The organism is Paracidovorax anthurii (assembly GCF_003269065.1).
Classification (GTDB): Bacteria; Pseudomonadota; Gammaproteobacteria; order Burkholderiales; family Burkholderiaceae_C; genus Paracidovorax; species Paracidovorax anthurii.
This window is the reverse complement of record NZ_QLTA01000025.1, coordinates 1-56,853: the sequence shown is the minus strand read 5'-3', so window position 1 is coordinate 56,853 and position 56,853 is coordinate 1. Positions and strand designations below refer to the sequence as shown.

Genomic DNA, 56,853 nt, shown 5'->3' with positions numbered 1-56,853 from the left:
CACAGCGCGCCGGCGGACCTGACTTTGCCCCTGGGCTGGGGCCTGGGGGATACGCTGGGGGCGACGGCCAGCGGCTATGCGTGGGATGCCAACGGCAACCGCACGCAGGTGCACCACACGAGCGCGACGGGGGCGGGCAACGACACACTGGAGCGGGTCTATGCGCGGGTGGCGGGCAGCAACCGGCTGCAGGGGTATGCGGAGACCTTCACGTCGGCAGGGACGACCGCCAGCAGCACCCAGGTGAACTACAGCCAGGATGCGACGGGGGCGCTCACGAAGAAGGGCGACACCTACCTGCACTACGGTGTGGATGGGCGCATCGCGAAGGTGGGAGCGAGCAACGACCCGGCCAACGCGCTGGCCGTCAGCTACACGACCAATGCACTGGGCCAGCGCGTGTTCAAGCGCGATGCGCGCCTGTCGGGAGCAGACAACCCGGCGACCACGCAGCAGACCGTGTATGCGGAGGACGGCATCGGCAGCACGGTGCTGGGTCAGTACGGCAACCGCCGAAGCGGCGACAGCGCGGCGCCCCCAGGCGAGATGGACAGCACGGAGGTGATCTGGCTGCCGACGGCCTCAGGCCCGATGCCGGTGGCCGCGCAGATCAACGGGAGGCTGTATGCGATCGATGCGGACCACCTGAATACGCCGAGGCGGCTGACCAATGCCCAGGGGCAGGTGGTGTGGCAATGGCTGATCACGGGATTTGGAGAGGCGAATCCGACGACGGGAGCGACGGGCTATGCGCAGAGCGGGGAAGCGGGAGTGCGCAGCTACGGCGAAGCGGTGCGGTTCGACCTGCGGTACCCGGGGCAGGTGTGGGATGGGGAGACGGGGCTGAGCTACAACCTGCATCGGTACTACGACGCGGGGATGGGGAGATACATCCAGGCGGACCCGATCGGGCTGGAGGGCGGGTGGAATCGGTTTGGGTATGTGGGGGGGAATCCGCTTTCCTTCATCGATCCCGAGGGGTTGCAGTTTCTTGACTTGACGACGCTTGCAGGAGCGAGGCGAAATACAACGCTCGATGAGGCGGTAAGGGCCGGGGCATGGACCAGAGCTGTGACGATGCCTGCCGTTACTGCTGGCCTTACACCTTCTGCAATTGGATTGGTCGGGTCTGCATCTGCGCCTTTGTTTTGTGCAGCGCCTGAGACCGTCACTGTTTCTCGCTGGGGTCGCGAAGGACTTGAAGCTGGAGATTGGGTGATGAAAGGTGGTGTCAATCGCTGGAACTACGTGCGCTCCTTTAAGTGGGAGAGAACCCCCTGGAACCAGCCAGCACCATATTCAACTGGGGCTAGCTATCAAGTGCCTAATTCGTCCTTGGTCAATCCGGGTGGCTGGGAGACCTTCAAGATAATTTTTGGACAGAGGATATATCGACCATGAAAACCATTGTGATTGTCATTGGTTTATCTTTTATTTTATATAATTGGGTTGTTTTTTATAATATATTTTTCAGAAAATCTAGGGCTTCCTGGATTCCAGTTGTTGGTGGTATTTTTTTGGCCCTGGGAATCTATCTTTATGAAAATTCTTGGTGGTGGATTGCTTTCTTGATTGATTATGGGAGTCTGCCTGGGTTTTTGTATAACTTCTTTTTGTATCGATGGATCGATCCATTGGTGAAAGATAAATGACAGGCTCGTCATGGACAGCGCCTGGCAAAACGTTGCTCCAGGACTTCCTTGCCCCATTGCGTGCCGGGCCATTCCTCTGCCAGCGCAAAGCCCCTCGTTTCGTAGAGGTGCCGTGCGGCATCGAGGCTCGAGAACGTCCACAGGTGCGTTTGCGCAAAGCCGCGCTTGTCAGCGAATGCCAGGGCGGTGTCCAGCAGGTTTTTTCCGGCACCGCTGCCGCGCACGCCGTCGTCCACGATGAACCAGCGCAGATGCGCCGTGTCCGCGCCCAGGTCTTCGCCGTCGATCGCGACGGAGCCGACGATTTGGCCGTCTTGCCTGGCTGTCCAGATCGCGTTCTGTGGTTTCTCCAGCCGATGGCAGAACTCGGCCAGGCCGCTCGCCACGACCGACTCGAAGCGCTGGCCGAATCCCGAGGCCCGCGCGTAGTAGAGCGCGTGCATTTCCGTGATGCGCGCGATGAGGCCCGGCCGGTAGCCACGCACGAGTTCGATGCGCGCAGCGGCCTTCTCGTTGCCCGCAGGGGGGGCGAGGGCATGGGTGTAGAGGCGCATTCCTTCCAGCACGGTGTGGCCCTGGCCGGGTTGCAGGCGGCCCAGCGCCTGGGCGACCTGCGCGCGGGCGAAGGCATGGATCGCCGCAACCCGCTGCTTGCCAGCCGCCGTCAGGGACAGCCTCTTGACGCGGCCGTCGTTCTCTCCCGCCGCTTCCTGCACGTCGCCGGACTCCACCAGCTTGCGCAGCATGCGGCTGACGCTGGATTTTTCGAGGCGAAGGAGCGTGCCGAGGTCGCGCGCCGTGACGCCGCCGTTTTCAATCTCGATCAGCGCGTGTACCGCGGACGGTGAAAGATCGGTTCCGGCGAAATCTCCGCCCATGAAACCCAGCTCACGCACCATCGCGCGCGATGCGGCGCGGATTTCTGCAACCAGGGGCGGATCGGTGTTCATGGCCGGACGCTTCTTTGGAATATGGTTGCAGAATACAACCATTCGGTGGTGAGACGCAACCGCCTGGAGGGAAAAGTCCGGGAAGCGGACTCGCATCGGCTTATCTGGCCACAGTGCTGTCTTGGCCGGGAGGCCCGCCGCACCTCACGGTACCCCCGGCAAGCGTCTGGCGTATGGCGGCAGCGCAGCCATGGCGGCGCTCCGCATTCACGGTTGATGGGCGAAGGGGGCGCGGCGCCGGGCGCCGTTCGTCACCGTTGCCCCGCCATGCTCACGAGATGAACCGCCCGTCCTTGCTCAGCATGGAGATGTCGGTAAAGGCCGTGCCCAGCCGTTTGCCGCCTGTGTAGTCCAGCTTGTAGTTCTTGTAGGCGAAGGGTGCGTCCTGCAGCGCGTCGGTGATGGCGGCCGGCGTGGCGTTGCCCCGGATTCGGGAAAGCGCATCGACGAACATCTGGCCCAGCAGGAAGCCCTGGTAGGTCAGGTAGTTCTTGGGGGCCGACGCGGCTTTCAGCGCCGCCTCGTATTCGGGCAGCAGCGGGTTGATGGCGGAGAAGGGGTTGGGGACGACCTGGGAGACGATGAGGCCGGACGAGTCGTGGCGGGTGGTTTCGACCAGCCCCGGCGTGGCGCCTTGCGAGAGCAGGTAGATCGAGCCCGGATAGACGTGGGCCTGGTGCAGCTTTTCCAGCAGGATCTTGACGCCCGCGCCCGCATAGACCAGCACCACGAAGTTGGCCTTCGAGGCGAGGTAGGCCTGCGCCACCGCGTCCGCGTTCGATCCGTCGGGGGCGGCGGCGATCGATCCCTTGAATTCCAGCTTGTTGTCCGCCGCCGAGGCCTTGGCGCTCTCCACCCAGGTGCTGCCGGCGGGCACGTCGGTGTGCACCACGAACACGCTCTTGTGCGCGATGGTGGCGCCGTGGCGGACCATGTTCTTGACCTCGTCCCCATAGCTGGCGCAGGAGAAGAAGGTGTATTGCTGCTTGACCTTGCGCAGGGCGTCATCGCCCGTGAGGGCGAAGAGCGGGATTTTCTTGTCTTCGCAGTAGGGCATGATGGCCCGGGCCACACCGGTGCCGGTCACGCCGATGATGGAGACGGCGTTCTCCTGCTCGATGAGCGTTTTCGCGTTCTGCGTGGCGAGGGCGCCATCCAGCTTGTCGTCCAGGGAAATCAGCTCGACTTTCCGCTGGGGCATGCGCTGGTTGTGGTGGGCGAAGGCGGCCTTGAGCCCGGCGGTGTACATGGTGCCCATTTCGCCGAAGCTGCCGGACAGGGCCACGGTCTGTCCGACCCGGATGGTGTCGGCGGCCCGGGCGGCGCGGCCGATGAGGGGAAGCTGGGTGAGCGCTGCGGATTGCAGCAGCAGGCGACGGCTGAACGGCATATCTGGAACCCCCTACAACGGTTTGCGTAACGGAACGAAAACGATCAATCAGGTACCGCGGGGCCTTGCCGGAGGGCGGCCCCGCCCCGTGCCTTGCCCCTGGCTCGGCAGGGCTGGCGGCGACGGCGGGCCATTCGCTGCCGGCCCCGCAAGGTGCGGTGACGTACCGCCGGGGATGCCGAGAACTTATGGATAGATGCTCACTATGGCTGAGCGTAACAGTGCCTATCGGGGGTTGCAACCAGTTGTCGCAAATGCGACAGCGCGTCAGCGGGGTGGGGCGCTGCGCTGTGCGCACATTCCGAGACGTGGGCGGGCCGTGGTGTTGCGCGGGCCCTGACGGGCCCCGAGGGGGCATGGCGGCCGGCGGTCGTGCGCACCGCGCAACGGCGGCCCGGCGCGCAGGCCCGGCCGGGCGAAGCAGCGCGCGGCCATCGGTCGCCTGGACCGCGAAGCCGCCTGAGCGGTGGCGCCCGGCGGCTACCGCGCCGCCGCCACCGCCTGCCCCAGGTCGATCACCGCCATCGCGTAGTAGCTCGACCAGTTGTAGCGCGTGACCACGTAGAAGTTCTGCGTGCCGGCCACGTAGGTCGCGGGGGCGCCGCCGTTCTGCAGCTCGATCAGGGCCAGCGGCCCGGCGGCGCTGGCGGCCCCGTCGGGCGCCAGCAGGCGCACGCCGAGCCCCGCGAGGTCGGCCGCGCTGAAGGTGGGCAGGATGTCGGGGGCCAGCAGTTCGGGCAGGCGCAGGCGGTCTTGGTCGAAGGCCACGGGGTAGTGCGTGGGCAGGCCGGCCACCCAGCCGTGGGCCTTGAAGTAGTTGGCCACGGAGCCGATGGCGTCGGCGGTGCTCCTGAAGAGGTCGATGCGGCCGTCGCCGTCGAAGTCCACGGCCCAGCGCGCCCAGCTCGACGGCATGAACTGCCCCAGGCCCATGGCGCCCGCGTAGCTGCCGCGCGGCGTGAAGGGGTCGGTGCCGGTGCGGTCGGCCAGGCTCAGGAACTGCTCCAGCTCGCCCTGGAAGAAGGCCTGCCGATCGCGCGCGCGCGGGTGGGCGGCGGGGAAGTCGAAGGCGAGGGTGGCGAGGGCGTCCATCACGCGGAAGTTGCCCATGTGCTGGCCGTAGAGGGTTTCCACGCCGAGGATGCCGACGATCATCTCGGCGGGCACGCCGTATTCGCGCTCGGCGCGCGCCAGGGTGTCGGCGTTGTCGTTCCAGAAGCGCACGCCGGCACGGATGCGCACGGGCTCGACGAAGCGCGCGCGGTAGGCGGCCCAGTTCTTGGGCGTGCCCTGGGGCGCGGGCAGCATGAGGCGCGGCACCTGCGGCAGGAAGCGCGCCTGCCCGATGGCCTGGCGCACCCATTCGCGGTCGAGGCTGCGGCGCGCGGCGAGGTCGTCGGCGAAGCGCATGGCCTCGGCGCGCTGGTCGTAGGTCACTTCCGGGGGCGGGGCCTTCTTCTTGGCGGGTTTTTGCGCCCATGTCGGCGAGAAAGCTGCGCAGGCAGCTATTAAAACGATAGCGATACGGGCTGCGGAAGGCATGGGGGATGCAGGAGGAAAAAGGAGGCGTCGGGGCGGCAGGTCAGCGGGCTGGGGGCGGGGCGGTATCGCCGCCCGGCCAGCGCAGGCCGCGCAGCTCGCGCCGCAGGTCGGCCAGTGCCATGGCGGGGCGGGGCGCGTAGCGGGCCTGCTCCAGCCGCAGCAGCCAGCCGGCGGCGGGGGCGGCGGCATCGCCGAAGTGGTCGCGGGCACGCTGCGCCATGGCGCGCGGCGGCAGGTGGGCGGGCAGGGCGAGGCCTGCGCGCGCGAGGCGTCCACGCGCGCGGCCGAGCAGGCGCAGCCAGGGGTCGTGGCGGCGGCGCTCCCAGATCGTCCAGGCCGCGCCGACCAGCGCCGCCAGCGCGGCGAGCCCGCCCAGCGCCCGGGCCAGGTCCTGCCAGCTCGGCGATTCGACGCCGAGGGACTTGAGCAGGTCGAGCTGCTGGCTCTGCGTGTAGTTGAGCACCCACTGGTTCCAGCGGTTGTTCACGGCCTCCCACACGGCGCGCGCCTGGGCGATGAAGCCGGGGCCGATCACCGTGTCCACGGCGGCGCCGAACACGCCCCGGGGCGCCTGCAGCCGCTGGAAGGCGCCCACGCGCCCGGGCGAGACGGCGCCCGTCGGGTCCACGCGCACCCAGCCCTGGCCCGCCAGCCAGACCTCGGTCCAGGCGTGGGCGTCGGCCTGCCGCACGGTCCAGTAGCCGTCCACGCCGTTGCGCTCGCCGCCCTGGTAGCCGGTGACGATGCGCGCGGGGATGCCGGCGGCGCGCAGCAGCACCACGAAGGCGGAGGCGATGTGCTCGCAGAAGCCGGCCTTGCGGTCGAACCAGAAGGTGTCGGCCGTGTGCTGGGCGTAGACGCCGGGCTCCAGCGTGTATTCGTAGCCGCCGGTGCGCAGCCGCTGCAGGGCCGCGTCGATGAAGGCGGGCGCGCCGCCGGCGGCGATGCGCGCGTCGGCCTGCATCTGCCGGGCGAGTTCGCGCGTGCGCGGGTCGAAGCCCTCGGGCAGTTCGAGGTAGGGGCGCAGCCGGGGCGTGTCCGCCCGCGGGCCGTGGGAGAAGTCCGTGTAGCTCTCGGCGCGGTAGCGCACCACTTCGCTGATGGGGCGGTTGGCGATCCAGGCCAGCTCGGGGGTCATGGTGGCGGACAGGCCCGGCGGCAGCGCCGGGGCCTCGCGCGCGGCGTCGAGCGTGAGCAGCCAGGGCATGCGCAGCGCCTCCAGCGTGACCTCGTAGCGCAGCGGCTCGCCGCGCACCTCCAGCGCGGCGGGCGCGGGCGGGCGCCAGGCCGAGGCGGGCGCGCCGGGCTGGCCGAAGGCGAACCATTCGCGACCATCGAAGGCCGAGAGCACGGGGCCGCGGAAGTAGAGCGCGCTCTGCGACGGCGGATCGCCGTCCGGCGTGTCGAAGCGCACGCGCAGGGCGATGCCGTCGTCGAGCGCGAGCGAGGCCACGCTGCCCACCTCCATCTTGCCCGACAGGCCGCTGCGCCCGGAGGGGTTGTCGTTGGGCATGCCCCAGAGCGGCGCCATGCGCGGGAAAAGCACGAACAGCGCCAGCATCACCGGCGCGCCCAGCAGCGCCATGCGGCCCGCGAGCCGCAGCGGCTCGGCCAGCGGCGGGCGGCCCACCGGCATGTGCGCGTTGACCAGCGCCGCCAGCAGGCCCAGCAGCGCGACCAGCATCGCGGCCGCCGTGGCGAGCGACTGTGAGAAGAAGAAGTTGCTGAGCATCGTGAAGAAGCCCAGGAAGAAGATCACCATGGCATCGCGCCGCGCGCGCAGCTCCAGCGTCTTGAGCGCGAGCAGCATCACGATCAGCGTCACGCCCGCGTCGCGCCCGACGATGGTGCGGTGCGACGCCACCGTGAGCACCACGGAGGCGGCCAGCAGCAGGCCCAGCATCCAGTGCCCGGGCAGCGGCTGCGCGCGCAGCGCCAGGGCCCCGCGCCAGGCCAGCAGGCCGGCCGCGAGCAGGCCGGTCCACACGGGCACGTGGGGCACCAGCGGCAGCATGATCCAGCCCACGGTGACCAGCAGGAAGAGCGTGTCGCGGGTTTCGCGCGGCAGGCTCGCGAGGGTGTGGCGCAGCGCGGTCATGGCAGGGTGGGCGGCGGAAGCGCCGCGTGGCGTGCGGGTGGGCGTGGCATCGGTTTGCTATGAAAAATGTAGCTGAAGAAGTCCAGGATGCGGCGACATCGGGCCTGCCGGGCATGCAATGCGGGGTCGTGTCAGCACAGCGCCAGCGCCTCCAGGCAGCGCCTCTCGTGCGCCGGGCCGCTGCCCTGGCCGATCTCGCCCGTGGGCAGGCGCAGGCCGTAGTCCACGCCCAGGCGCTCGGCCTGGATCACCCAGGCCGCGAGGCGCGAGATGCGGGCCTCGGGGTCGGAGAGGCTGGTGAGGGCCGGGTCCAGCCACAGCTCCTGCCGCTGGGCCTGCTGGGCATCGCGGCTCACGAGGTCGTCGGTGCCGGTGGCGAGCGACTTGGCGGCCTTCTTCCAGACCACGAGCTTGAGCGGATCGCCGCGGCGGTAGGCGCGCACGCCGTCGAACTCGCCGATGCCCTGGGCCGGAGCGCTGCCGGCGCCGCCCCCGCGCGGCTCGCCGGCGGGCAGGGGCGGCGGCGGCACCTCGGGGCGCGGATAGACCAGCACCTGCGCGGCCGGGCGCCAGACCGTCCACACGCGGAAGGTGCCCAGCGGGAAGCGCGTCTCGGCGGTGAGCGTCGGCACGTCGTGCAGGCCGCGCCGCTCGGGCTGGAAGGCCACCTGCACGCTGGCCGATCCTTGAGCCGGCACGTCGGTCCAGGCCCAGTGCGTGTCCTGGCCGCCGCCGTGCACCGCCAGCGCGATGCCGTGGCGCGGCGCGGCGCGCTCGCTGCCGAGCTGGACCTCGAACACCGTGCTCTGGCCCAGGAAGCGCGGCTCGGGCGGCAGCAGGTGCAGCGTCAGCCCGCGCAGCGTGGCATGGCACACGTGCATGCCCACCACGGCGCTGCCCGCGAGCAGAAAGGTGAGCAGGTAGCCCAGGTTGAGCTGGAAGTTGATCGACGCCACCAGCAGCACCAGCAGCGTGAGCGCCAGCATCCACCCCGCGCCCGTGGGCAGGATGTACACGTTGCGCTGCGTGAGCACCGTGGTGTCGGTGCGCGGCAGGCGCGCCTGCCACCAGCGCTGGAAGCGCCGGCGGACGAAGGCCAGCGGGTTCAGCGAAGCGGCGGCGGTGCGCCAGCCCGCGGTCGTTGCATGCATGTCTGTCATGGCCTCACCCCTCCGATGGCCGCGGAGCAGGCCACGCCAGCGGACGCCGTGGAGAGGGCTCTGCCCGTCCACGGGTGCGCGCCCCACGAAACAAAAAAGAGGCTCTCCGCCACGCGCTTCGCGCTTCCGCCGCAGCCCGTGATTCTGCTCGGCTTCACCCCTCCAATGGCCGCGGAGCAGGCCACGCCAGCGGACGCCGTGGAGCGGGCTCTGCCCGTCCACGGGTGCGCGCCCCACGAAACAAAAAAGAGGTTCCCCGTCACGCGCTTTGCGCTTCCGCCGCAGCCCGTGATTCTGCGCGGCCTCACCCTTCCGATGGCCGCGGAGCAGGCCACGCCAGCGGACGCCGTGGAGCGGGCTCTGCCCGTCCACGGGCGTCGTCCCCCTCGGGGGGAAGGCGCCGAAGGCGACTCAGGGGGGGACATCATTTAGGGGGGACATCATTTCAGGGGTACGGCATCCACCATGGCGCGCACCTGCTCGATAGCGCCGCGCCCCGCGTCGCCCACGGGCACGAGCCGGTGCGCGATCGTCTGCGGCAGCACGGCCTGCACGTCGTCGGGCGCCACGTAGTCGCGGCCCGCGATCAGCGCCTGCGCCTTGGCCGCGCGGATGAGCGCGATGCCCGCGCGCGGCGAGAGGCCCTGCAGGAACCAGCGGCCCGAGCGCGTGGCCGAGATCAGGTCCTGCACGTAATCGAGCAGCGGCTCGGCCGTGTGCACCGCCAGCACCTGCTGCTGCAGGGACGTCAGCTCCTCGGGCGAGAGCAGCGGGGGCATGCCCTCCACCATGTCGCGGCGGTCGTCGCCCGACAGCAGCAGGCGCTCGGCCGCGCGGTCGGGGTAGCCGATGGAGATGCGCATCAGGAAGCGGTCGAGCTGGCTCTCGGGCAGCGCGAAGGTGCCGAGCTGGTCGTGCGGGTTCTGCGTGGCGATCACGAAGAAGGGGTGGGGCAGGGCGCGTGTCTCGCCTTCCACCGACACCTGCTTTTCCTCCATGGCTTCGAGCAGCGCGCTCTGGGTCTTGGGGCTGGCGCGGTTGATCTCGTCGGCCAGCAGCACCTGGGCGAACACCGGGCCGGGGTGGAACACGAAGGACTCGCGGCCGCGCTCGTAGACCGAGACGCCCGTGAGGTCGCTGGGCATGAGGTCGGCGGTGAACTGCACGCGCGAGAAGTGCAGCCCGAAGGTGCGCGCCAGCGCGTGCGCCAGGGTGGTCTTGCCCACGCCCGGCACGTCCTCGATCAGCAGATGCCCCCCCGCCAGCAGGCACGCCACGCAGTCCTGGACCTGGGGCCTTTTGCCCACGATCACCGTGTTAAGCTGGTCCAGAAGCGACTGGATCTTGTGCTGTGTGTTCATGGCACGCGACGTTATCCGAAAAAACCCAGAGGCAAGGGATTCATGGTGGGCTCGACAGGCTATTTCACGCATCGCGACTGCTGGAAGCACGAGATGGGCCCCGGCCACCCCGAATGCCCGGCGCGGCTGGACGCCATCGAAGACCGCCTGCTGGCCACCGGCGTGGCCGACGCGCTGGAGCGCTTCGAGGCGCCCGAGGCGTCGCTGGCCGACGTGGAGCTGGCGCACGACCGGCTGCACGTGGCCGCGCTGCGCGGCCTCTCGGACCGGCTCGCCGAGGAGATCCTGGCCGGCGGCCCGGCGCACGCGCAGGTCGATCCCGACACCTCCATCAACCCCCACACCTGGACCGCCTCGCTGCGCGCGGCCGGCGCGGCGCTGGCCGCCACCGATGCGGTGATGGCCGGCGAGCTGGAGAACGCCTTCTGCTGCGTGCGCCCGCCGGGCCACCATGCCACGCGCTCCAAGGCCATGGGCTTTTGCTTCTTCAACAACGTCGCCATCGCGGCCAAGTACGCGCTGCAGCGCTACAAGCTGCAGCGCGTGGCGGTGGTGGATTTCGACGTGCACCACGGCAACGGCACCGAGGACATCCTCGCGGGCGACCCGCGCGCGCTCATGGTGGGCATCTTCCAGCACCCGTTCTACCCCTACAGCGGCGACCAGGACCCGGCGCCCAACATGCTCAACGTGCCCGTGGCCGCGTACACGCGCGGCATGGACATCCGCGAGCTGATCGAGATGCTCTGGATCCCGCGCCTGGAGGCTTTCCGGCCCGAGATGGTCTTCGTCTCGGCCGGCTTCGACGGCCACCGCGACGACGACATGGGCCAGCTCGGCCTGACCGAGCAGGACTATGCCTGGATCACCCAGCGCATCAAGGACATCGCGCGCCGCTATGCCAAGGGCCGCATCGTCTCGTGCCTGGAGGGCGGCTACATGATGGGCCCCCTCGCGCGCAGCGTGGAAGCCCACGTGCGCGTGCTGGCCGACCTGTGACTTTGCCGCCATGACTGCACCCGCAGCCTCCGCCCCCTTGCTCCACACCGCGCGCGATGGCCGCGGCGTGGCCACCCTCACGCTGGCCGACCCCGTGCGGCTCAACGCGCTCGGCGACGGCCTGCTGGCCGCGCTGCAGCAGGCGCTCGACGCCGTGGCCGCCGACCCGCAGGCCCGCGTGGTCGTGCTGGCCGCGCAGGGCAAGGCCTTCTGCGCGGGCCACGACCTCAAGGACATGGCCGCGCACCCCGACGCGGCGTGGTACCGGCGGCTCTTCGCGCAGTGCAGCCGCGTGATGCTCTCCATCCAGCGCCTGCCCGTGCCGGTGATCGCGCGCGTGCAGGGCATCGCCACGGCGGCGGGCTGCCAGCTCGTCGCGCAGTGCGACCTGGCCGTGGCGGCCGAGGGCGCGCGCTTCGCCACCAGCGGCATCCACTACGGGCTCTTCTGCGCCACGCCGAGCGTGCCGCTGGTGCGCAACGTGCCGGCCAAGCAGGCCATGGAGATGCTGCTCACGGGCGACTTCATCGACGCGCGCACGGCGCTGGCTCGGGGCCTCGTGAACCGCGTAGTGGAGCCCGAGGCGCTCGATGCCGAGGTCGAATCGCTCGTGCGCTCCATCCTGGAGAAGCCCCGCGCCGCCGTCGCCATGGGCAAGGCGCTCTTCTATCAGCAACGCGAGCTGGGCGTGGAGGCCGCCTACCAGCTCGCCGTGCAGGCCATGGCCGCCAACATGGTGGACGAGGCCGCGCAGGAGGGCGCGCGCGCCTTCGCCGAAAAGCGCGCGCCGGCCTGGAAGCCGGCCGCCACATCCTGACCTTCGATGGACGCTCTCGACACCCTGATCCGCGATTTCAGCCACTCCCGCACCTGGCTCGAAGCGGCCGTGCTGGCCCTGTGCCTCGCGCTCGCCTACGGCGCGGCCCGCGTCCTGGGGCGCCGGCAGCCGCCCGATTCGGTGTGGTTCGGCCGCCGCACGGTGGACGGCCTGCTGTTCCCGCTGCTGGCGCTGGCCCTGGTGTATGCCGGCCGCACGGCGGTGGAGTTCTACCAGCCGGTGTTCCTGCTGCGCGTGGCCGTGCCGGTGCTCAGCTCGCTGGTGTTGATCCGCTTCTTCGCGCGCATCCTGGCCAATGCGTTCCCGGGGTCGGCCGCCATGCGCCTCGTGGAGCGCATCGTCTCGTGGCTGGCCTGGGGCGTGGCGGTGCTCTGGATCGTGGGCCTGTTGCCGGCCGTGCGCGCGGAGCTGGCAGGCATCGCCCTGCATTTCGGCAAGTCGCAGGTCACGGCGCTCACGCTCATCGAGGGCTCGCTCTCGGCCACCGTGGTGATGATGGTGGCCCTGTGGATCTCCTCCACCGTGGAGCGCCGCCTGCTGGACCGCGCCTTCGTGGACCTGTCGATGCGCAAGGTGGCCGCCAACGCCACGCGCGCGCTGCTGCTGCTCATCGGGCTGCTGTTCGCGCTCTCGGCCGTGGGGGTCGATCTGACGGCGCTCTCGGTGCTGGGCGGCGCGCTCGGCGTGGGCCTGGGCTTCGGGCTGCAGAAGCTCGCCTCCAACTACGTGAGCGGCTTCGTGATCCTGCTGGAGCGCTCGCTGCGCATCGGCGACAACGTGCGCGTGGACGGCTTCGAGGGCCGCATCACCGATATCAAGACGCGCTACACCCTCATCCGCGCGGGCAACGGGCGCGAGTCCATCGTGCCCAACGAGACCCTCATCACCCAGCGCGTGGAGAACCTCTCGGACGCCGACCGCAAGTTCAACATCACCACCAACATCACCGTGGGCTACGACAGCGAGGTGGCGCGCGTGCAGGCCATCCTGTGCGGCGCGGCGGCCGCGCAGCCGCGCGTGCTGGCCGACCCGGTGCCCGTGGCCTACCTCGTCAACTTCGCGCCCGACGGGCTGGAGTTCAGCCTCAACTTCTGGGTGAGCGACCCTTCCGCCGGTACGGTCAACCTGCGCTCGGCGATCAACATCGCCATCCTCGAAGGCCTGCGCGCCGAGGGCATCGACATCCCCTATCCGCAGCGCGTGGTGCGCCTGCAGGCCGAGCCCCGCGGCGCGCCGCCCGCCGGGCCGCTGCATGTCGCGCACGCGTCCGCCGCGCCGCCCACCGCGTGACGCGGCGCGGCTATACTGCGCACGAAAAGCACGGTCGTTCTTTTTTATGAACGGATCGCGGCGCCGAACCGTCTCGCCAGGGTGCCCCGGAGGCGGGGCATAGAATGAACCGGGTTACGTTACGTCAATCAACCAACCAATCTGAGGAGCCGCAGCAATGAAGGTCTTGGTCCCCGTCAAGCGCGTGGTGGACTACAACGTGAAGGTCCGCGTGAAGTCGGACCACACGGGTGTGGACATCGCCAACGTGAAGATGAGCATGAACCCGTTTGACGAGATCGCCGTGGAGGAAGCCGTGCGGCTGAAGGAAAAGGGCGTGGTCACCGAGGTGATCGCGGTCTCGTGCGGCGTGGCGCAATGCCAGGAAACGCTGCGCACCGCCATGGCCATCGGCGCCGACCGCGCGATCCTGGTGGAAACCGCCGAAGAGCTTCAGCCCCTGGCCGTGGCCAAGATCCTCAAGGCCCTCGTGGACAAGGAGCAGCCCCAGCTCGTGATCCTGGGCAAGCAGGCCATCGACGACGACGCCAACCAGACCGGCCAGATGCTGGCCGCGCTGGCCGACCTGCCCCAGGCGACCTTCGCCTCCAAGGTCGAGCTGAGCGGCGATGCGGTGACCGTGACCCGCGAGGTCGATGGCGGCCTGGAGACCATCGCCCTCACGCTGCCCGCGGTGGTGACCACCGACCTGCGCCTGAACGAGCCGCGCTACGTCACGCTGCCCAACATCATGAAGGCCAAGAAGAAGCAGCTCGACACCTTCAAGCCCGAGGACCTGGGCGTGGATGCGAAGCCGCGCCTCAAGACCCTCAAGGTCACCGAGCCCCCGAAGCGCGGCGCCGGCGTGAAGGTGCCCGACGTGGCCGCCTTGGTCGACAAGCTCAAGAACGAAGCCAAAGTGATTTAAGGAGAAGAACGAATGACCGCACTCGTCATCGCTGAACACGACAACGCTTCGATCAAGCCCGCCACGCTCAACGCCGTCACGGCCGCCAAGGCCTGCGGCGGTGATGTCCATGTGCTGGTGGCCGGCCAGAACGCCGCCGGGGCCGCCCAGGTCGCCGCGCAGATCGCGGGCGTGGCCAAGGTGATCCACGCCGACGGCGCGAGCCTGGCCGAAGGCCTGGCCGAGAACGTGGCCGCGCAGGTGTTGGCCCTGGCCGGCAGCTACAGCCACATCCTCTTCCCCGCCACCGCCAGCGGCAAGAACGTCGCCCCGCGCGTGGCCGCCAGGCTCGATGTGGCGCAGATCAGCGACATCACCAAGGTGGACAGCCCCGACACCTTCGAGCGCCCGATCTATGCCGGCAACGCCATCGCCACCGTGCAGAGCGCCGACGCCACCAAGGTGATCACCGTGCGCACCACCGGCTTCGACGCCGCGCCCGCCACGGGCGGTTCCGCCGCGGTGGAAACCGTGGATGCCGCCGCCGATTCGGGCAAGAGCCGCTTCGTGGGCCGCGAGGTCACCAAGAGCGACCGCCCCGAGCTGACGGCCGCCAAGATCATCGTCTCGGGCGGCCGCGCCCTGGGCAGCGCCGAGAAGTTCAACGAGGTCATGACCCCGCTGGCGGACAAGCTGGGCGCCGCCATCGGCGCTTCGCGCGCGGCGGTGGACGCGGGCTACGCGCCCAACGACCTGCAGGTGGGCCAGACCGGCAAGATCGTGGCGCCGCAGCTCTACATCGCCGCCGGCATCTCGGGCGCCATCCAGCACCTGGCCGGCATGAAGGACTCCAAGGTCATCGTGGCGATCAACAAGGACGCCGAGGCGCCGATCTTCAGCGTGGCCGACTACGGCCTGGAGGCGGACCTGTTCACGGCCGTTCCCGAGCTGGTCAAGGCCCTCTGACCCCAGCGGCCGCGCCGGCGCCGCGGGGTGCCGGCAGAGCCTCCACGAGGGCATCGCGCGCGGTGCCCTTTTTTTTGCCCGGCCCGTCCGATCCGAGGCCCTTTCCATCGATTCCGGAGACATTCCCATGAGCTACACCGCCCCCGTCAAGGACATGCTGTTCGCCATCGAGCACCTCGCGAACCTCGCCGAGGTCGCCGCGCTGCCGGGCTTCGAGGACGCCGGCCTCGACACGGCGCAGGCGGTGCTGGAGGAATGCGCGCGCTTCAACGAAGGCGTGGTGGCGCCGCTCAACGTGGCGGGTGACCGCGATCCCTCGGCGTGGAAGGACGGCCGGGTCACCACCACGCCGGGCTTCAAGGACGCGTTCCGCCAGTTCGCCGAGGGCGGCTGGCAGGGCCTGCAGCACCCGGTGGATTTCGGCGGCCAGGGCCTGCCCAAGACCATCGGCGCGGCCTGCGCGGAGATGCTCAACAGCGCCAACCTGAGCTTCGCGCTGTGCCCGCTGCTCACCGACGGCGCCATCGAGGCGCTGCTCACGGCGGGCAGCGATCAGCTCCGCGCCACCTACCTGGAAAAGCTCGTCTCCGGCCAATGGACCGGCACGATGAACCTCACCGAGCCGCAGGCCGGCTCCGACCTGGCCCTGGTGCGCACGCGCGCCGAGCCGCAGGGGGACGGCAGCTACAAGGTCTTCGGCACCAAGATCTTCATCACCTACGGCGAGCACGACATGGCGGAGAACATCGTGCACCTGGTGCTCGCCCGCGTGGCCGGCGCGCCCGAGGGCGTGAAGGGCATCAGCCTGTTCGTGGTGCCGAAGTTCCTGGTGAACGGCGATGGCTCGCTGGGCGCGCGCAACGACGTGCAGTGCGTCTCCATCGAGCACAAGCTCGGCATCAAGGCCAGCCCCACGGCGGTGCTGCAGTTCGGCGACGCGGGCGGCGCCGTGGGCTACCTCGTGGGCGAGGAGAACCGCGGCCTGGAATACATGTTCATCATGATGAACGCCGCGCGCTACGCCGTGGGCCTGCAGGGCATCGGCGTGGCCGAGCGCGCCTACCAGCAGGCCGTGCGGTACGCGCGCGACCGCGTGCAGAGCCGCCCGGTGGACGGCAGCCTGCCCGGCAGCGCGCCCATCATCCACCACCCCGACGTGCGCCGCATGCTCATGACCATGCGCGCGCTCACCGAGGGCTGCCGCGCCATGGCGAGCGTGGCCGCCGCCGCCTACGACGCCGCGCACCACCACCCCGACGCGGCGGTGCGCAAGGACAACCAGGCGTTCTACGAATTCATGGTGCCGCTCGTGAAGGGCTACAGCACCGAGATGAGCCTGGAGGTGACCAGCCTGGGCGTGCAGGTGCACGGCGGCATGGGCTTCATCGAAGAGACGGGCGCGGCGCAGCACTACCGCGATGCGCGCATCCTGCCCATCTACGAGGGCACCACCGCCATCCAGGCCAACGACCTCGTGGGCCGCAAGACCGCGCGCGACGGCGCGGCGCTGGCCCTGGGCGTGGCCGCCCGGGTGAAGCAGACCGAGGCCGAGCTGCGCGCCAGCGGCACGCCCGCCGCGCAGTCGGTGGCGCGGCGCCTGGGCGAGGCGCGCGAGGCCTTCGCGGATGCGGCGCGCTTCATCGCCGGCAGCGCCAAGGCCGACCCCAACGCCGCCTTCGCCGGCAGCGTGCCATACCTGATGCTGGCCGGCAACCTCGCGGCCGGCTGGCAGATGGGGCGCGCGCTGCTGGCTGCCCAGGCGCTGCAGGCCCGGGGGCAGGGCGATGCCGCCTTCCTGGAGGCCAAGGTCGCCACGGCCCGCTTCTATGCCGAGCACATCCTGGTGCGCGCGCGCGCCCAGCGCGACGCCATCGTCGAGGGCGCCGCCAGCGTGACCGCGCTGGCGCCTGAAGCCTTCTGATGCGCTATTGAAAACGTAGCAAACTTCGTAGCAAATACGCCGACATGGTGCCCGCCGGGCCTGGAAACCCGTGCGGCGCCCCGGATTCAGCCCCCCAGGAGACCCACCCCATGCGAACCCTGCCGCCCGCGCTCCAGAAACTCTCCCTGCCCGTCATCGGCTCGCCGCTCTTCATCATCAGCAACCCGAAGCTGGTGATCGCGCAGTGCCAGGCCGGCATCGTCGGTTCGATGCCCGCGCTCAACGCCCGCCCGGCCGAGCAGCTCGAAGACTGGCTCGCCGAGATCACCGAGACGCTCGCCGCCTGGGACCGCGCGCACCCCGAGTCGCCCTCGGCGCCCTTCGCCATCAACCAGATCGTGCACAAGAGCAACGACCGGCTGGAGCACGACATGCAGGTCTGCGCCAGGTTCAAGGTGCCCATCGTCATCACCAGCCTGGGCGCGCGCGAGGACGTGAACCAGGCCGTGCACGGCTGGGGCGGCGTGGTGCTGCACGACATCATCAACAACCGATTCGCCCGCAAGGCCATCGAGAAGGGCGCCGACGGCCTGATCGCCGTGGCGGCGGGCGCGGGCGGCCATGCGGGCGTGAAGAGCCCGTTCGCGCTGATCCAGGAAATCCGCCAGTGGTTCGACGGCCCGCTGGCGCTCTCGGGCGCCATCGCCTCGGGCGGGGCGGTGCTGGCCGCGCAGGCCATGGGGGCCGACTTCGCCTACATCGGTTCGGCCTTCATCGCCACGCACGAGGCGCGCGCCCACGATGCCTACAAGCAGGCCATCGTCGATGGCGACTCCGACGACATCGTCTACAGCAACCTCTTCACCGGCGTGCACGGCAACTACCTCGCGCCCTCGATCCGCGCGGCCGGGCTCGACCCCGACAACCTGCCCGTCTCCGACCCCAGCAAGATGAACTTTGGCGGCGATGCCAAGAAGGCCTGGAAGGACATCTGGGGCTGCGGCCAGGGCATCGGCGCGGTCACCGAGGTGGCCGGCGCGGCCGAGCTGGTGGCCCGGCTGCGCCGCGAGTACGAGGCTGCGCGCGCCCGCCTCTCGCCGGGCTGAGTCCGCGGGCCGCTATCCGATTCATAGCGCGGCTTGGGGCACAATGGCGGCCCTGGCCCCGCCGGGGTCCGGCGCGTGCGGCCCGCGCCGGCCCGGCCCGCCCGCCAACCCACCCGTTTTCATTCCCTGCCGGTTCCTCCAGCCCGCGCGCATTCCGTGGCGGGCTTTTTCCGCATGCCTTCCTCGACCTCCCGCAGCACCCTGATCGATTCGGTGAAGGGGGTGGCCTGCGCCACCATCGTGGCCCACCACCTGGCCTTCTACGGTCCCATGTCCGACATCGCCCAGCCGCTGATGCCGGGGCTCATCGCGTGGCTGTACGAGTACGGCCGCATGGCCGTGCAGGTCTTCCTGGTGCTGGGCGGCTTCCTGGCGGCGGCGCGGTTCGCGGCCCAGGGCAGTGCGCGCTGGGGGGGCACGGGGCCGGAGATCGGCCGGCGCTTCGTGCGGCTGGCCGTGCCCTATGCCGTGGCGCTGGTGCTGGCCGTGCTGGCCGCCGCCGCCGTGCGGCCCTGGCTGGACCACCCGTCCGTGCCCGGCGGCCCGAGCCTGTCGCAGCTCGTGGCCAACGCGCTCATGCTGCAGGACATCGTGGGCGAATCGGCCCTCTCGGCGGGTGTCTGGTACGTGGCCATCGACTTCCAGCTCTTCGCGCTCACGGCCCTGCTGCTGGCGGCGGTGCGCCGGGGGGCCGGCGCCTCGGGCGGGGGCGCGGCGCTGGCCCTGCCGATCGCCCGCGCTGTCGTGGTGGCCGCCACCGCGCTCTCGCTCTGGGAGCTGAACCGCCACCCGGACCTGGACGTCTGGGCGGTGTATTTCTTCGGCGCCTATGGGCTGGGCATGATGGCCCACTGGGCCGTGCGCGCGCCGCGCGGCAGCGCCGCCGCCGCCGGCTGGCTGCTGCTGATCGGCGCCTGGGGCGCGGTGGCGCTGGCGCTGGAGTTCCGCGCGCGCATCGCCGTGGCCTGGGGCACCGCGCTGTGGCTGGTGCTGGCGCTGCGCTGGCTGGAGGCGCGGGCCGGTGCCGCGCAGGCGGGCATGGCGGGCGCGGCGGCGCCCCGCTGGATGGCTTGGCGCGCGTGGCCCGCGCAGCTGGGGCGCATGTCGTACTCGGTGTTCCTCGTGCACTTCCCCGTGTGCCTGCTGGTGAACGCGGCGGTCGCCACGGCCTGGCCGGACTCGCCCGCGGTGAACGCACTGGGCATGGCCCTGGCGCTGCTGCTGTCGCTGGCCGCCGGCCGGCTGCTCTACGACCGCGTGGAGCGCCACGTGCCGTCGTGGACGCTGGCGCTGCGCTGGCAGGCGGGGGTGGTGGGCACCGGGCTGGTGGTGGTGCTGGCGGCCGGCCGGCTGGGCTAGGAACGTATTTACGACGCGGCGTCGCTGAAGAGGTCCGGCGCCAGCGCGGCGATGCTGGCCTCGTAGGGCGCGGCATCGCCTCCCAGGCTGCGGGTGGCCTCCCCGGCGGTCTTCAGAACGCCGCGGCAGGCGGCGAGCATGGTGTCGGGCGACGACAGGCGCTGCCGCGGGCCCGACAGGGCGATGGCGCCCTGCAGCTCGCCGGTGACCGCGAACACCGGCGAGGACGCCGACGCCGTATCGGGTTCCCGCTCGCCATAGGACACGGCCCAGAGGCGGTCCCTGACCGGCGCCCAGTCTCCAGCCTCGGAACTGAAGGCCTGCAGCACCTTCCCGGAAGCCCCCTGCGCGATGGGGTATTCCTGGCCGATCGCCACGGAGGCCCGGACCGAACGGGCAGGCTCCACGCGGAACACCGCGACGCGCGCCTCCCCGTGGCGCACATAGAACGACGCCGTCTCGCCCGTCGCCTGGCTCAGCGCCTTGAGCAGCGGCTCGATGACGTGGCCCACGTGGAATGACCGCTGGTAGATCGCGGCCAGCCGCAGCGGCTGGGGCCCGACGGCGTACTGCCCATCCTGGAGCTTGCGGATGAAGCCGCCGTGCTCCAGCGCGCCCAGCAACCGCAGGACGGTGCTCTTGTAGAGGCCCGTGCGGCGCGAGAGCTCCGTCAGGGTCAGCCGGTCGTCGCCCGGCCCGAAGGCGGCCAGGAGCGCGAACGCGCGGTCGAGGACGGCGACGCCGCTGGTGTCCGGGGCGGCCAGGGGGGAGGGGTCAACCGGTTCAGTCATGGATTTCCAGGGGATCGGCGCGTGGATGCGGCAAACGCCGAGTGTGGCACGCGCCCGGGGGCCCCTTCGGGCGATGGCGGCATGCCTCCGGGGTACGGGAAAACCCCGTCGGGCACCCGGTGGGGTATCGTTATAGTTCTGTCTGATGAATTTACGTTCTATCAGATAGAACAAACAAGACCCCGCTCGCACCCCCAGGTGCGGCGAATTTCCGTGAGCATGACCGTGAGCAACTACCTGCCTGTAAGAGACGACTGGCTGGCATTGGCGCAGGAGCCGGTGCTGGAGCCCGAGCTGCCGATCGTCGATGCGCACCACCACTTCTACGACCGGCCGGGCTGGGTGTACCTCGCCGAGGACTACGCCGCCGATGCCGGCTCCGGGCATGGCGTGCGCGCGTCCGTGTACATGCAGGCGCTCACCCGCTATCGCGCGCACGGGCCCGAGGCCTTGAAGCCGGTCGGCGAGACGGAGTTCGTGGTGCGCGCCACGGAGCCGGGCTCCGCGGGGGGGCCGCGGATCGCGCTGGGCATCGTGGGCCATGGCGATCTGCGGCTGGGAGACGGCATCCGGGCCGTGCTGGAGGCGCACCTCGAAGCCGGCCGGGGCCGGTTCCGCGGCGTGCGGCACCTGACGACCTGGGATGCCGATCCCGCGCTGACCAATCCGCTGTCGGCCGTGCCGGCGGGCCTGCTGCGGGACAGCGCGTACCGCGCGGGCGTCGCGCACGTCGCGGCGCTCGGGCTCTCGTTCGACGCCTGGCTGTTCTTCACGCAGTTGCCGGAGCTGCTGGATCTGGCGAAATCGTTTCCCGGGATGCCCGTGGTCATCAACCACTGCGGCGGGGTGGTGCGCATCGGCCCCTATGCATCGCGCCGCGCGGAGGCCTTCGCGGCCTGGAAGCGGTCGATGCAGGAGCTTGCGGCACTGCCCAACGTGTTCGTGAAGCTGGGCGGCCTGGGCATGCGCATCAACGGCTTCGGATTCGAGGAAGGCGAGCGGCCGCCCTCGTCGCGGCACCTGGCCGACACCTGGCGGCCGTGGATGGAGACATGCATCGAAGCCTTCGGCGCGCACCGGTGCATGTTCGAGAGCAATTTCCCCGTGGACAAGGGTTCGTATTCCTATCGCACGCTGTGGAACGCCTTCAAGGCGATGACCTCCGCCGCGAGCCCTGGCGAGCGCCAGGCCCTGTTCGCGGGGACGGCCACCCGTGTCTACGGGCTCGCGGGCGGCGCGGCCGCCCCACGGATCACCGACTGACTGATTGAAGGAGACAAGAATGCAGATGCGCAAGGCATTGGCCCGAGGCGCTTTCGCGCTCGGCCTCGTGTTCGTGGGCGGCGGTGCGCTGGCCCAGGCCGCGTACCCCGACCAGCCCATCCGGCTCGTCGTGCCGTTCCCGCCGGCCGGGGGCACGGACGTCCTCTCGCGCCTCATCGCCAACGAGGTGGCGATGAAGGAAAAGATCACGTTCGTGGTGGAGAACAAGCCCGGGGCCGGCGGCAACATCGGCCTGGACGCGGTGGCGAAGGCGAAGAAGGACGGCTATACGCTGGGCACCGGGCAGACGGCGAACCTGGCCATCAACCCGACGCTCTACACGAAGATGCCGTTCGACGCGGCCAGGGATTTCTCCCCGGTGATCCTGCTGGCATCGCAGCCGGTGATCCTCGTGGTGCGCGCCGGGTCCCCGGTGAAGACCCTGGCCGACCTCAAGAGCCAGTCCCAGGGCCGGCAGCTCACGATGGCCTCCGCCGGCACGGGCACGGTCGGCCACATCAGCGGCGAAATGTTCGCCCGGCGCGCGGGCATCCGCATGATGCACGTGCCCTACAAGGGCGCGGGCCCGGCGACCAACGACCTGCTGGGCGGCGTGACCGACTTCTACTTCGCCACGCCGCCCACGGTCATCCCGCTGGTGAAGGGCGGCAAGCTGCGGGCCATCGCCGTCACCTCGCAGAAGCGCCTGGACATCCTGCCCGACGTGCCCACCGTCTCCGAGTCCGGCTATCCGGGGTTCGTCGCGGACGACTGGAAGGCCGTCGTGGCACCGGCGGGCACGCCCCCCGGGGTGATCGCGCGGATCAACCAGGTGATGAATGCCGCGCTGGCCCGCCCGGAGGTCGTCACGCGGCTGAAGGACGAGGGCAGCGTGCCGCGCGGCGGCACGCCCGCCGACCTGGGCAAGTTCATGCGGAGCGAGCAGGCCCGCTGGGGCGTCGCCGTGCGCGAGTCCGGCGCCACGGTCGATTGACGCGGCGCTTTCCGTTCCCAAAAACATCTCTGGAGACACCCATGCGATTCCAACCCATCCGCCGCGGCCTGCTGCTCGCGAGCGCGGCCTGCCTCGTCGGCACCGCGGCCTGGGCCCAGAAGCCCATCACGATCATCGTGCCCTATGCGCCGGGCGGCAGTGCCGACCTGGCCACCCGCGTCATCGCGCAGTTCGCGGCCCCCGGCGTGGGATCGCCCATGGTGGTGGACAACCGCACCGGCGGCGGCGGCATCGTGGGCTGGGGCGCCGCGTCGCGCGCGGCGCCCGACGGCAGCACCCTGCTGACCGTGGAGCTGTCGTATGCCATCGCGGCGGGGCTGCTGCCGAATCTTCCCTTCGATCCCCGAAAGGCATTCACGCAGATCACGACGGCGGTCAAGGTGCCCCACGTGCTGGTGGTGAACCCGGCCGTGCCCGCCCGGAACGTGCAGGAGTTCATCGCGCTGGCGAAGTCCCGGCCCGGCAAGCTCAACTACGGCTCCGGCGGCAACGGCACCAACACCCATCTCGCGGGAGAGCTGTTCAAGAGCACCACCGGCACGGACCTCGTGCACGTGCCCTACAAGGGCGCGGGCGCGGTGCTCACGGACCTGATGGGCAACCAGGTCCAGGCGCTCATCACCTCCGTGCCCACGGCGCTGCCGCACATCCGCAGCGGAAAGCTCAAGGCCCTCATGGTGACCGGCGCGGAGCGCAACGCCATGCTGCCCGAGGTGCCTACCGCGAAGGAGTCGGGCCTCCCGGGGATGGACATCGATTACTGGATCGGCATCGGCGCGCCGGCCGGTACCCCCCAACCCGTGATCGACAAGCTCGGCAGGGACATCAACGCCGCGCTGGCACAGCCCGAGGCGAAAAAGAAGATCGCGGACATGGGGTTCTCCGTGGTCGCGAACACTCCGGCGCAGGCGACGCAGTTCGTCCTCGGAGAAATCCAGCGCTGGTCCGCCATCATCCAACAGGCAGGCATCCAGCCGGAATGACGGGAAAGCAGCGAATGGCCATCAAACCCCTGGAGGGCGTGCGCGTCCTCGACCTCACCAACGTGCTCGCGGGCCCGTTCTGTTGCCACCAGCTGGCGCACATGGGCGCGGACGTGATCAAGGTCGAGGCCCGCCTGACCGGCGATCTGGCGCGCCAGCTGGGCGCCGACGTGGAGCTGAACCGCCGCAACATGGGCGTGTCGTTCCTGGCGCAGAACCCCGGCAAGCGCTCCCTCACGCTGAACCTCAAGAACGCGCGCGCCAAGGAGGTGTTCCGCAGGCTGGTGAAGACCGCCCATGTGGTCGTCGAGAACTTCCGCCCCGGCGTGATGGACCGCCTGGGGGTGGGCTACTCCGAGCTGCTCAAGGACAACCCGCGCCTCATCTACTGCGCCATCTCGGGGTACGGCCAGACCGGTCCGCTGCGCGACCTGCCCGCGTACGACCAGATCATCCAGGGCATGTCGGGGGTCATGAGCATCACCGGCAACGAGGCCTCCGCGCCCTTGCGCGTGGGCTATCCCGTGGCGGACACGATCGGCGGGATGACGGCCGCGTTCGCCGTCGCGGCCGCATTGGCGGACACGCAGCGCATCGAAGGCGTCTTCATCGACGTGTCGATGCTGGAGGCCACGATGGCCACCATGGGCTGGGCCGTGTCGAACTATCTCGTGGCGGGGCGCGAGCCTGTGCCGATGGGCAACGACAACGTGACCGCCAGCCCGTCGGGCACCTTCAGGACCGGCGACGGCCTGATCAACATCGCCGCCAACAAGCAGGAGCAGTTCGAGCAGGTCTGCAACGTGGTCGGGCATCCGGAATGGACCACGGACGCGCGGTTCTCGGATCGCTTCGCGCGGCTCAGGCACCGGGCGGAACTCACCGCGCTGCTGGAGGAGGCCATGCGGGGCCGCTCCACGGAGGACTGGTGGCAGGCGTTCAACGCGGCCGGCGTGCCGGCCGGCCCCGTGTATTCGGTGCCCCAGGTGCTGCAGACGCCGCAGATCGCCACGCGCGGCATGGTGGCCACCTACGGCAACGTGCCCGGCGTGGGCCGCGACGTGCGGCTGGTGCGCTCGGGCTTCAAGCTCAACGGCGAGGCGCCTTCGGTGGACTCGCCCCCGCCCGAGCTCGGGCAGCACACGGAGGCGATCCTCGCGGAGCTGGGCTTCGATGCGCAGGAGATCGACACCCTGAAACAGGAGCAGGCCGTATGACCACGAAAACCCCCGAAGAAGTCCGCCAGGGCGTGCGCGACTGGTGGCGCACTTCCATCATCGACATGGCCCCGGGAGAGATCCGCTATCGCGGCTACCCCATCGAAGAGCTCATCGGGCGGATCGGCTTCGCCCAGATGGTCTGGCTGATGACGCGCGGCGAGCTGCCGGGCCCGGCGCAGGCGCGGCTGCTGGATGCGGCGCTCGTCTCCGCCGTGGACCACGGGCCCCAGGCGCCCAGCATCGGTATCGCCCGGATGGCGGCCACCTGCGGCGTCGGGCTCAACAACGCGATGGCCTCGGCCCTGAACGTGCTGGGCGACGTGCACGGTGGCGCCGGGGAGCAGGCCGTGGAGATGTACCTGGACATCGCGGGCCGGATCGACGGCGGCGAGGACGAGGCCTGCGCGGTGCGCTCCGGGCTCGACGCGGCCATCGCACGCCACGGCAAGTTCGTCTCGGGGTTCGGGCACCGCTTCCATCCCCTCGATCCGCGTGCGCCCCGCCTGCTGGAGCTGGTCGATCAGGCGGCGTCGGCGGGCCACGTCACGGGCCGCTTCGCGCGCATCGCGCGCGCGGTGGAGGAGGAGCTGGCCGCGAGGAAGTCGGGCCGGCGCATCCCCATGAACATCGATGGCGCGACGGCCGTCATCTATGCCGAACTTGGTTTTCCCGCGCCGCTGGCGCGGGGGCTTTTCTGCCTGTCGCGCTCGGTGGGTATCCTCGCGCACGCCTGGGAGCAGACGCAGCAGGGAGGGCGGAACAAGGGGCCCATCCCCCGCGAATACCTCTGGAGCTACGACGGCCCGCCCCAGCGGGCGGTGCCCGACGAGCCGGTGCGCTGACGGTCACGCTGGCCCGTATCTTCAGCGGCCAGGCTGCTTTCCGTGAGGCCTTTCTTTCGCCGGGGGGGCCGCCTTCGCGCTAGGCCGCGTGCACGGCCTGGCGTCAGCGGCCGCCGTGCGGGTTGGCGGACTCGGCGGGCGGCTCGGGCTGGAGCGCCCGGGGCGGTCTTTCGGCGCCGGAAGGCACCGGCAGCACGGCCAGCGCGGGCAGGCCTTCGGCGGGCAGGACGACGGCCAGGGCGGCGCGCTCGCGGGCGCTGCGGCGCCGGTCGATGAACCAGGCCATGAAGGGCAGCAGCAGCATGGAGCCGGGAACCGCCCACACCAGCAGGTAGGGGCTCACGGAGGAGGCCGAGCGCATCACGTCGCGCAGGCGCTCGCGCTCCTCGGCGCTCCAGCGGCCCTGGCGGCGCTGGCGCAGAAGCCAGGCGACCGAGCCGCGCATGGTGGCCAGCTCCTTGCGGAAGCGGCTCTGCTCGCGCTGGTTGCCCGCGAGGAAGGCGCAGAACCACTCGGGCGTCCAGTCGCCCCGGCCCCAGCGGCGGGTGGCGGCGCACCGGCTCCGGGGGGCCGCGGGCGCGGGCTGCGCGGAGGCGGCGCCGGGCTCCGTTTCGGGGGCCTGGGGCGGGGAGATGGCGGCGGTGGAGGGCGGTGTCATGGTCGGCGGGCTGGACGGTTCTGCGCGGAGGGCCGGGCGCGTGCGGTGCGGCAGAGATGCACTGTGCCACGGAGCGAAATCTCGCGCAGCACCGAGTGTATTCCCGATGGCTGTATATTCATACAGTTTTCATCGAAAGGCACGCTCCATGCCCGAAGCCATCGTTCCGCTCCAGGCCATCAAGGGCCGGGGCGCGGCGGCGCGCACGCCGCACCGCTTCATGCGCGACGCGCGCGGCGCGTTCGACGACGGCTGGGGCGATCCCGGGGCGGGCGGCGTGGCCGATGCCCCGGCACCCCCGGCCACGCAGGTGATTCCCGAGACCGCGCGCAGCGCGATCTGCGCCAACGACTCGCCCGACATCTTCTTCGACCATTCCGTCAACCCCTACCGGGGCTGCGAGCACGGCTGCGTCTACTGCTACGCGCGGCCCACGCACAGCTACCTCAACCTCTCGCCGGGGCTGGATTTCGAGACGCGCATCATCGCCAAGTACAACATCGCCGAGGTGCTGCGCGCGGAGCTGGCCCGCCCCGGCCACGTGCCGCACCTGCTCAACGTGGGCTCGGCCACCGACTGCTACCAGCCCGTGGAGCGCGAGCTGGGGCTCACGCGCGCGGTGATCGAGGTGCTGCGCGACGCGCGCCACCCGTTCTCGCTCATCACCAAGTCGAGCGGCGTGGAGCGCGACATCGACCTGCTCGCGCCGCTCGCGCGCGACCGGCTGGCCGCCGCCTACGTCACCGTCACCACGCTCGACGCGGCCCTGGCGCGCCGCCTGGAGCCGCGCGCGGCCGCGCCGCACCGGCGGCTGCGCACCATCCGCGCGCTGGCCGAGGCGGGCATCCCGGTGGGCGTGAGCGTGGCGCCGCAGATCCCCTTCATCACCGAGGACATGGAGCAGGTGCTGGAAGCCGCGCGCGACGCGGGTGCCACCTCGGCCTTCTACACCGTCATCCGCCTGCCCTGGGAGCTGGACGGCCTGATGCGCGAATGGCTGGAGCTGCACTACCCGCAGCGCGCCGCGCGCGTGATGGCGCGCATCCAGGACCTGCACGGCCTGAGCGCCGAAGCGCGCGCGGCCGGGCGTACCTACGACAGCCGTTTCGCCACGCGCATGAAGGGCTCGGGCCTCTGGGCCGACCTGCTGCGCCAGCGCTTCATGGCGGCGTGCAAGCGTCTGGGGCTGAACCGCCAGCGCACCGAGTTGGACATGTCGCAGTTCCGGCCGGGGCTGGCGCGCGGGCAGGCCAGCCTGTTCTGACGGCCAGCGGCGGCGCTACTGCCGCGTGCGCAGTGGCTTGCGGGCGGATGCCATGGATGGCCTCCGGATCAGAGGGTGTCGCCTGGCACGCGCACCCAGCCCTCCATCAGCACGCGCGCGCTGCGGCTCATCAGGGCCCGTGTCACGACCCACTGGTCGCCGTCCCGCCGCACCTCGGCCCCCGCGCGCAGGATGCCGGAGGGGTGGCCGAAGCGCACGGCCCCGCGCGCGCCGCCGCCGCCCGCCGCTTGGTGGACCAGGGTGCCGGGGACCGCGGCGGCGGTGGCGATGGCCACGGCCGCCGTGCCCATCATCGCGTGGTGCAGCCGGCCCATGGACACCGCGCGCACCAGCAGGTCCACGTCGGCCGCGCGCACTGCCTTGCCGCCGGCGGCGGTGAAGTCGGCGGGCGGGGCGACGAAGGCGATCTTGGGGGTGTGCTGGCGCGTGGCGGCCTCGCCCGGGTCGCGGACCAGGCCCATGCGCAGCGCGCCGTGGGCGCGGACGGCCTCCAGGCGCTCCAGCAGGCGCGGGTCGCCGTTGACCGCGGCCTGCCCCTCGGTGCCCGCGAGGCCCAGGTCCGCGGCGTTGACGAAGATGGTGGGGATGCCCGACTGGATCAGCGTGGCCCGCAGGGTGCCCATGCCGGGAACGTGCAGGTCTTCCGCGACGTGGCCGGTGGGGAACATGGCGCCGCCGCCGTCCTCGCCGGCCCCGAGGAATTCCAGCGCCACCTCGGCGGCGGGAAAGGCCACGCCGTCGAGCGCGAAGTCGCCCGCCTCGCGCACCCGGCCCGCGGCCATCGGCACGTGGGCGACGATGGTCCTCGCGGTGTTGGCCTGCCAGATGCGCACCGTGCACGTGCCGTCCTCGGGCACGCGGCCGGCCGGCAGCAGGCCGCCGGCGATCGCGAAGGGGCCCACGGCGGCCGAGAGGTTGCCGCAGTTGCCCGACCAGTCCACGAAGGCGCCGTCGATGGAGACCTGGCCGAACAGGTAGTCCACGTCGTGCCCGGGCCGCTCCGAGGGCGAGACGATCACGGCCTTGGAGGTGGACGAGGTGCCACCGCCCATGCCGTCGATCTGCTGGCCGTAGGGGTCGGGGCTGCCGAGCACGCGCAGCAGCAGCCGGTCGCGCGCCGGGCCGGGCACGCGGGCCGCCCCGGGCAGGTCCTGCAGGCGGAAGAAAACGCCCTTGCTGGTGCCGCCGCGCAGGTAGGTGGCGGGGATGCGCAGGGGTGGAATTGCGGAGGTCATGGGTGGTGGAGGGATCGGTCGGTGCCGGAGGGGCCGGCGAGAAAGTCCCGCGCGAAGCGCTGCAGCACGCCGCCGGCCTCGTGGATGGCCGCTTCCTCGGCGGTGTCGAGCCGGCAGGCCACGGGCACGTGCAGCGCATCGCCGCCCGCGCGGTGGATGCGCAGGACCAGCGCGGCGCGCGGGGCGGGGGTGCCGAGCACATCGTAGGTTTCCGTGCCGTCCAGGCCCAGGGTGTGGCGGGTGGTGCCGGGCGGGAACTCCAGCGGCAGCACGCCCATGCCGATCAGGTTGGTGCGGTGGATGCGCTCGAAGCCCTCGGCCGCCACGGCCTCCACGCCGGCCAGGCGCACGCCCTTGGCCGCCCAGTCGCGCGAGGAGCCCTGGCCGTAGTCGGCGCCGGCGATGACGATCAGCGGCTGGCGGCGGCCCAGGTAGGCCTCGATGGCTTCCCACATGCGCATGACCTGGCCGCCGGGCTCCACGCGCGCGAGCGATCCGGCCACCACGCGGCCGTCCGGCCCGCGCACCATCTCGTTCATCAGCGTGGGGTTGGCGAAGGTGGCGCGCATGGCGGTGAGGTGGTCGCCGCGGTGCGTGGCGTAGGCGTTGAAGTCCTCCTGCGGCAGCCCCATGCGGGCGAGGTATTGCCCGGCGGCGGAATCCGCGAGGATGGCGTTGGAGGGCGAGAGGTGGTCGGTGGTGACGTTGTCGGGCAGGATGGCGAGCGGGCGCATGCCCCGCAGCGTGCGCGGATGCGCCGCCAGCGCGCCCGGGCCCTCGGTGTCCCAGTAGGGCGGGCGGCGGATGTAGGTGGAGGCCGGGCGCCAGGCGTAGCGCGCGGCCACCGGCGCCTGCCGTGCGCCGCGCGGGGCGAACATGGGGCCGTACACCGCGTGGAACATCTCCGGCTGCACGCAGCGCGCCACGATGGCGTCGATCTCTTCGTCTTCGGGCCAGAGGTCGCGCAGGCGGATCTCGCGGCCGCCCGCCACGCCCAGCACGCCGCGTTCGATGTCCAGGCGCACCGTGCCGGCGATGGCATAGGCCACCACCAGCGGTGGCGAGGCCAGGAAGGCCTGCCGCGCGTGGGGGTGGATGCGGCCGTCGAAGTTGCGGTTGCCCGAGAGCACGGCGGCGGTGGCGAGGCCCCGCTGCGCGATCTCCCGCTCGATGGCCGGGTCGAGCGCGCCCGACATGCCGTTGCAGGTGGTGCAGGCGAAGCCCACGATGCCGAAGCCCAGGGCCTCCAGATCGCCCAGCAGGCCGGCCTCGCGCAGGTACAGCTCCACCGTGCGGGAGCCGGGGGCGAGGGAGGATTTCACCCAGGGCTTGCGCGCGAGGCCCAGCCGGCGGGCGTTGCGCGCCAGCAGGCCGGCGGCGATCACGTTGCGCGGGTTGCTGGTGTTGGTGCAACTGGTGATGGCCGCGATGATCACCGCGCCGTCGGGCATCGGGCCCCCGGCCTCCGGCGGCCGGGCCATGCCCGCGTCCGGGCCGGTGGCGATGCCGTGCGCGGCCAGCTCGGCCGTGGGCACGCGCCGGTGCGGGCTGGAGGGCCCCGCCAGGCAGCGCGAGGCGCTGGAGAGGTCGAAGGCCAGCACGCGCCCGTATTCGGCGCGCGCGAGCGCATCGGCCCAGAGGCCGGCCGTGCGGGCGTAGGCCTCCACCAGCCGCACCTGCGCGGGCTCGCGGCCCGTGAGCCGCAGGTAGTCCAGCGTCTGCGCGTCGATGGGGAACAGGGCGGCGGTGGCGCCGTATTCGGGGCACATGTTGGCGATGGTCGCGCGGTCGCCCACGGTCAGGCCGCGCGCGCCCTCGCCGAAGAACTCCAGGTAGGCGCCCACCACCTTCCGCGCGCGCAGGAACTCGGTCAGCGCCAGCACGACGTCGGTCGCCGTGACGCCGGGCCCGGGCCGGCCGGTCAGCTCCACGCCCACGATCTCGGGCAGCCGCATCCACGAGGCGTGGCCCAGCATCACGCTCTCGGCCTCCAGGCCGCCCACGCCCACGGCGATCACGCCCAGCGCGTCCACGTGCGGCGTGTGGCTGTCGGTGCCCACGCAGGTGTCGGGGAAGGCCAGGCCGTCGCGCACGCACACCACGGGCGACATTTTCTCCAGGTTGATCTGGTGCATGATGCCGTTGCCCGGCGGGATCACGTCCACGTTTTCGAAGGCGCGCCGGGCCCAGTCGATGAAGTGGAAGCGGTCCGCGTTGCGCCGGTCCTCGATCGCGCGGTTGCCCGCGAAGGCGCCGGGGTCGGCGCCGCCGTGCTCCACGGCCAGCGAGTGGTCCACCACCAGCTGCACCGGCACCACGGGGTTCACGCACGCCGGGTCGCCGCCGGCATCGGCGATGGCGTCGCGCAGCCCGGCCAGGTCCACCAGGGCCGTGAGCCCCAGGATGTCGTGGCACACCACCCGCGCCGGAAACCACGGGAAATCCCGGTCGCGGCGGCCCTCGGCGATCTGCGCCAGGCATTCGTCCCGCAGCGCCGGATCGCAGCGGCGCACGATGTTCTCCGCGTGCACGCGGGCGGTGTAGGGCAGGCGGTCCCAGGCGCCGGGGCGCAGGGCCTCGACGGCCGCGCGGGCGTCGATGTAGTCGAGGGCGGTGCCCGGGAGCGGCTTGCGGTGGGGGTGGTGGTGCATGGCGGCCATGGAGGCGGGGGGGCCGGCGGCGTTCAGCCGCGCTGCTCGATGGGCACGAACCGCCGCTCCTGCGGGCCGGTGTAGTTCGCGCTGGGGCGGATGATCTTGTTGTCCAGGCGCTGCTCGATCACGTGCGCGGCCCAGCCGCTGGTGCGCGCGATCACGAAGAGCGGCGTGAACATCGCGGTGGGCACGCCCATCATGTGGTAGCTCACGGCGCTGAACCAGTCGAGGTTGGGGAACATCCTGCGGGCGTCCCACATCACGGTTTCCAGCCGCTCGGCGATGTCGAACATCCGGGTGGAGCCCGCCTCTTCGGACAGCCGCCGGGCCACGCCCTTGATGACGGCGTTGCGCGGATCGCTCACGGTATAGACCGGGTGGCCGAAGCCGATCACCACCTCGCGGGCTTCCACGCGGCGGCGGATGTCGGCCTCGGCCTCGTCGGGCGAGTCGTAGCGCTTCTGGATCTCGAAGGCCACCTCGTTGGCGCCGCCGTGCTTGGGGCCGCGCAGCGCGCCGATGGCGCCGGCGATCGCCGAATACATGTCGCTGCCGGTGCCGGCGATCACGCGCGCCGCGAAGGTGGAGGCGTTGAACTCGTGCTCGGCATAGAGGTTCAGGGACGTGTGCATCGCGCGCACCCAGGCCGGGGAGGGCGCCGCGCCATGGAGCAGGTGCAGGAAATGGCCGCCGATGGAGTCGTCGTCGGTATCGACCTCGATGCGCCGGCCGTGCGCGCTCCAGTGGTGCCAGTACAGCAGCATGGAGCCGAGCGAGGCCAGCAGCCGGTCGGCGATGTCGCGCGCGCCGGCGGGGGCGTGGCCCTCCTTCTCGGGCAGGATGCAGCCCAGGGCCGAGACGCCGGTGCGCATCACGTCCATCGGGTGCGCGCCGGCGGGCAGGCGCTCCAGCGCCTCGCGGGCGCTGGCCGGCAGGCCGCGCAGGGCCCGCAGCCGGGCCTTGTAGGCCTTGAGTTCGGCGCGCGTGGGCAGCTTGCCGTGCACCAGCAGGTGGGCGATCTCCTCGAACTCGCAGACCTCGGCGATGTCCAGGATGTCGTAGCCGCGGTAGTGCAGGTCGTTGCCCGTGCGGCCGACGGTGCACAGCGCGGTGTTGCCGGCCGCCACGCCCGAGAGCGCGACGGACTTCTTGGGCCGGAAGCCGGCCGCGGGGGCTTCGGCGGGGGCGAGGGCGGTGGGCGTGGCGGAGGTCATGCGGTGGTTTCCTGGGGCTGGGGAGAGGGATCGATGGCGGCGGGGCGCCCGGCCGCGTCCACGGCAACCATCTCGAAGACGCCCGAGAGGGCCTCCTCGCACGCGCCGCCGGGCCCGGTGGACAGCCCGGTCACGCACACGGTCATCGAGGTGCGTCCCACGCGGCTCACCCGGGCGCGCAGCGTGAGCTGGCGGCCCACCGGCACCGGCGCGATGAACCGCACCCCGGTCACGCCGGCCATCACCACCTCCCGCCCGGCGCGGCCGCGCGCGGCGAGGAACGCGGCCTGGCTCATCCACTGCAGGCCGTGGCCGGCGAACAGCGTGCCGCGGTGGTTGGCCTGCGCGGGCAGGACCAGCGCATGCGATTCAAGGGTGCCGTGGAGCGTTGCCATGCTTCGCAATTTACGCAGAGAATGCGCCACCGGGAAGCACTGAAAGGGCGAATCCTTGCGAAGCTGGAAGCGTGAATTTGCGAATTTTGCGAATGCCTTGGGGCAGGGGCTGGGAGGGCCGTGGTGAAGAAGATCTTCATGGGCGTGCGCCTGCGCAGCCTGCGGGCCGAGCGCGGCCTCTCGCAGGTGGCCATGGCGCACGCGCTGGGCCTCTCGCCCAGCTACCTCAACCAGCTGGAGCAGAACCAGCGGCCCCTCACCGTGGCGGTGCTGCTCAGGCTCCACCAGGCGCTGGGCGTCGATGTGCAGCAGTTCTCGGAGGACGAGGAGGCCCGGCTGGTGGCCGCCCTGCGCGAGGCGCTGGCCGACGCGCCCGAGCCCGTCGCCCTGCCCGAGCTGCAGGAGCTGGCCGCGCAGATGCCGTCGCTGGGGCGCGCGCTGGTCGCGCTGCACCGCCGGCACGCGGAGACGGCGGCGCGCCTGGAGGCCATGGCCCTGCGGGTGGGCGACGACCGCGCCGGCGCGCAGCCCGGGCATGCCATGCCCTACGAGGCGGTGCGGGACTTCTTCTTCGCCCACCGGAACCATTTCGACGGCATCGACCGCGCGGCCGAAGCGCTGGCCGGGGAGGCGGGCGCGGGCGGCGCGGCGCTGGCGGACTGGCTGGCGCGGCGCCTGCGGGAGCGGCACGGGGTGCACCTGGCGGTGGCCGGCGGCGCGGAGGACGGCCAGCGGCACTACGACCCCGCCACGCGCACCCTGCGGCTGCGCGCCACGCTGGACGCCGCGCAGCGGGGGTTCCAGATGGCCACCCAACTGGCCCTGCTGGAGCTGGGCGAGGCCCTGCAATCGCTCACCGACGCGGTGCCCCTGCGCGGCGACGCGGCCTCCACGCGGCTGGCCCGCATCGGCCTGGCCAACTATTTCGCGGGCGCGCTGCTGCTGCCCTACGGCCGCTTCCTGGAGGCCGCCGAGGGCCTGGGCTACGACATCGAACTGCTGGGCCAGCGCTTCGGCGTGGGCTTCGAGACCGTGTGCCACCGCCTGAGCACGCTGCAGCGGCCCGGGGCGCCGGGGGTGCCGTTCTTCTTCGTGCGCGTGGACCGCGCTGGCAACATCTCCAAGCGCCAGTCGGCCACCCACTTCCACTTCAGCCGCACCGGCGGCACCTGCCCGCTGTGGAACGTGTACGAGGCATTCGCCCAGCCCGGGCGCATCCTGCCGCAGCTCGCGAGCATGCCCGACGGGCGCGCCTACCTGTGGATCGCCCGCACCGTGTCGCGCGGCCAGGGCGGGTACGGCGCCCCGCGCAAGACCTTCTCCATCGGCCTGGGCTGCGACATCCGCCACGCGCCGCGCCTGGTCTATGCCAAGGGCCTGGACCTGCGCGACCCGGGCGCGGCCACGCCCATCGGCATGGGCTGCAAGGTCTGCGAGCGCACGCAGTGCCCGCAGCGCGCCTTCCCGTTCATCGGGCGCGCGCTGGACGTGGACGAGAACCTGAGCCGCTTCACGCCCTATGGGGCGGCCGGGGTGTGATGGGCGCAGTGAACCGCCGCATGCGCGGGGGGCGGGCCGCGGGGAATGCGCCCGGCACGCCGCGTCAGCGATTTCTGCGGGTCACCGTGTCCAGGAACCGCGACAGGTAGCTCTTTCCCCGGGGGCGTTCGGCATGCGGGTTACCCGGGGCCTGGAGAGACGACTCCGGCTCGGCGGGCCGCTGCCCCGCCTGGTTGCGCTGCCGGGCCAGGTCGTTGGCCGCGGCCGTGGCCACGGCCGCAGCTGCGGCTGCGGCCTCTTCATCGTTCTGCTCGGAGAGCCACCGGTGCAGCATGGATTGCTGGCTCTGCAGCGGCGCGGTCTCGTTGGCGCCCCGCGCGGGGCTAGCCGGGGGGTAGTTTCCTGTTGCGCGCTGCCTTCCGACGTCGCGGAGGGGATGGAGAGAAAATCGCGCGCCTCCTGGAAGTCGTCGTTGGATGACGACGCGGCAGGGGCCGGCTGTCCGGATGGCGCGGGCAACGTGGTCTCGGCTCCGCCTGGCTGCGCAGAGGCCTCGGCTCCGAGTTGCCGTGGCTGGGCTGCGGAGAGGGGAGCGTCGCGCAGCGGGGGCAGCCCTTGCCTGTCGTACTTCAGCATCGAGGCATCCGTCTCCCCGTTGGCGGGGTGCTCCCGGACGGATGCCAGGTCATGGACGGGGTCTGGCTCTCCGTCCGATATCCGCAGTTGGTCCAGGCCGGCCATTCTCGCGACTTCCTCGGGATTCTCTTCCGAGAGCCGCTGCCTCATCACGTAGTGCTGGTACGGCGCCGGTTGGCTGGTTTCCTGCGCGGGGTTGCCCTGGGGCCGGGTCTCGGCGGCATCGGTTTGCTGCGGGCGGCGGGCGTGGAAGGCAGGCTCGCGCAGCGGGGGCAGTCGGTCCTTTCTGTATGCGTTGATCGAAGCGCCCGATTCCTCGATGGCGGGGTGCTCGCGGCCCGAGGCCAGGTGGCGGGCGATGGCGATTTCCTGGTTGCTCAATCCGGCGCCCAGCAGGACGTCCCGCTGGTCTTCCCGGCGATCTTTCGCGTTTTCCGCGTCTCCCGCTTGGAAGGCATCCCGGATGGACGGATGCATGGGGGAGGCACCTTCCGCGGGTTCTTCCGGGATCGTTGTGAGTGTCGGTTGGAAGGGGGGCAGTGCCTCGCGGTCCCGTGCGAAGCTGTCGCCGCCTTGGGGCGCATTCCGGCCCAGGGCGAAGGTGTCGCTGCGCCGCGACGTGATCGCGGCGCTGGTTTCCCCGCTGATCGGTGTGGACTCCCCGCCGGGGACGCGCAGCGAATCGATGATGGCCTCGATGTTGTCGTCGTCCATGGAGTCGATGTCGAAGTCGTCCTCCATGCCATGGCTCTCCTGCGGCGACGACGTGGGCACCACGTCGGGGGCGGGTGGCGTGCGCGGCTCCGTGGTGGTGTCCGGCACCACCCCGGAGGGCTGCATCTGCGTGCCGGCGGCTGGGGCGTGTCCTGGGACGGCCTGCTGTCGTGGGGAGCCGACATGCTGCGGTTCGTCGCGGCCGTGCATGTGGGCGATGGCCGCCTGGATGTCTTCCTGCCGGTGCGCGTCCGCGTCGCTTGGTGCCGCCTGCCGGGGCGGCATGGCGCTGGGGTTGCCAGAGCCGGTGTTCCGGGACCGGACGACGTGCTGCGGTTCGTCGCGGCCGCGCATGTGGGCGATGGCCGCCTTGATGTCTTCCTGCCGGTGCGCGTCCGCGCCACTTGGTGCCGCCTGCCGGGGCGGCATGGCGCGGGGGCTGCCCAAGCCGGTGTTCCGGGACCGGAGGGCCGACAGCCGTCCCGCGTCGCTGGCCGCGGAGGAGCGCGAACCCGGGCGGGTGCCCGGGCCCGAACCGGAGCTGGAGCCGGCGGAGGTCTCGCCGCGGTGGGTGCGAAAGAATCGGCCGATCTGGAACTGCATGGTCGTGCTCTGAATCTGGGGTGGGGCGTGGGGGCTTTACTGATCCTCGTGTAAGTGTTCTGGAATGCTGGTGGCCGTCCGAAGCCATGGGCGGGAATGCGAAGCCGCCGGCCCCGGGCGCGCGGCCGCCCCCGGCGCGAGAACAATCTGCGGCCCCCGCCGCGAAAACGCAATGTGCTGCGGTTGCGCCGCGTGTTTCGGCGGCGCGCGGGCCGCGGAAATTCCTAAGCTCGGGGCGTGCGCGCATGCCGCGCCTTCCTCGTCCCCTTCAGGAGTTTTTCACCCATGGCCCTGCGTGACTTCAAAGTCCTCACCTTCGACGTCGTCGGCACCCTCATCGATTTCGAGGGCGGCATGCTGGCATACCTGCGCGAGGCCGTGCCCGGCTCGCCCGTGACCGACGAGGCCTTCCTCGCGGCCTACCGCGCGGCGAGGAAGAGCGGTGACACCGATGCCTACCCCGACGACCTCGTGCGCTGCTGGCACGTGATCGCGCCGCAGCTCGGGCTGCCGGACAGCGACGCGCTGGCGCAGGGTTTCCGCGATTCGGTGCCGCGCTGGCCCGCCTTCCCCGACGCGCCCGAGGCGCTGCAGCGCCTGCGCCGGCACTTCAAGCTGGTGACCATGACCAACGCCCAGGCCTGGGCGCTCGCGCATTTCGACCGCACGCTCGGCTCGCCCTTCGACCTGCTGCTCTCGGCCGACGACGCGCTGTGCGAGAAGCCCGATGCGCGCTACTTCGCCTATGCGCGCGGCCGCTACGAGGCCGCCTGGGGCTTTCGCCAGGCCGACAACCTGCACGTGGCGCAGAGCCAGTACCACGACATCGGCATCGCGCGGCAGCTGGGCATCCGGAGCTGCTGGATCGAGCGGCGCCACGGCATGAAGGATTCGGGCGGCACCATCGAGGCCGCGCACACCGTGCCCGACTACCACTTCCACACCCTGGCCCAGCTCGCCGACGCCGTGGAGGCCGGGCAATGAGCCTGGGGGGCCGCGAGGCCCTGGAGGGCCTGGAAGCCATCGCCCGGCCCGTGGCCGACCTGCTGCCCGATCTCGCCGCGCTGCGGCGCGATCTGCACGCCCACCCCGAGCTGGCCTACCAGGAGCGGCGCACCGCCGGCATCGTGGCGCAGTCGCTGCGCCTGCTGGGCCTGCAGGTGCACGAGGGCCTCGGCGGCACGGGCGTGGTGGGCACGCTGCGCGCCGGCACCGGCCCGCGCAGCGTGGGCCTGCGCGCCGACATGGACGCGCTGCCCATGGTGGAGCTGGGCCGGCAGGCGCACGCCAGCCGCCACCCGGGCGCGCACCACGGCTGCGGGCACGACGGGCACACCAGCATGCTGATCGGCGCGGCCCGGCAGCTGGCGCGCGCGGGCGGCATTGATGGCACGGTGCATTTCATCTTCCAGCCCGCCGAGGAAGGCCAGGGCGGCGCGCGCCGCATGATCGAGGACGGCCTGTTCGAGCGCTTCCCGTGCGACAGCGTCTATGCCCTGCACAACTGGCCCGACCTGCCGCTGGGCGCGGCGCGCACGCGCCCGGGGCCCATCATGGCGGCGGCCGACCGCTTCGACATCACGGTGCGCGGGCGCGGCGGCCATGCCGCGCAGCCGCACCACACGCCCGACGCCATCCTGGCGGCGAGCCAGCTCGTCGCGCAGCTCAACACCATCGTCGCGCGGCGCATCGACCCGGGCGAATCGGCCGTGCTCTCGGTCACGCGCATCGAGGGCGGGCAGAGCCACAACGTGCTGCCGGCCGAGGTGCGCATCACCGGCACCGTGCGCAGCTTCGACGCCGAGGCGCAGGACCGCATCGAGGCCGCGCTGCGCGCCGCGTGCGAGGGCATCGCGCTCGCGAGCGGCACGGCGGTGGCAGTGGACTATTCGCGCTACTACCCGGCCACCGTCAACACCGCCGCCGAGGCCGCGCTGGCGCTGGAGGCGGCTTCGGCCATCGGCCTGCAGGCCGGCGTGGCGCCGCGTCCGGCCTTTACATCGGAGGATTTCGCCTTCATGCTCCAGCGCCGGCCCGGCGCCTACCTCTGGCTCGGCCAGGGCCGCGCCGATCCCGGCCCCGAGGGCGAGCGCCCGCTGCACCACCCGTGCTACGACTTCAACGACGACGCCCTGCCGCTGGGGGTGCGCTGGTTCTGCGAGGTGGCGCGGCGCGCGCTGGCCACGGCGCCGTGATTCCGCCTCGTTCCGTCCTGTTCGTCCGTTCCGGGAGCTTCCATGAGCATCACCATCCTTCGCCAGACCGTCAGCATCGCCGGCCTTGAAGAGCAGGGCCTGCCCGCCAGGCCCCTCAGCTCGCCGCCGTGCCGCTTCAGCGGGATCGATGTCGATCTGTCCGGGGCGGGGGAGAGCAAGACGGGGATCTGGGAGTGCACGCCGGGGAAGTTCGAGCGGCAACTGGTGCAGGCGGAGGTGATGCACATCCTGTCGGGGGCTTGCACGTTCACGCCGACGGGCGGGGAGGCGCGGGCGATCCGGGCGGGGGATACGTTGTTTTTTCCGGAGGATACGAGGGGGGTGTGGGAGGTGACGGAGACGTTGAGGAAGGTGTTTGTGGTTTTTGGGTGAGGTCGGTGTGTTTGTTGGGTTCTTTGCTATTGTTTTTGTAGTTGCTGGTGGGTTAAGTTCCGGGGCCGGGATTGCGCCCGGCGGCGCACCTACTTTCTTTTGCTTCGCCAAAAGAAAGTAGGCAAAGAAAAGGCGACCCTACTGTCTGCGTCCCTCCGCTTCGCTGCGGGCAACCTGCGGTGCTCGGTCGCGGGGCGCGGCTGCGGAACTCGCTACGCGCTGGCGCGCTGCGCTCGGACAACCGCAGCCAGTCAGATCACGAAGCGGATGTGTCCTGCGGCACATCCGCGCGCCCCGCGCCCTGTGCTCCTCGGCGCATCCAGAAGGGAGGCTGCCACACGGGCCATCGCGTTGCTCGGCCCTCCATCCATACGGGCCATCGCTGCGCTCGGCCCTGAGGCGATACGGGCCGTTGCTTCGCTCGGCCTGGTGCGCGGCGCGCAGCGCTCGCGCATCGGGGGCCGAGCGCAGCGATGGCCCGTGTGCTCCCCACCCTTCTGGATGCGCCTGGGGCGCGCAGGGCGCGGGGTGGCGGGTGTGCCGCAGGACACACCCGCTTCGTTGTCTAGCTCGCCGGGGTTGTTCGAGCGAAGCGCGCAGCGCGTAGCGAGTTCCACGGCGCACCCCGTGCCTGAGCACCCCAGGTTGCCCCGCAGCGCAGCGAAGGGGTCGCAGACAGCAGGGTCGCCCTTTCTTTGGTTACTTTCTTTCGGCGAAGCGAAAGAAAGTGACTCGGCCGCCGGGCCGAGACCCGGCCCCGGAACGTAACCAACCAGCAACTACAAAAACAATAGCAAAAAACCCAGCAAACCCGCCGACACCCCCCAAAAAGCTCACCCCCCCGCAAACCTCCCAATCGCATAAGCCTCCAGCGGAATATCAGTCCGCCCGGTCGCCAGCAACTCCGCCATCGTCTCCCCCACCCCCGGACTGATCGCAAACCCCTCCCCATTGAACCCGAACGCATAGTGCAACCCCGGCACCCGCGCGCTCGGCCCCATCACCGGCTGCCAATCCCCCGTGTACCCCTCGATCCCGCTCCACACGCGGATGAGCTGCACGTTCGCGAAGGCAGGAACGAAGCGCCGCAGCTCCCGCATCTGCCGCAGGATGTTGTCCGGCTTCACATACGCCCGGATGTGATCCGCATGCGCCGGCCCCTTGAGGCCGCCGCCGAAGACGATGTTGCCCCGCGTGATCTGGCGGAAATACAGGCCCTCGTGCTCGATGGGCGACGAGAGCCCGATGGAGGGGCCGATCGCGTAGGGCAGGGGCTCGGTCACGCCCATCTGCGGGCCGCGGGACTCCAGCGGCACGGGCTCGCCGAACTGCCCGGCCATGCGGTTGGACCAGGCGCCGCAGGCGACCAGCATCTGCGGCGCGCGGAAGCTGCGGCCGTCGGCCGTGTGGGCGGTGAAGCCTTCGCCGCCGTGCTCCACGCGCAGCACCTCGGCGTGCTCGACGATGCGGGCGCCGGCGCGGCGCGCGGCGCGCGCGAAGGCGGGGCCGGCCAGGCGCGGGTTGGCGTGGCCGTCCTGGGGCGAGAGGGAGCCCGCCACCACGTTCGGCGCGAAGATGCCCCAACGCTCGCGCAGCTGGGCGGCGGTGAGGATCTCCAGGTCGAGCCCCAGGGGCTTTACGTCGCGCGCGTGCTGCTCGATCACGGCGGCCTGGGCCTCGGTGTAGCAGACGCGCAGGTGGCCGTAGGGCACGAACTCCAGGTCTTCGCCGAGCAGTTCGCGCACGCGGCCCCAGACGGCGCGGGCGCGGTTGGCCAGCGGCATCTGGTGCAGCGCGCGGCCCTGGCGGCGCACGTTGCCGAAGTTGGTGCCGCTGGCCTGCCGGCCGACCAGTTCGCGCTCCAGCAGGGTCACGGAGAGGCCGTGCCGGCGCAGGAAGAAGGCGGTGGTGGTGCCCATGAGGCCGCCGCCCAGCACCAGCACGTCGCTGTGGTTCGCGGTGGGGCCGGTGGTCATGGCTGGGCGACCTCGCTCGTGTTCATCATCAGGGGCTTGACGGGCGCCTGCGAGCGCAGGCGGCCCACCTGTTCGACGGGGATGTGGCAGGCATGGGCGACGATCTCGGCGGCGGCATGGCCGCAAAAGCGCCCCTGGCAGCGGCCCATGCCCACGCGGCTGAAGGCCTTGGCGCGGTTCACCTCGCGGCTGTCCATCTCGGCCACGCAGCGGCGCAGCTCGCCGGCGGTGACGGCCTCGCAGCGGCAGACGACGGCCTCGTTGGGCAGGCGGGCGGCCTGGGGGTGGGGCCACGGGAAGGCGCGCGCCAGCCCCTCGCGGAAGCGGTCCATGGTGTGCAGGGTGCGGCGCAGCGCGGGGGCCTCGGCGGTGTAGCGGTCGCGGCCCGGGTCGTTGGAGAGGTCGGCGAGCGCGGCCAGCGCGGCGAGGCGGCCCGCGGCCTCGGCCCCGTCGGCGCCCAGGATGCGCGCGCCGTCGCCCGCCAGGTACACGCCGGGCGTGCTGGCGCGGCCGTCTTCGTCGATGCGCGGCAGCCACTGGCGGCTCACGGGCTCGAAGGCGAAATCGCAGCGCGCGAGGTCGGCCAGTTGTGTCTCGGCGCGCAGGTGCCAGCCCAGGCCCACGGTGTCGCAGGCAAAGCGGTGCGCGCGGCCGCGCGTGTCGCGCACCGTGACGCCCTGCACGCCGAGCGCGTCGTCGCCGTCGATGGCCACGGGCTCCACGCCCTGCAGCAGGGGGATGCCCGCGCGCCGCAACTGGCCCATGAGGGCCATGCCGCGCAGCGCGAGGCGCGGGCGCGCGAGCAGGCCGCCCAGGGCGCTCCAGGCGCGGGAGGCGGGCGAGGTGTCGAGCACGGCGGCCACGCGCGCGCCGGCCTGGTGGTATTGCGAGGCCACCAGGTACAGCAGCGGCCCGCTGCCGAGGAACACCACCTGCGAGCCGATCGCGCAGGCCTGGCTTTTGAGCGCGATCTGCGCGGCGCCCAGGCTGTAGCAGCCCGCGCGGTGCCAGCCCGGCACGGGCATGAGCCGGTCGGTGGCGCCCGAGCAGACGATGAGCGCGTCGAAGGGCAGGGTGCGCGGCGTGCCGCCCCGCGCCACGTGCAGCTCGCCCGCGGTGACGTTCCAGGCGAGCGTCTCGGGCAGGTAATCGACCTGGGCGCGCAGCGCGTCGAAATCGCGGTGCAGCGCCTCGGCCTTGGCGGCCTCGGTGCCGTAGAGCTTGGCGTAGGGGCGCTTGAAGCCCTCGGGCTGGCGGCGGTAGATCTGCCCGCCGTCGCGGCGGCCCTCGTCCACCACGGTGGGGCGCAGGCCCGCCTGCACCACGGCCTGGGCCGCGCGCACGCCGGCCGGGCCGGTGCCCACGATGACGATGCGCGCAGCCGTGGCGCCGCTCATGGCGAGGCCTCCGCCGTGCCCCGGCGCGCGAGCGAGGCGCGCAGGTCCGGCGTCATGGGCCAGTGGCCGGCCGGCGGGCGCGTGAGCACCTGCATGCCGTCCTCCGCGGGCGTGGAGCAGGCGCGCAGGCGGGCACCCTCCGGCGTCCATACCCAGCAGTCCTGGCAGGCGCCCATGAGGCAGAAGCCCGCGCGCGGCCCGTCGCCGAACTCGCTGTCGCGCACGCGGCGGCCGTGCTGCAGCAGGGCCGTGAGCAGGGTGTCGCCGGCCAGCGCCGTGGTGGGCGCGCCGTCGATGCGCAGGGCGATCGTCGGCCGGTCGGTTTCGGCCAGCCGCACGAAGCGCGCCGGCGGGTGGGGGAGGGTGTCGGCCATGGGGGAGAGGGGCGTGGGGGCCTCAGCGCTGGTGGGGGAACAGCCGCTCGATGGGGCAGTGGGTCTTGATGAACGGCGACTTGATGACGATGTAGCTGAAGTACTTGGCGATGCCGATGTTGCGCTCCAGCAGGTCCTCGATCACTTCCTGGTAGTGGTTCACGCCGCGCGTGATGAAGCGCAGCAGGTAGTCGTAGCCGCCGCTCACCAGGTGGCATTCGAGCACCTCGTCCACCTCGCGCAGCGCGGCCTCGAAGCGCGCGAAGTCCTCGCGCCGGTGGTCCGAGAGCGTGACCTCGGTGAACACGGTGAGCGTGTCGCCGAGCTTCTCCAGCCGCAGGTAGGCGCCGTAGCCGGCGATGTAGCCGGCCTGCTCCAGGCGCTTGACGCGGATCAGGCAGGGGCTGGGCGAGAGGCCCACCGCGTCGGCCAGGTCCACGTTGGTCATGCGCCCGTTCTTCTGCAGTTGCGCGAGGATGCGCAGGTCCAGGCGGTCGATCTTGAAGGCTTCGTTCATGGCGGAATCGCTAGCAAGAAACAGGCTTGCAGTGTGCGCGCGGCGGCCGGGTTCGCGGCGTGCGCCACCTCAGTCCGCGAGGACTTTCCGCACGTCGGCCATGTCCAGCACCTCGTCCAGCGTCTTGCGCAGGCGCTCGAAGAGCAGCGCGAACTCGGACTCGGTGAAGACCAGCGCCGGCGCGAAGCCCAGGATCTGGTCGCCGAAGGAGCGGAACACGAGGCCGTTGCGGTAGCCGGCCGCGAAGATGCGGTCGGCCAGGCCCAGCGCGGGGTCGAAGCCGCGCTTGGACGATTTGCTGCTCACCAGCTCCAGCGCGCCCAGCAGGCCGCGGTGGCGCGCGTCGCCCACCAGCGGGTGGTCGCGCAGCGCGTCCAGGCCGGTCGCGAAGTGCGCGGCGCCGCGCTGGCCGTTGGCGAGGATGCCGCCTTCGCCATAGAGCCGCAGCACTTCGAGCGCCACCGCCGCGCTCACCGGGTGGGCGGAATAGGTGGCGCCATGGCCGATGGGCGCGCCCTTGGGCGCGCCGTCGGCGATGCCGGCATAGACCTTGTCGCTCATGAGCGTGGCGCCCATGGGCACATAGCCGGCCGTGAGGCCCTTGGCCATGGTCATCAGGTCGGGCTCCACGCCCTCGGCCTCGCAGGCGAACATCGGGCCGGTGCGGCCGAAGCCGGTGATGACCTCGTCCACCACGAAGAGGATGTCCAGTTCGTGGGCGGCCTGCTGCATGGCCTTGAGCCAGCCCTGGGGCGGGATGATCACGCCGCCCGAGCCCTGGATGGGCTCGCAGAAGAAGGCGGCCACGTTGTCCGCGCCCAGCTCGGCCACCTTGGCGCGCAGGTCGGCCACCGAGGCGGCGATCAGCGCCTCGGGATTTGCGCCCGCCGCGTGCCGGTAGGGGTTGGGCGAGGGGATGTAGTGCTGCGTGGGCAGGGGCAGGTCGAAGCCGCGGTGGAACACCGGCAGCGCCGTGAGGCCCGCGCCCGTGGAGGAGGAGCCGTGGTAGCCGCGCTCCAGCGCGATGAAGTGCTTCTTGGACGGCCGGCCCGTGTTGTTGTAGTACTGCACGATGAAGCGCACGGCCGCGTCCACCGACTCCGAGCCGCCCAGCGTGAGGTACACGTGGTTGAGCGAGCGCGGCGTGATCTGCACCAGCTTCTCGGCCAGGCGGATGGCCGGCTCGCTGCTGAAGTGGAAGTAGCCCGTGGCGTAGGGCAGGCGGCGCATCTGCTCGGCCGCGGCCTGCACCACGCTTTCCTGGCCGTAGCCCACGTTCACGCACCACAGGCCGGCGAAGGCGTCGAGCAGCTCCTGGCCCTTCGCGTCGGTGAGCCAGGCGCCGCGCCCGGACGAGAGCACCGTGGGGCCGCGCTCCTCGTGCGTGCGCCAGGGCGACACGGGGTGGATGAGGTGCGCCCGGTCGATGGCGTCGAGCGAGGCGAGCGAGGAAAGGTCGGCGAGCTGGTTCATGGCGTGGGGCTTCTCCGGGCGGGACGGAAAAAGAGGGGGGGCGGTCGATGGGGTCAGCTTAGGGCCGCGTGCCGCATCCGTGGTGCCGCTTTGGCGACCCCGCGCGCAGCAGGCTGCGGTTGTGGGGGCGTGGACGGCAGATCGTGCGGAGCATGCGGTGGGGGGTCAATAGCCCCGCGTGCGGTCCACGAGCCCTTCCATGGGCTCGCCGGCCGCGAAGCGGCGCAGGTTGTCGATCACCGCGGCGGCGGCCGTGCGCGGCTGGGTCATGCTCGCGATGTGCGGCGTGAGGCGCACGTTCGGATGGCGCCAGAAGGCGTGCGAGGGGGGCAGGGGTTCGGGGTCGGTCACGTCCAGCACGGCCTCGGCGATCTGGCCGGTGGCGAGCGCGGCCAGCAGGTCGGTGTCCACGAGCTGCGGCCCGCGCCCCACGTGCACCAGCTGGGCGCCGTGCGGCAGGCGGGCGAAGAGCCCGGCGTTCAGGAAGCCGCGCGTGGCATCGGTGAGCGGCAGCAGGCACACGAGGATGTCGGTGCGCGCGAGGAAGGCGGGCAGCTCGTCCTCGCCCGCGAAGCACTGCACGCCCGCGATGGCGTGGCGCGAGCGGCTCCAGCCGGCGCACGCGAAGCCCAGGCCCGCGAGCTGGGCGAGCGCCGCCTGCCCCAGCGAGCCCAGGCCGAGCACGCCCACGCGGCATTCGTCCGCGGTGCGCACGGGCAGGGCGCGCCATTCGCCGCGCTGCTGCTGGCGGCGGTACTGCGGCATGTCGCGGTGCAGGTCGAGCACGGCATGGCAGGTGTACTCGACCATGCCGCGCACGATGCCGGGCTCCACCATGCGCACCACGGGCAGGTGCGCGGGCAGCGCCGAGAAGTCGAACTGGTCCACGCCCGCGCCGGAGGAGAACAGCACCTGGAGCTGGGGGAAGCCCGTGGCGAGGTTCGCCGGCGGCTCCCAGGCCGCGAGGAAGCGCACGCGCTCCGGATCGCCCGTGTCGGGCCAGATGCGGAAGTCGATCTCCGGCGCGCGTTCGCGGAACACCTCGGCCCACAGGCGGCCGCGCACGGGGTCGGATTTGTAGAGGAAGGTCGTGGGGGAGGGCATGGCGCTGTTTTCCGGGGGACGTTTCAGGCGACGGCCTGGGTCACGATCGCGAAGAGGCGGGCGCCGCCCTCGCCGGGTTCGGGCAGCGGTGCGCCGCGCACCATGGTGGTGGGCGCGTCCACGCGCAGCAGGCCGATGCCTTCCAGCCATTCGGCGAGGCCGCTGTCGAAATCGATGTCGATGCGCGTGAAGTGCCCGGCGTTCAGGCCCGCGAGGTGCGCGATGAGCGCCTTCGCGCCTTCCACGCCGGGGGCCACCACGGGGCCGATGGCATGGCCCCGGCCGAAGCGGCGCAGCATGGCGAAGCCGCGCGGCGTGGCGTCCTGGTCCACCAGCACCACGCAGGCCTGGGCGGCGTCCAGCAGGTCGTCCACGAGCGCGTCGCGCGGCATGCCGCGCGCCTCGGCGTCGAGCCGGCGCAGCGCGGCGGCCTCGTTCAGGCCGGCGGGGCGCAGGCGCCAGCCGGGCTCCAGCGCAATGAGCGGCGTGGGCTGGGCCGTGCCCTGGTGCTGGCGGATCTCGCCCGTGCGCACGAAGCCCAGGCGCTCGTACAGGCCCCGGCCCTCGGCCGTGGCGTGCAGCAGCACGGTGTGGTTCTCCAGGCCCTCCAGCAGCGCGTTCATGAGGCGGTGGCCGATGCGCCGGCCCTGGCAGGCGGGCGTGACGATCACGAGGCCGATGGTGGCGTGCCGCTCGCCCCAGAGCCAGCGCAGCGCGGTGGCGATGACCTGTCCGTCGCGCTCGGCCACCAGGCCCTGCGCGTGCGCGAACATCTGCGCCCAGTCGGCGGGCCGGTGCGGCCAGCGCAGTTCGGCCGACAGCGCATGGGCCTGCGTCAGGTCGGCATCGGTCATGGGGCGGATCAGCACGCCGTCGTCGGCGGTGGTGCCGGCGGCGAGCGAAGGGGTAGGGAGCATGGGCGGGGTCCTTTGGCGCGAGCGGTGACTGGCACTTATCTTGGACGACATCCGCGCACCGTGCCAGTGCGCCGTGAGGGTTTGCCCGCAACTTGCAAGCTTCGTCTGCGGGGCGGGGCGGTTTTGCAATTCGCTGCGGCGGCATCGCCCGTTATGGGCACAAATGCCGGGGCATGTTGCCTAGCATCGTCATGGACTGTCCATCACCTTTCGAGCGATGCCGTGCACGGTTTTCGTGCGGCCCCACACCATGTCTCTTTTCGACCCCCGGCAGATCGCCGTGCCCTCGGGCCATTTCATCGGCGGGCGCCTCGTCGCGGACGCCGGCCGCATCGGCGTGCTGCGCCCCTCGGACGCGCAGCTCCATGCCGAGCTGCCGCTGGCCGACGCCGCCACGGTGGACGCCGCCGTGCAGGACGCCTGGCGCGCGTGGCGCACCAGCGACTGGGCGCGCCGCGCACCCCGGGAACGCGCGCGCGTGCTGCGCCGCTGGGCCGACCTGATCGAGGCCGACGCGCAGCGCCTGGCGCCGCTGGAGGCCGTGTGCTCCACGCGCCCCGTGCGCGATGCCGCCGCGTGGGACGTGCCCTTCACCGCCGAGGGCCTGCGCTTCTTCGCCGAATACGCCGACAAGCTCGGCGGCGAGGTGGCCGCCACGCGCCACGACCACCTGGGCATGGTGGTGGCCGAGCCCTACGGTGTGGTGGGCGCCATCACGCCCTGGAATTTCCCGCTGGTGATGATGTCGTGGAAGGTGGGCGCGGCCCTCGCCGCCGGCAATGCCGTGGTGCTCAAGCCCTCGGAGATGACGCCCTTCACCGCCGTGCGGCTGGCCGAGCTGGCCATCCACGCGGGCGTGCCGCCCGGCCTCTTCAACGTGGTGCAGGGCGACGGCCGCACCACGGGCGATGCGCTCACGCGCCACCCGCTCGTCGCCAAGATGACCTTCACGGGCTCCACGCGCACCGGCGCGGCCATCATGTCGGCCTGCGCGCTGCACGGCCCCAAGCCCGCCACGCTGGAGCTGGGCGGCAAGAGCCCGCAGCTGGTCTTCGACGACGCGCCCGACCTCGACCGGCTCGCGGGCATCCTGGCCGGCGCCATCACCGGCAACGCGGGCCAGGTGTGCGTGGCGGGCTCGCGCCTCATCGTGCAGCGCGGCATCGCCGAGGCGCTGCTGGAGCGCATCGCCGCGCGCTTCGCGGCCCACGTGCCCGGCGCCACCTGGGACGGCGCCGCCACGCTGCCGCCCATCATCTCGGCGCAGCAGGCGCAGCGCATCCTGGACATCGTGGAGCGCACGCGCGACGCGGGCGGGCAGGTGCGCTGCGGCGGCGGCCTCTACGACGGCGGCCCGGGCGGCGCCTACTTCCAGCCCACGCTGATCGAGGGCGTGGGCCCGCAGCACGCGGCCGTGCGCGAGGAGATCTTCGGGCCGGTGCTCACGGTGCAGACCTTCGACACCGAGGAAGAGGGCCTGCAGCTGGCCGCGCACGAGCACTACGGCCTCGCGGCCGGCGTGCACACCGCCGACATCGGCCGCGCGCTGCGCGCCATGCGCGGCATCTCCGCCGGCACGGTGTGGATCAACCGCTACGGGCGCAGCGCCGACTTCGTGATCCCCACGGGCGGCTACCACCAGTCGGGCATCGGCAAGGACCTGGGGCGCCAGGCGGTGGAGGCGAACCTGCGCTTCAAAAGCGTGCTCATCGACTTTGCTGCGGCGCACTAACGGTGCAGTTCCGCACGCATGCGGTGCGCACCGCACAGCATGCCGCGAAGGCCCCCGCAACCGCAACTTCCATGCGCCGCACCCCTGTATTTCCCTATGACGACCGTGAAACCGCGTGCTTCAATCACTTCGTAATGACACTGTCGCAAAGGGCGCATAAGGCCCGGCGGCCCGCCCCGGTCGGCGACCGGCAGAACCCGAGAGAGCCCTTTCAGGAACCGAGACCATGACCTTCCGTCCCAAGTACATCACCTTCGACTGCTACGGCACGCTCACGCGCTTCCGCATGGGGGAGATGACCCGCGAGATCTTCGCCGACCGCGTGCCGGCCGATCGCATGGAGCAGTTCATCACCGACTTCACGGCCTACCGCTTCGACGAGGTGCTGGGCGACTGGCAGCCCTACGAGCAGGTGCTGAAGAACGCCGTGCGCCGGCTGTGCAAGAAGTGGAACCTGCAGTACTTCGACCACGAGGCCCAGCGCTACTACGACGCCGTGCCCACCTGGGACCCGCACGCCGACGTGCCCGCCGGCCTCGCCAAGGTGGCCAAGGAGATCCCGCTGGTGATCCTCTCCAACGCCTCGGACGACCAGATCCACCGCAACGTGGCGATGCTGGGCGCGCCGTTCCACCGCGTCTACACCGCGCAGATGGCCCAGGCCTACAAGCCGCGTCTCAAGGCCTTCGAGTTCATGCTCGACTCGCTGGGCTGCAACCCCGAGGACGTGCTGCACGTCTCCTCCAGCCTGCGCTACGACCTGATGTCGGCCGACGACATGGGCATCGTGAACAAGGTCTTCGTGAACCGCGGCCACGGCCCCGGCAACCCGGCCTACCGCTACGTGGAAATCCAGGACATCGGCGGCCTGCCCGGCGTCGTCGGCCTCTGATTCCCGCCGCCCACCGGCCCCGCCCGCAACCCCCGCCCACTCCACCATGAAGCTCGATTCCTACTGGCTCGATTCGGCGCCCCCGCTGGCCCTGCCCGCGCACGACCTGCCCGAGCGGGTGGACGTGGCCATCGTGGGCGGCGGCTTCACGGGCCTCTCGGCGGCGCATGCGTTGGCCCGGCGCGGCGCCCGCGTGGCGGTGCTTGAGGCCGGCGCCACCGTGGCGCCCGAGGCCTCGGGCCGCAACGGCGGCCACGTGAACAACGGCCTCGCCGTGGACTATGCCGACGTGGCCGCCCGCGTCGGCGTGGCGCAGGCCCGCGCCTGGTACCACGCCTACGACGCCGCGGTGGACACGGTGGAGCGGCTGGTGCGCGAGGAGGCCATCGACTGCGACTTCCTGCGCCACGGAAAGCTCAAGCTGGCCACGCGCCCGCAGCACCTGGACGCGCTGCGCCGCAGCGCCGAGCGGCTCGTGGCCGATGGCGTGGACACCGACGTGGAGGTGTGGGGTGCCGCCCGCGTGGCCGACGAGGTGCAGAGCGACCGCTTCGTGGGCGGCCTGCTCTACAAGCGCAGCGGCCAGATGCACATGGGCCGCTTCGCGCAGGGCTTGGCGGCGGCCGCCGCGCGCCACGGCGCGCAGATCCACCTGGCCACCCGCGTGGACCGGATCGAGCGCCTGCAGGGCCAGGCGCACCGCGTGCACACGGCGCGCGGCCCGGTCGATGCGAAGCAGGTGCTGCTGGCCACGGGTGCCTCGCGCCACGGCGGCTACGGCACCTTCGGCTGGCTGCGCCGGCGCATCGTGCCCATCGGCAGCTTCATCGTGGTCACCGAGCCGCTGGGCGCGGAGCGCGCGCAGGCCCTGCTGGCCGGGCGGCGCACCTACGTGACCATCGCCAACATCCACCATTACTTCCGCCTCACGGCCGACCACCGGCTGGTGTTCGGCGGCCGCGCGAAGTTCGCGATCTCCAGCCCGCAGCAGGACGCGGCCAGCGGCGAGATCCTGCGCGCCGGGCTCGCGCAGACCTTCCCGCAACTGGGGCAGGTGCGCATCGACCACTGCTGGGGCGGCCTCGTGGACATGACGCAGGACCGCCTGCCGCACGCCGGCGAGCGGGACGGCCTCTTCTACGCGCTGGGCTACAGCGGCCACGGCACCCAGATGTCCGTCCACATGGGCCAGTGCATGGCCGACGTGATGGCCGGCAACGCCGCCGCCAACCCCTGGCGGGGCCGCGAATGGCCGGCCATCCCGGGGCACTTCGGCCCGCCGTGGTTCCTGCCGGCCGTGGGCCTTTACTACCGGCTCAAGGACCGGCTCGGCTAGCGGCCGGCGTCTCCCGGGTTTCCCTCTCCCTCCACCCCTCCCATCGTTCCTATCCTTTCAGGTCACACAGGAGTCCCACCATGAGCGAAAAAACCACCCAGCTCGACCGTCTCGTCGGCCCCGCCGAAAGCCAGCGCGTGATGGAGTCCCTGCGGCGAGGCGCCTCGCGCCGCGACGTGCTGGCCATGTTCCTGGCCGGCGGCATGCAGGCCTCGCTGGCCGGCGGCCTGGCCACGATGGCGGTGAGCGCGCACGCGCAGACGCCCCGACGGGGAGGGCGCATCCGCGTGGCGGGCGCCACGGCGGCGGCCACCGACACGCTGGACCCGGCCAAGCAGTCCAACCAGACCGATTATTCGCGCGGCACCATGCTCTACAACGGCCTTTTCGTGCTGGACGGCAGCCTCACGCCGCAGCCCGCGCTGGCCGAGTCGTTCTCCACGGCCGACGCCAAGACCTGGGTGCTCAAGCTGCGCAAGGGCGTGGTCTTCCACGACGGCAAGCCGCTCGCGCCCGAGGACGTGGTGTTCTCGATCATGCGCCACAAGGACCCGGCCACGGCCTCCAAGGCCAAGGTGCTGGCCGACCAGATCGAGAGCGTGAAGGGCTCGGGCCCCGGCGAGGTGACCATCGTGCTGTCGGCGCCCAATGCCGACCTGCCCGTGATCCTGGGCACCTTCCACTTCCACATCGTCAAGGACGGCACCACCGACTTCAACGCCGGCATCGGCACCGGCCCCTACAAGCTCAAGGAGTTCAAGCCCGGCGTGCGCTCGCTGGTGGTGCGCAACGAGGCCTACTGGAAGCCCGGCAAGCCCTACCTGGACGAGATCGAGTTCGTGGGCATCGGCGACGAGTCGGCGCGCGTGAACGCGCTGCTCTCGGGCGGCATGGACCTCGTGGCCTCGGTGAACCCGCGCGCCGTGGCGCGCGTGAAGGGCACGCCCGGCTATGCGATCTTCACCACGCAGTCGGGCCAGTACTCCGACCTGATCCTGCGCAAGGACATGGGCCCGGGCGCCAACCCCGACTTCATCCTGGCGATGAAGTACCTCTTCGACCGCGAGCAGATGAAGAAGACCATCGCGCTCGACTACGCGGTGCTGGGCAACGACCAGCCCATCGACCCCACCAACCGCTTCTACTTCGCCGGCTTGCCGCAGCGCGTGTTCGACCCCGAGAAGGCCAAGTTCCACCTGCAGAAGTCGGGCGTCACGGGCAAGATCCCGGTGGTCACCTCGCCGGCCGCGATGTATTCCACCGAGATCGCGCTGCTGCTGCAGCAGTCGGCCCAGCGCATCGGGCTGGACCTGGACGTCAAGCGCATGCCGGCCGACGGCTACTGGTCCAACCACTGGCTGAACAGCCCCGTGGGTTTCGGCAACGTCAACCCGCGCCCCAGCGCCGACACGCTGCTCACGCAGTTCTTCAAGTCCGACGCGACCTGGAACGAATCGCGCTGGAAGAGCGCGCAGTTCGACCAGCTCCTGCTGTCCTCGCGCGCCGAGACCGACCAGGCCAAGCGCAAGCAGATGTACGCCGACATGCAGACCATGATCCACCAGGAGGCGGGCATCGGCATCCCGCTGTTCCTCGCCAGCATCGACGGGCATTCGACCAAGCTCAAGGGCCTCTCGCCGATTCCGCTGGGCGGGCTCATGGGCTACTCGTTCGCCGAACACGTGTGGCTGGAGGGTTGACGACAACCCCCTGAGCGGCTGCGCCGCTCGGCGCGGACGCCGGAGGCGTCAGCCCTTCGGGCACGTCCAAGCCTGCGCAGGCAGGCTTGGAGCCGCGGCCCTCAGCCCCTTCTCTCGGCTTCGCCGGGAAGGGGGGCGACGCCGGCGGACCGGCAAAGCCGGTTCCACGGCGTCCGCTGGCATGGCCTGCTCCGCGGCCGTCGGACGGGTGGCGCCGTGCGGGCATCATGTGCCGCGCGCGCGGATGGCAGAGACAGTCTTCATGGACAACTGATACGGATATGGGCCCTTCATGAACCGTGTGATCCTCAAGCTCCTGGCGCAGCGCGTGCTGCTCGCGCTGCTGTCGCTGCTCGCGGTGTCGGCGATCGTGTTCGCCATCACGGCCGTGCTGCCCGGCGATGCCGCGCAGGAGCAGCTCGGGCAGGACGCCACGCCCGAGGCGCTGGCCGCGCTGCGCGCGCAGATGGGGCTGGACGTGCCCGCGCCGCTGCGCTACGTGCGCTGGCTGGGCGGCGTGGCGCGCGGCGACCTGGGCATCTCGGCGACCACGCAGATGCCCGTGGGTGAGCTGATCGCGAGCCGGCTGCCCAATTCGCTGCTGCTCGCGGCGGTGACGGCGATCTTCTCGGTGCCCATCGCGCTCGCGCTGGGCATCGCCTCGGCGGTGTGGCGCGGCTCGTGGTTCGACCGCATCGTCTCCACCGGCGCGGTGGCCGTGGTGTCGGTGCCCGAATTCCTCGTGGCCACGCTCGCGGTGCTGGTGTTCGCGGTGCAACTGCGCTGGCTGCCCGCGCTCTCGTACGTGAACGACATCGAATCGGTGGGCCAGATGCTGCGCGCCTTCGCCATGCCGGTGCTGAGCCTGTGCTGCGTGATCGTGGCGCAGATGCTGCGCATGTCGCGCGCGGCCGTCATCGACCAATTGGAGGCGCCCTACATCGAGATGGTGCGGCTCAAGGGCGCATCGCCCCTGCGCACGGTGATGGCGCACGCGCTGCCCAACGCCGTGGGCCCCATCGCCAACGCGGTGGCGCTGTCGCTCTCCTACCTGCTGGGCGGCGTGATCATCATCGAGACCATCTTCAACTACCCCGGCATCGCCAAGCTCATGGTCGATGGCGTCACCCAGCGCGACATGCCGCTGGTGCAGGCCTGCGCGATGATCTTCTGCGCCGGCTACCTGATCCTCGTGACGCTGGCCGACCTGTGCGGCATCGTCGCCAACCCGCGCCTGCGCCACCGCTGAACGCCCGCCCCCGCGACAAGGAGCCCTCCGATGGAATCCGCCACTTCTTCTCCCGCCGCGCCCCCCGGGGCGGCCACGGCGCCCCGGGGCGTTGCCGGCCGCGCGCTCCGGTGGCTCGGCGACCTGGGCCCGATGGGCCTGCTCGCGCTGGCCGTGCTGCTGTTCTGGATGCTGGCCGCGCTCTTCGGGCCGATGCTGCTGGGCGCCACGCCCACCGCCTCGGGCGGCGGCACCGACGTGTTCGCCTCCATCAGCGCCACCCACTGGCTGGGCACCGACTACCTGGGCCGCGACATGCTGGCGCGCGTGGTGAACGGCGCGCGCTACACGGTGGGCGTGGCCCTGCTCGCCACGCTCATCGCGAGCGGCACCGGCACCATGCTGGCGCTGCTGGCCGCCTCCGTGGGCGGCATGCTCGATGCGGTGCTCAGCCGCGTGCTGGACACGCTCACCGCCATCCCCAGCAAGATGTTCGCGCTCATCATGGTGGCCGGTTTCGGCTCCTCGGTCGCCATGCTGGTGGCCACCGCCGCCGTCATCTATGTGCCGGGCGCCTACCGCATCGCGCGCTCGCTGGCCGTGAACATCAACGCGCTCGACTACGTGACCGTGGCGCGCACGCGCGGCGAGGGCACGCTCTACGTGATGCTGCGCGAGATCCTCCCCAACATCATCGGCCCCATGCTGGCCGACCTGGGCCTGCGCTTCGTCTACGTGGTGCTGCTGCTCGCGGGCCTGAGCTTCCTGGGCCTGGGGATCCAGCCGCCAGAGGCCGACTGGGGATCGCTCGTGCGCGAGAACATCGGCGCGCTGCCCGAGGGCGGCGCCGCGGTGATCGCGCCGGCCATCGCCATCGCCAGCCTGACCATCGCCGTCAACCTGGTCATCGACCACCTGCCGGGCCGCGCCGCCCGCGAGAGAGGAGCCCGCTGATGGGTGCATCCGTCATCGTCCAAGGCCTGCACGTCACCGCCGGCGACCAGACACTGGTCGATCGCGTGAGCTTCGAGATCGAGCCCGGCGAGGTGCTGGCGCTCATCGGCGAGTCCGGCTCCGGCAAGACCACCACGGCCCTCGCGCTCATGGGCCATGCGCGCCACGGCTGCACCATCGCGGGCGGCGGCGTGCGCATCGGCGACGTAGACGTGCTGGGCCTGCCGCCGGCCGGCCAGCGCGCGCTGCGCGGGCGCACCGTGGCCTACATCGCGCAGAGCGCGGCGGCCTCGTTCAACCCCTCGCGCACCCTCATGGACCAGGTGGTGGAGCCCGCGCGCATCCACGCCACGCTGCCCCGCGCCGAGGCCGAGGCCAAGGCCGTGCAGCTCTTTCGCGAACTCGCGCTGCCCGATCCCGAAACCATCGGCGGCCGCTATCCGCACCAGGTCTCGGGCGGGCAGCTGCAGCGCATCATGGCGGCGATGGCGCTCATCACCGACCCGGACCTCGTCATCCTCGACGAGCCCACCACGGCGCTGGACGTGACCACGCAGATCGAGGTGCTGCGCGCCTTCCGCCGCGTGGTGCGCGAGCGCCGCGCCACCGCCGTCTACGTGAGCCACGACCTGGCCGTGGTGGCGCAGATGGCCGACCACATCCTGGTGCTGCGGGGCGGCCAGATGCAGGAGCTGGACACCACGCCGCGCATCCTGGCCGCGCCCGCGCACCCCTACACCCGCAGCCTGCTGGCCGCCGCGCGCCCCGCGCCGCGCGAGGGCGGGGCGGGCGAGGAGGGCAGCGTGCTGCTCGACGTGCGCCACCTCTCGGCCGGCTACGGCCCCAAGGACGCGCAGGGCCGGCCCGCCACGCTGATCCTGGAGGACGTGAGCCTCACCGTGCGGCGTGGCCAGGCCATCGGCGTCATCGGCGAATCGGGCTCGGGCAAGACCACGCTCGCGCGCGCCATCGCGGGGCTGATCCCCGCGCACGCCGGCACCGTGGTCTTCAACGGGCGCGAGCTGCGGCCCACGCTGGGCGAGCGCGAGCGCGAGGAGCTGCGCCGCATCCAGATCGTCTTCCAGATGGCCGACACGGCGCTCAACCCGTCGCACACCATCGAGCGCATCCTGGCGCGCCCGCTGCAGTTCTACAAGGGCCTGCGCGGCCCCGCGCTGCAGCGCCGCATCCACGAGCTGCTCGACCTCGTGAAGCTGCCGCACACCGTGGCCGGCCGGCTGCCCGGCGGGCTTTCGGGCGGGCAGAAGCAGCGCGTGAACCTCGCGCGCGCGCTCGCGGCCGACCCCGACCTGATCCTCTGCGACGAGGTCACCTCCGCGCTCGACACCGTGGTGGGCGCGGCCGTGCTCGACCTCATGGCCGAGCTGCGCCGCGACCTGGGCGTGTCGTACCTCTTCATCAGCCACGACCTGCACACCGTGCGCGCCGTGTGCGACGAGATCGTCGTCATGCAGCACGGGCGAAAGCTCGCGCAGGTGGCCCGCGCCGACTTCGACCGGGGCCCGCACCACCCGTACTACGAACTGCTCGCGCGCTCCGTGCCCGAGCTGCGCCAGGGCTGGCTGGAGGAGCAGGACGCGCTCGCCCGGGCCGCATGAACGATCGACTGGAGGAGAGAACCATGGAAACCACGTTCCGCATCGCCGTACTGCCCGGAGACGGCATCGGCAAGGAAGTCATGCCCGAGGGCCTGCGGGCGATCCAGGCGGCGGCCGGGCGCTTCGGCTTCGCGCTGGAGCTGCACACCTTCGAGTGGGCGAGCTGCGACTACTACGCGGCGCACGGGCAGATGATGCCGGACGACTGGAAGGAACAGCTCAAGGGCATGGACGCGCTCTTCTTCGGTGCCGTGGGCTGGCCGGCCACCGTGCCGGACCACGTCTCGCTGTGGGGCTCGCTGCTGAAGTTCCGCCGCGAGTTCGACCAGTACATCAACCTGCGGCCCGTGCGCCTCTTCGAGGGCGTGCCCTGCCCGCTGGCGGGCCGCAAGCCCGGGGACATCGATTACTACGTGGTGCGCGAGAACACCGAGGGCGAGTACACCTCGCTGGGCGGCATCATGTACGAGGGCACGGAGCGGGAGATCGTGATCCAGGAGTCGGTGTATTCGCGCAAGGGCGCCGAGCGGCTCTTGAAGTTCGCGTTCGACCTGGCGCA

Annotated in this window: 48 protein-coding genes (1 of these 48 only partly in view); 28 read left to right on the top strand and 20 right to left on the bottom strand. The window is 71.5% G+C overall.

The features are described from left to right. On the top strand, positions 1-1,401 hold the end of the coding sequence (locus tag AX018_RS13560) for an RHS repeat-associated core domain-containing protein (RefSeq protein ID WP_111877852.1). The gene continues 3,222 nt to the left of window position 1, outside the view; only the last 1,401 of its 4,623 coding nucleotides appear in the window; its start codon lies beyond the left edge, outside the window; the stop codon is at positions 1,399-1,401. Then, on the top strand, positions 1,398-1,652 hold the full coding sequence (locus AX018_RS24810) for a hypothetical protein (protein WP_146749307.1): 255 nt from the start codon (positions 1,398-1,400) through the stop codon (positions 1,650-1,652). The genes AX018_RS13560 and AX018_RS24810 overlap by 4 nt, the downstream gene beginning before the upstream one ends. Before the next feature lie 8 nt (positions 1,653-1,660). On the opposite strand, the gene AX018_RS13555 is transcribed toward AX018_RS24810, so the two are convergent. The 6 genes from AX018_RS13555 to AX018_RS13525 form a co-directional block, all read right to left on the bottom strand. After that, positions 1,661-2,602 (bottom strand): bifunctional helix-turn-helix transcriptional regulator/GNAT family N-acetyltransferase, encoded by a 942-nt coding sequence (locus AX018_RS13555; protein ID WP_111877849.1) that lies wholly within the window; start codon positions 2,600-2,602, stop codon positions 1,661-1,663. 271 nt (positions 2,603-2,873) lie between these two features. Continuing rightward, complete coding sequence (locus AX018_RS13550) at positions 2,874-3,992, bottom strand: ABC transporter substrate-binding protein (protein WP_111877846.1); 1,119 nt, start codon at positions 3,990-3,992, stop codon at positions 2,874-2,876. Positions 3,993-4,472: 480 nt separating this feature from the next. Continuing rightward, entirely contained in the window at positions 4,473-5,534 is a 1,062-nt protein-coding gene (mltB, locus tag AX018_RS13545) for a lytic murein transglycosylase B (protein ID WP_111877844.1), read from the bottom strand. A gap of 40 nt (positions 5,535-5,574) precedes the next feature. After that, a complete protein-coding gene (locus AX018_RS13540) occupies positions 5,575-7,632 on the bottom strand; it encodes a transglutaminase TgpA family protein (protein WP_111877841.1) in 2,058 nt (685 codons plus the stop codon). A gap of 131 nt (positions 7,633-7,763) precedes the next feature. After that, complete coding sequence (locus AX018_RS13535) at positions 7,764-8,792, bottom strand: DUF58 domain-containing protein (protein WP_111877839.1); 1,029 nt, start codon at positions 8,790-8,792, stop codon at positions 7,764-7,766. Between the two features lie 440 nt (positions 8,793-9,232). Further along, positions 9,233-10,153, bottom strand: coding sequence for an AAA family ATPase (locus AX018_RS13525; RefSeq protein ID WP_111877833.1), 921 nt, complete (start codon positions 10,151-10,153; stop codon positions 9,233-9,235). Between the two features lie 42 nt (positions 10,154-10,195). Between AX018_RS13525 and AX018_RS13520 the strand changes: the two genes are divergently transcribed. The 8 genes from AX018_RS13520 to AX018_RS13485 all read left to right on the top strand — a co-directional run bounded on the left by AX018_RS13520 (position 10,196) and on the right by AX018_RS13485 (position 19,479). After that, positions 10,196-11,152, top strand: a complete 957-nt coding sequence (locus tag AX018_RS13520; protein WP_111877831.1) for a histone deacetylase family protein — start codon at positions 10,196-10,198, stop codon at positions 11,150-11,152. A 10-nt stretch (positions 11,153-11,162) separates the two neighbouring features. Further along, the gene (locus AX018_RS13515) at positions 11,163-11,969 is read left to right on the top strand and encodes an enoyl-CoA hydratase (protein WP_111877828.1); all 807 of its coding nucleotides are present in this window, start codon (positions 11,163-11,165) and stop codon (positions 11,967-11,969) included. A gap of 6 nt (positions 11,970-11,975) precedes the next feature. Further along, a complete protein-coding gene (locus tag AX018_RS13510; RefSeq protein WP_111877826.1) occupies positions 11,976-13,280 on the top strand; it encodes a mechanosensitive ion channel family protein in 1,305 nt (434 codons plus the stop codon). Positions 13,281-13,437: 157 nt separating this feature from the next. After that, positions 13,438-14,187 carry an electron transfer flavoprotein subunit beta/FixA family protein gene (locus AX018_RS13505; protein ID WP_111877823.1) on the top strand — a complete coding sequence of 250 codons (750 nt, stop codon included), beginning with the start codon at positions 13,438-13,440 and terminating at the stop codon, positions 14,185-14,187. 12 nt (positions 14,188-14,199) lie between these two features. Then, on the top strand, positions 14,200-15,132 hold the full coding sequence (locus AX018_RS13500; protein ID WP_111877821.1) for an electron transfer flavoprotein subunit alpha/FixB family protein: 933 nt from the start codon (positions 14,200-14,202) through the stop codon (positions 15,130-15,132). 127 nt (positions 15,133-15,259) lie between these two features. Then, complete coding sequence (locus AX018_RS13495; RefSeq protein ID WP_111877818.1) at positions 15,260-17,053, top strand: acyl-CoA dehydrogenase; 1,794 nt, start codon at positions 15,260-15,262, stop codon at positions 17,051-17,053. Between the two features lie 110 nt (positions 17,054-17,163). Next, positions 17,164-18,120, top strand: a complete 957-nt coding sequence (locus AX018_RS13490) for an NAD(P)H-dependent flavin oxidoreductase (protein ID WP_111877816.1) — start codon at positions 17,164-17,166, stop codon at positions 18,118-18,120. Between the two features lie 174 nt (positions 18,121-18,294). Continuing rightward, positions 18,295-19,479 (top strand): acyltransferase family protein, encoded by a 1,185-nt coding sequence (locus tag AX018_RS13485; protein ID WP_111877882.1) that lies wholly within the window; start codon positions 18,295-18,297, stop codon positions 19,477-19,479. An 8-nt stretch (positions 19,480-19,487) separates the two neighbouring features. Here the strand turns inward: AX018_RS13485 and AX018_RS13480 are convergent, their stop codons facing one another. Further along, complete coding sequence (locus AX018_RS13480) at positions 19,488-20,270, bottom strand: IclR family transcriptional regulator (RefSeq protein ID WP_111877813.1); 783 nt, start codon at positions 20,268-20,270, stop codon at positions 19,488-19,490. A 219-nt stretch (positions 20,271-20,489) separates the two neighbouring features. Here AX018_RS13480 and AX018_RS13475 point away from each other — a divergent pair, with 219 nt between their 5' ends. Genes AX018_RS13475 through AX018_RS13455 form a run of 5 tightly spaced genes read left to right on the top strand, consistent with a single transcriptional unit; the run spans position 20,490 to position 25,593 of the window. Beyond that, positions 20,490-21,533, top strand: coding sequence for an amidohydrolase family protein (locus AX018_RS13475; RefSeq protein ID WP_111877810.1), 1,044 nt, complete (start codon positions 20,490-20,492; stop codon positions 21,531-21,533). A 25-nt stretch (positions 21,534-21,558) separates the two neighbouring features. Further along, positions 21,559-22,527 carry a Bug family tripartite tricarboxylate transporter substrate binding protein gene (locus tag AX018_RS13470; protein WP_245951548.1) on the top strand — a complete coding sequence of 323 codons (969 nt, stop codon included), beginning with the start codon at positions 21,559-21,561 and terminating at the stop codon, positions 22,525-22,527. Between the two features lie 41 nt (positions 22,528-22,568). Next, complete coding sequence (locus tag AX018_RS13465; RefSeq protein WP_111877804.1) at positions 22,569-23,531, top strand: tripartite tricarboxylate transporter substrate binding protein; 963 nt, start codon at positions 22,569-22,571, stop codon at positions 23,529-23,531. Between the two features lie 14 nt (positions 23,532-23,545). Next, positions 23,546-24,748: a CaiB/BaiF CoA transferase family protein gene (locus tag AX018_RS13460; protein ID WP_111877802.1), complete on the top strand. Its 1,203-nt coding sequence runs from the start codon at positions 23,546-23,548 to the stop codon at positions 24,746-24,748. Next, positions 24,745-25,593, top strand: a complete 849-nt coding sequence (locus AX018_RS13455) for a citryl-CoA lyase (protein WP_111877799.1) — start codon at positions 24,745-24,747, stop codon at positions 25,591-25,593. Before AX018_RS13460 ends, AX018_RS13455 begins: the two co-directional genes overlap by 4 nt. Before the next feature lie 103 nt (positions 25,594-25,696). Here the strand turns inward: AX018_RS13455 and AX018_RS13450 are convergent, their stop codons facing one another. Continuing rightward, positions 25,697-26,251 carry a hypothetical protein gene (locus tag AX018_RS13450; protein WP_245951546.1) on the bottom strand — a complete coding sequence of 185 codons (555 nt, stop codon included), beginning with the start codon at positions 26,249-26,251 and terminating at the stop codon, positions 25,697-25,699. A gap of 148 nt (positions 26,252-26,399) precedes the next feature. Here AX018_RS13450 and AX018_RS13445 point away from each other — a divergent pair, with 148 nt between their 5' ends. Continuing rightward, the gene (locus AX018_RS13445; RefSeq protein ID WP_111877797.1) at positions 26,400-27,515 is read left to right on the top strand and encodes a PA0069 family radical SAM protein; all 1,116 of its coding nucleotides are present in this window, start codon (positions 26,400-26,402) and stop codon (positions 27,513-27,515) included. 68 nt (positions 27,516-27,583) lie between these two features. Here AX018_RS13445 and prpF read toward each other — a convergent pair whose 3' ends face one another. Genes prpF through AX018_RS13425 form a run of 4 tightly spaced genes read right to left on the bottom strand, consistent with a single transcriptional unit; the run spans position 27,584 to position 33,034 of the window. After that, complete coding sequence (prpF, locus tag AX018_RS13440) at positions 27,584-28,771, bottom strand: 2-methylaconitate cis-trans isomerase PrpF (RefSeq protein ID WP_111877795.1); 1,188 nt, start codon at positions 28,769-28,771, stop codon at positions 27,584-27,586. Then, positions 28,768-31,422 carry a Fe/S-dependent 2-methylisocitrate dehydratase AcnD gene (gene acnD / locus AX018_RS13435; protein WP_111877880.1) on the bottom strand — a complete coding sequence of 885 codons (2,655 nt, stop codon included), beginning with the start codon at positions 31,420-31,422 and terminating at the stop codon, positions 28,768-28,770. Before acnD ends, prpF begins: the two co-directional genes overlap by 4 nt. Positions 31,423-31,454: 32 nt before the next feature. After that, on the bottom strand, positions 31,455-32,639 hold the full coding sequence (gene prpC, locus AX018_RS13430; RefSeq protein WP_111877793.1) for a bifunctional 2-methylcitrate synthase/citrate synthase: 1,185 nt from the start codon (positions 32,637-32,639) through the stop codon (positions 31,455-31,457). Then, a complete protein-coding gene (locus AX018_RS13425; RefSeq protein WP_111877791.1) occupies positions 32,636-33,034 on the bottom strand; it encodes an acyl-CoA thioesterase in 399 nt (132 codons plus the stop codon). Before AX018_RS13425 ends, prpC begins: the two co-directional genes overlap by 4 nt. A 123-nt stretch (positions 33,035-33,157) precedes the next feature. Between AX018_RS13425 and AX018_RS13420 the strand changes: the two genes are divergently transcribed. Further along, the gene (locus AX018_RS13420) at positions 33,158-34,573 is read left to right on the top strand and encodes a short-chain fatty acyl-CoA regulator family protein (protein WP_111877877.1); all 1,416 of its coding nucleotides are present in this window, start codon (positions 33,158-33,160) and stop codon (positions 34,571-34,573) included. An 81-nt stretch (positions 34,574-34,654) separates the two neighbouring features. Here AX018_RS13420 and AX018_RS13415 read toward each other — a convergent pair whose 3' ends face one another. Beyond that, entirely contained in the window at positions 34,655-36,487 is a 1,833-nt protein-coding gene (locus AX018_RS13415; protein ID WP_111877790.1) for a hypothetical protein, read from the bottom strand. 285 nt (positions 36,488-36,772) lie between these two features. Between AX018_RS13415 and AX018_RS13410 the strand changes: the two genes are divergently transcribed. From AX018_RS13410 to AX018_RS13400, 3 genes are read left to right on the top strand one after another with little or no spacing between them, the layout of a single operon-like run. Continuing rightward, positions 36,773-37,471: an HAD-IA family hydrolase gene (locus tag AX018_RS13410; protein WP_111877789.1), complete on the top strand. Its 699-nt coding sequence runs from the start codon at positions 36,773-36,775 to the stop codon at positions 37,469-37,471. Beyond that, on the top strand, positions 37,468-38,682 hold the full coding sequence (locus AX018_RS13405; RefSeq protein WP_111877788.1) for an amidohydrolase: 1,215 nt from the start codon (positions 37,468-37,470) through the stop codon (positions 38,680-38,682). The genes AX018_RS13410 and AX018_RS13405 overlap by 4 nt, the downstream gene beginning before the upstream one ends. Positions 38,683-38,724: 42 nt before the next feature. After that, the gene (locus AX018_RS13400) at positions 38,725-39,075 is read left to right on the top strand and encodes a cupin domain-containing protein (RefSeq protein WP_111877787.1); all 351 of its coding nucleotides are present in this window, start codon (positions 38,725-38,727) and stop codon (positions 39,073-39,075) included. An 833-nt stretch (positions 39,076-39,908) separates the two neighbouring features. On the opposite strand, the gene AX018_RS13390 is transcribed toward AX018_RS13400, so the two are convergent. The 7 genes from AX018_RS13390 to AX018_RS13360 form a co-directional block, all read right to left on the bottom strand. Then, a complete protein-coding gene (locus AX018_RS13390) occupies positions 39,909-41,051 on the bottom strand; it encodes an NAD(P)/FAD-dependent oxidoreductase (protein ID WP_111877785.1) in 1,143 nt (380 codons plus the stop codon). Continuing rightward, complete coding sequence (locus tag AX018_RS13385) at positions 41,048-42,448, bottom strand: FAD/NAD(P)-dependent oxidoreductase (RefSeq protein ID WP_111877784.1); 1,401 nt, start codon at positions 42,446-42,448, stop codon at positions 41,048-41,050. The genes AX018_RS13390 and AX018_RS13385 overlap by 4 nt, the downstream gene beginning before the upstream one ends. Continuing rightward, positions 42,445-42,822, bottom strand: coding sequence for a (2Fe-2S)-binding protein (locus AX018_RS13380; protein ID WP_111877783.1), 378 nt, complete (start codon positions 42,820-42,822; stop codon positions 42,445-42,447). The genes AX018_RS13385 and AX018_RS13380 overlap by 4 nt, the downstream gene beginning before the upstream one ends. 22 nt (positions 42,823-42,844) lie before the next feature. Continuing rightward, positions 42,845-43,339: an Lrp/AsnC family transcriptional regulator gene (locus tag AX018_RS13375; RefSeq protein ID WP_111877782.1), complete on the bottom strand. Its 495-nt coding sequence runs from the start codon at positions 43,337-43,339 to the stop codon at positions 42,845-42,847. A gap of 69 nt (positions 43,340-43,408) precedes the next feature. Next, positions 43,409-44,812 (bottom strand): aspartate aminotransferase family protein, encoded by a 1,404-nt coding sequence (locus tag AX018_RS13370; protein WP_111877781.1) that lies wholly within the window; start codon positions 44,810-44,812, stop codon positions 43,409-43,411. Positions 44,813-44,977: 165 nt separating this feature from the next. After that, positions 44,978-45,916 (bottom strand): 2-hydroxyacid dehydrogenase, encoded by a 939-nt coding sequence (locus tag AX018_RS13365; RefSeq protein WP_111877780.1) that lies wholly within the window; start codon positions 45,914-45,916, stop codon positions 44,978-44,980. A gap of 23 nt (positions 45,917-45,939) precedes the next feature. Next, a complete protein-coding gene (locus AX018_RS13360) occupies positions 45,940-46,833 on the bottom strand; it encodes a GNAT family N-acetyltransferase (protein ID WP_111877779.1) in 894 nt (297 codons plus the stop codon). A gap of 250 nt (positions 46,834-47,083) precedes the next feature. Between AX018_RS13360 and AX018_RS13355 the strand changes: the two genes are divergently transcribed. The 8 genes from AX018_RS13355 to AX018_RS13320 all read left to right on the top strand — a co-directional run. Continuing rightward, positions 47,084-48,565 (top strand): aldehyde dehydrogenase family protein, encoded by a 1,482-nt coding sequence (locus AX018_RS13355; RefSeq protein WP_111877875.1) that lies wholly within the window; start codon positions 47,084-47,086, stop codon positions 48,563-48,565. Positions 48,566-48,791: 226 nt separating this feature from the next. Beyond that, positions 48,792-49,457 (top strand): haloacid dehalogenase type II, encoded by a 666-nt coding sequence (locus AX018_RS13350; RefSeq protein WP_111877778.1) that lies wholly within the window; start codon positions 48,792-48,794, stop codon positions 49,455-49,457. A 46-nt stretch (positions 49,458-49,503) separates the two neighbouring features. Continuing rightward, a complete protein-coding gene (locus tag AX018_RS13345) occupies positions 49,504-50,793 on the top strand; it encodes an NAD(P)/FAD-dependent oxidoreductase (RefSeq protein WP_111877777.1) in 1,290 nt (429 codons plus the stop codon). Positions 50,794-50,873: 80 nt separating this feature from the next. Next, positions 50,874-52,493 (top strand): ABC transporter substrate-binding protein, encoded by a 1,620-nt coding sequence (locus AX018_RS13340; protein ID WP_111877776.1) that lies wholly within the window; start codon positions 50,874-50,876, stop codon positions 52,491-52,493. A gap of 292 nt (positions 52,494-52,785) precedes the next feature. Beyond that, on the top strand, positions 52,786-53,742 hold the full coding sequence (locus AX018_RS13335; RefSeq protein WP_111877775.1) for an ABC transporter permease: 957 nt from the start codon (positions 52,786-52,788) through the stop codon (positions 53,740-53,742). 30 nt (positions 53,743-53,772) lie between these two features. Then, positions 53,773-54,675 (top strand): ABC transporter permease, encoded by a 903-nt coding sequence (locus tag AX018_RS13330; RefSeq protein ID WP_111877774.1) that lies wholly within the window; start codon positions 53,773-53,775, stop codon positions 54,673-54,675. Further along, entirely contained in the window at positions 54,675-56,294 is a 1,620-nt protein-coding gene (locus AX018_RS13325; RefSeq protein WP_111877773.1) for an ABC transporter ATP-binding protein, read from the top strand. Before AX018_RS13330 ends, AX018_RS13325 begins: the two co-directional genes overlap by 1 nt. A gap of 23 nt (positions 56,295-56,317) precedes the next feature. Continuing rightward, a partial coding sequence (locus tag AX018_RS13320; protein WP_245951545.1) for an isocitrate/isopropylmalate family dehydrogenase occupies positions 56,318-56,853 on the top strand: 536 nt, incomplete at its 3' end.

Coding starts and splice junctions, on each gene's coding strand:
- AX018_RS24810 (WP_146749307.1), top strand. CDS start 1,398: ATGAAAACCATTGTGATTGTCATTGGTTTATCTTTTATTTTATATAAT.
- AX018_RS13555 (WP_111877849.1), bottom strand. CDS start 2,602: ATGAACACCGATCCGCCCCTGGTTGCAGAAATCCGCGCCGCATCGCGC.
- AX018_RS13550 (WP_111877846.1), bottom strand. CDS start 3,992: ATGCCGTTCAGCCGTCGCCTGCTGCTGCAATCCGCAGCGCTCACCCAG.
- mltB (WP_111877844.1), bottom strand. CDS start 5,534: ATGCCTTCCGCAGCCCGTATCGCTATCGTTTTAATAGCTGCCTGCGCA.
- AX018_RS13540 (WP_111877841.1), bottom strand. CDS start 7,632: ATGACCGCGCTGCGCCACACCCTCGCGAGCCTGCCGCGCGAAACCCGC.
- AX018_RS13535 (WP_111877839.1), bottom strand. CDS start 8,792: ATGACAGACATGCATGCAACGACCGCGGGCTGGCGCACCGCCGCCGCT.
- AX018_RS13525 (WP_111877833.1), bottom strand. CDS start 10,153: ATGAACACACAGCACAAGATCCAGTCGCTTCTGGACCAGCTTAACACG.
- AX018_RS13520 (WP_111877831.1), top strand. CDS start 10,196: ATGGTGGGCTCGACAGGCTATTTCACGCATCGCGACTGCTGGAAGCAC.
- AX018_RS13515 (WP_111877828.1), top strand. CDS start 11,163: ATGACTGCACCCGCAGCCTCCGCCCCCTTGCTCCACACCGCGCGCGAT.
- AX018_RS13510 (WP_111877826.1), top strand. CDS start 11,976: ATGGACGCTCTCGACACCCTGATCCGCGATTTCAGCCACTCCCGCACC.
- AX018_RS13505 (WP_111877823.1), top strand. CDS start 13,438: ATGAAGGTCTTGGTCCCCGTCAAGCGCGTGGTGGACTACAACGTGAAG.
- AX018_RS13500 (WP_111877821.1), top strand. CDS start 14,200: ATGACCGCACTCGTCATCGCTGAACACGACAACGCTTCGATCAAGCCC.
- AX018_RS13495 (WP_111877818.1), top strand. CDS start 15,260: ATGAGCTACACCGCCCCCGTCAAGGACATGCTGTTCGCCATCGAGCAC.
- AX018_RS13490 (WP_111877816.1), top strand. CDS start 17,164: ATGCGAACCCTGCCGCCCGCGCTCCAGAAACTCTCCCTGCCCGTCATC.
- AX018_RS13485 (WP_111877882.1), top strand. CDS start 18,295: ATGCCTTCCTCGACCTCCCGCAGCACCCTGATCGATTCGGTGAAGGGG.
- AX018_RS13480 (WP_111877813.1), bottom strand. CDS start 20,270: ATGACTGAACCGGTTGACCCCTCCCCCCTGGCCGCCCCGGACACCAGC.
- AX018_RS13475 (WP_111877810.1), top strand. CDS start 20,490: ATGACCGTGAGCAACTACCTGCCTGTAAGAGACGACTGGCTGGCATTG.
- AX018_RS13470 (WP_245951548.1), top strand. CDS start 21,559: ATGCGCAAGGCATTGGCCCGAGGCGCTTTCGCGCTCGGCCTCGTGTTC.
- AX018_RS13465 (WP_111877804.1), top strand. CDS start 22,569: ATGCGATTCCAACCCATCCGCCGCGGCCTGCTGCTCGCGAGCGCGGCC.
- AX018_RS13460 (WP_111877802.1), top strand. CDS start 23,546: ATGGCCATCAAACCCCTGGAGGGCGTGCGCGTCCTCGACCTCACCAAC.
- AX018_RS13455 (WP_111877799.1), top strand. CDS start 24,745: ATGACCACGAAAACCCCCGAAGAAGTCCGCCAGGGCGTGCGCGACTGG.
- AX018_RS13450 (WP_245951546.1), bottom strand. CDS start 26,251: ATGACACCGCCCTCCACCGCCGCCATCTCCCCGCCCCAGGCCCCCGAA.
- AX018_RS13445 (WP_111877797.1), top strand. CDS start 26,400: ATGCCCGAAGCCATCGTTCCGCTCCAGGCCATCAAGGGCCGGGGCGCG.
- prpF (WP_111877795.1), bottom strand. CDS start 28,771: ATGACCTCCGCAATTCCACCCCTGCGCATCCCCGCCACCTACCTGCGC.
- acnD (WP_111877880.1), bottom strand. CDS start 31,422: ATGCACCACCACCCCCACCGCAAGCCGCTCCCGGGCACCGCCCTCGAC.
- prpC (WP_111877793.1), bottom strand. CDS start 32,639: ATGACCTCCGCCACGCCCACCGCCCTCGCCCCCGCCGAAGCCCCCGCG.
- AX018_RS13425 (WP_111877791.1), bottom strand. CDS start 33,034: ATGGCAACGCTCCACGGCACCCTTGAATCGCATGCGCTGGTCCTGCCC.
- AX018_RS13415 (WP_111877790.1), bottom strand. CDS start 36,487: ATGCAGTTCCAGATCGGCCGATTCTTTCGCACCCACCGCGGCGAGACC.
- AX018_RS13410 (WP_111877789.1), top strand. CDS start 36,773: ATGGCCCTGCGTGACTTCAAAGTCCTCACCTTCGACGTCGTCGGCACC.
- AX018_RS13405 (WP_111877788.1), top strand. CDS start 37,468: ATGAGCCTGGGGGGCCGCGAGGCCCTGGAGGGCCTGGAAGCCATCGCC.
- AX018_RS13400 (WP_111877787.1), top strand. CDS start 38,725: ATGAGCATCACCATCCTTCGCCAGACCGTCAGCATCGCCGGCCTTGAA.
- AX018_RS13390 (WP_111877785.1), bottom strand. CDS start 41,051: ATGACCACCGGCCCCACCGCGAACCACAGCGACGTGCTGGTGCTGGGC.
- AX018_RS13385 (WP_111877784.1), bottom strand. CDS start 42,448: ATGAGCGGCGCCACGGCTGCGCGCATCGTCATCGTGGGCACCGGCCCG.
- AX018_RS13380 (WP_111877783.1), bottom strand. CDS start 42,822: ATGGCCGACACCCTCCCCCACCCGCCGGCGCGCTTCGTGCGGCTGGCC.
- AX018_RS13375 (WP_111877782.1), bottom strand. CDS start 43,339: ATGAACGAAGCCTTCAAGATCGACCGCCTGGACCTGCGCATCCTCGCG.
- AX018_RS13370 (WP_111877781.1), bottom strand. CDS start 44,812: ATGAACCAGCTCGCCGACCTTTCCTCGCTCGCCTCGCTCGACGCCATC.
- AX018_RS13365 (WP_111877780.1), bottom strand. CDS start 45,916: ATGCCCTCCCCCACGACCTTCCTCTACAAATCCGACCCCGTGCGCGGC.
- AX018_RS13360 (WP_111877779.1), bottom strand. CDS start 46,833: ATGCTCCCTACCCCTTCGCTCGCCGCCGGCACCACCGCCGACGACGGC.
- AX018_RS13355 (WP_111877875.1), top strand. CDS start 47,084: ATGTCTCTTTTCGACCCCCGGCAGATCGCCGTGCCCTCGGGCCATTTC.
- AX018_RS13350 (WP_111877778.1), top strand. CDS start 48,792: ATGACCTTCCGTCCCAAGTACATCACCTTCGACTGCTACGGCACGCTC.
- AX018_RS13345 (WP_111877777.1), top strand. CDS start 49,504: ATGAAGCTCGATTCCTACTGGCTCGATTCGGCGCCCCCGCTGGCCCTG.
- AX018_RS13340 (WP_111877776.1), top strand. CDS start 50,874: ATGAGCGAAAAAACCACCCAGCTCGACCGTCTCGTCGGCCCCGCCGAA.
- AX018_RS13335 (WP_111877775.1), top strand. CDS start 52,786: ATGAACCGTGTGATCCTCAAGCTCCTGGCGCAGCGCGTGCTGCTCGCG.
- AX018_RS13330 (WP_111877774.1), top strand. CDS start 53,773: ATGGAATCCGCCACTTCTTCTCCCGCCGCGCCCCCCGGGGCGGCCACG.
- AX018_RS13325 (WP_111877773.1), top strand. CDS start 54,675: ATGGGTGCATCCGTCATCGTCCAAGGCCTGCACGTCACCGCCGGCGAC.